The organism is Streptococcus sp. Marseille-Q6504 (assembly GCF_965111625.1).
This window is the reverse complement of sequence record NZ_CBCOON010000008.1, coordinates 57,672-100,878: the sequence shown is the minus strand read 5'-3', so window position 1 is coordinate 100,878 and position 43,207 is coordinate 57,672. Positions and strand designations below refer to the sequence as shown.

Genomic DNA, 43,207 nt, shown 5'->3' with positions numbered 1-43,207 from the left:
AACAGGTTTTTTTAACTTTTTTTAATTCCTATTTCCATCAACCGCGATACACCCATAGTCCGTACGGGATTCGAACCCGTGTTACCGCCGTGAAAAGGCGGTGTCTTAACCCCTTGACCAACGGACCCTGAGCTTTTTAACTCTTTCTATTATACCCACTTTTAGAATCTTGTCAACTAGTTTTTTAAAAATTAGTTGACAGGATTCTAGATTCACAAGTATATGAGTTGCTGAGATTACAATTCAGCAATTTGATTCAAGTTTACTTCTGCTACTGTATCATTACCAAACATTGAAATAATCATTTTCACTTTGTTATTATCAATTTCAGTAATTTTTCCTGTGTAATCAGCAAAGGCACCATCTATGATTCGAACTGTTTGACCAACTTCAACATTGATATCGAATTCTTGAACCGTTTGTCCCATTGATACCAAGATATCTCTGATTTCTTGTTCCAAAAGCGGAGTTGGTTTAGATCTGTTTCCGTGTGAGCCGACAAATCCCGTAACGTTTGGTGTGTTACGAACTACAAACCAAGCTTCATCAGTCATAACCATTTCCACAAGGACATATCCTGGGAAGCGATTTTCTTCAACTTCTTTTTTCTTCCCATTTTTTTCAACTTGCACAGTTTGAGTTGGAATTTCCACACGTAGGATATTATCCAACATATTGTATGTTTGTGCACGTTGCAAGAGATTTTCTTTTACTTTATTTTCATAACCAGAATATGTTTGTAGGACAAACCATCCTTTATCAAAACTATCCATCTTTTTTCCTTTCTTAATGGTAAACTTCTTTCAGCCTATTTATACTATCTTAAAAAATGTTAATGAATCGGATCAATCCGCTAACGATTAACTGGTCAAAAATATAAATGATGACAACAAAGAAGGCAGTGTATTCCATGATAGATTTGAAATCTACCCAACTTTGTTTTCGAGTTGGCCAAGTTGTATCTTTAAGAAGTGTAAAGATATCCTTAATAAAACCCATTCTTATCTCCTATCTCGTTTCTCGATGTGTTGTGTATTTACCACAATGTTTACAAAATTTATTTACTTCTAAGCGAGTCGGTTTTGGATTCCCACTAATTTTAATTGAGTAGTTTCTTGAACCACAAACCGCACAGGCTAAACTTGCTTTTTTAAGTGCCATAGCGCCTCCATCCTATCTATTATAACAAGAATCCTTGTCTTTGACAAGTTAAATTGCACTCTGCATTTTCCTATTTTAAAATAAAAAAGCCTAGGAATAATCCTAGACTCTATTTTACATTATTTACCAAGGTAGTATTCAGAAACTACGTTCAATTTTTCGTCAAATTCGAATACCAATGGTGGGAAGTTAGGGATTTCCACATCCATGATTTCGTCGTCTGACAATTGTTTGATGTGTTTTACAAGGGCGCGGATTGAGTTACCGTGTGCACCTACGAATACGTTTTTACCATCTTTAAGTGCTGGAGCGATTTTATCTTCCCAGAATGGAAGAGCGCGTTCCAAAGTCACTTTCAAGTTTTCAGCATCTGGAATTACTGAGTCATCAAGTGAAGCGTAACGACGGTCTGTGTGAGCTGAGTGCTCATCATCACGAGGCATTGCTGGAGGCAATACATCGTATGAACGACGCCAGATGTGAACTTGCTCATCACCAAATTGTTCAGCAGCTTCAGCTTTGTTTTTACCAGTCAAACCACCGTAGTGACGTTCGTTCAAGCGCCATGATTTTTCAACTGGAACCCAAAGTTGGTCAGATGCTTCAAGTGCAAGGTTAGTTGTTTTGATTGCACGTTTCAATACTGAAGTGTAAGCTTGGTCAAATTCAATACCAGCTTCTTTGATCAATTTACCAGCATCGATAGCTTGTTGAGTACCTTTTTCAGAAAGATCTACGTCAGCCCATCCTGTGAAAAGGTTAGCTTTGTTCCATTCAGACTCACCGTGGCGAGCGAAAACCAATTTTACCATTAGTTGGATTCTCCTTTTATTTTTCGAGGTTGCCCTCGTTTATCTATTCTATTTTACACAATTTTTCACAAAAAAGCTAGTTTAAATCAACGAAAAAGAGAAGAGCTAATGGACTCTTCCCTAAAAAATAATTTATTCTTCAATTCTAAATTGTTTCAAGCTTGCTAGGTACAGAGCCCCACCAATCACAAGGACAATTCCACCAATCCATCCAAGGAAAGGAATCAAGGCAACTACAGAACCTACGATAAATAGAATCGATGGTGCTAGTGAAATACGATTGTCATCCTTATAGTAGACAAGTGAAAGGATTCCAAGAATGAGGGTTGCAATTTTCACTAAAGAGAACACAATGAAAATAATGCCCAAAATTAGCCCTGCAGCATCTTCGTCTTCAGAAATGGCTGCAAGAAATACCATAAAAATTGGTAAGAAAGCTAAAATAGCTCCTGCAATAATACCAATAAAGCCATCTACTTGTGCTAGTGTTTTTGTCTTCATAAATATCTCCTTTTATTTTAATAAGGTATATTATACCATATTTTTATTAAAGTTTTTATTTTTTAAAAAAATACAGGAAGACCCTGTATTTTTGTTAGATTATTTAGCTTCAAATCCTTCTGCTACTGCATCCGCAAAGTTTTCTTCAACGATGCTTGCACAGTGATTACAGATTGTTGCATGGTAGCTACGTTCTGCTGTACTTGGATCGATACGACGGCAACGATCACAAACTTCACCAGCCGCACGCTCAACCGTGAAGGCCACATCTTCAAAGTTAACTGCACCTTCTGGAGCTGGACCTTCAGCGATGGTCAATTTAGAGACGATCAAGAGTTGGGCTACATTGCTATCAACAGCTCCAAGAAGAGTCTTCACTACTTCATTAGGATAAACTGTCAAATGAGCTTCAAGAGATTTACCAATCACTTTTTCATTACGTGCTTCTTCCAAAGCCTTTTGAGCTTGTCCACGGAAGTCCATAAAGGCTGACCATGTATCCAAGATTTCCTCTTGGTTGGCAAATGTTTGTGCTTCAGGTAATTCTGATAATTGAACAAAGTCTTCTGTTTCAAACTCGAGATATGACCAGATTTCTTCAGCAGTGTGTGGAAGAATTGGTGTCAAGAGTTTGGTAATTTTCACAAGGATGTCATAGAAGACTGTTTGCATCTGACGGCGTTCGAGAGATTTTGCACCTTCGATATAGACAACATCTTTGGCAAAGTCAAGATAGAAAGCAGACAAATCAACGTTGATAAAGTTCACTAGAGCTTTATAGATTGTCAAGAATTCAAAGTCAGCATAAGCGTCACGAATAGTCTTAACAAGTTGGTTAAAGCGGATAGTCATGTACTTATCAACAGAACGAAGTTCTTCGTAAGCGACTGAATCCTCAGCTGGGTTAAAGTCAGATGTGTTAGCAATCAAGAAACGAAGGGTGTTACGGATCTTACGGTAAGTTTCAGAGACTTGGCTCAAGATATCCATAGAGATACGTACGTCGTTACTTGAGTCTACACTGGTTACCCAGAGACGCAAGATTTCTGCACCAAATTGTTTTTCAACGTCGCTTGGGGCAATGGTATTTCCAAGAGATTTAGACATCTTCTCACCTTTACCGTCAAGGGCAAAACCTTGTGACAAGATTTGTTTGTATGGTGCTACACCATGGTTGGCAACAGATGTGATGAGTGATGAGTTGAACCAACCACGGTATTGGTCTGAACCTTCAAGATAAAGATCTGCTGGATATTTGAGTTCTGGACGGTTAACCACTACACCATTCCATGATGAACCTGAGTCAAACCAAACGTCCATGATGTCTGTTTCTTTCTTGAACTCGCCATTTGGTGAACCTGGATGGGTAAATCCTTCTGGCAAGAGGTCTTTAGCATCACGTTCCCACCAGATGATTGAACCATGTTCTTCAAAGAGTTGAGCTACATGCTCGATGGTTTCAGCTGTCATGATTGGTGTGCCATCTTCTGCATAGAAGATTGGAAGAGGAACTCCCCAAGCACGTTGACGAGAGATCACCCAGTCACCACGGTCACGAATCATGTTGTAAAGACGGACTTTACCCCACTCTGAGTGGAACTTGACTTTTTCAATTTCGTCTAAGATTTCTTGGCGGAATTTAGATACAGAAGCAAACCATTGAGGCACTGCACGCCAGATGATTGGTTTTTTCGTACGCCAGTCAAATGGGTAGGAGTGAGAGATTTCTTCTTGAGCAAGAAGTAGATCACCAAGTTTTTCAATAACCGTTGGCACAACCTTGTCGTAGAATTGACCTTCGAACTCTGCACCTGCATTGGCCATCATGATCCCGCGTTCGTTAACAGTCACAGCAACTTCAAGCCCATTGGCAACACCGACATTGTAGTCATCCTCACCAAAACCAGGAGCTATATGGACGATACCAGTACCAGAATCTGTTGTAACGTGGTCACCAAGGATAACGAGTTCATCTACTTCTGTATCCCACGGGTGTTCTGTCACAATTTGGTTCAATTCTGAACCACGGTAAGTTGCCAAAACCTGAACATCAGACCAACCGAATTTCTCAGACAAGCTGTTCAACAATTCTGAAGCAACCACAAACTTACGAGATTCGCCAGCTGGTTGAACCAAGACGTAATCAATATCCGCACCAACAGTCAAACCACGTGAAGCCGTGATGGTGAATGGAGTTGTTGTCCAAACGACGATATAAGTATCAGTATCTAGAACACCTTTGCCATCTTTGACTTTGTTGGCATAGTAAAGTGATGTTGAAACCAAGTCATGGTATTCAATTTCCGCTTCGGCAAGCGCAGACTCAGATGACCAAGACCAATAAACGGGCTTCGCTCCACGGTAGATGTAGCCTTTATTAGCCATTTCACCGAAGACACGGATTTGCGCTGCTTCATAGTCAGGAGTTAGTGTTACATATGGATTTTCCCAGTCACCAGAAACACCCAAACGTTTAAAGTCTTCGCGTTGTTTATCTACTTGAGACAGAGCGTATTCACGGCAAAGTTTCAAGTATTCAACAAGGTCCATCTCTTTGCGTTTAACACCTTGTTTTGCCAAAACTTGCTCAATTGGCAAACCATGAGTATCCCAACCTGGGATGTAAGGTGCGTAAAATCCTGACATAGACTTAGAACGAACAATGATATCTTTTGAAATCTTGTTCATGGCATGTCCTACGTGGATGTTCCCGTTAGCGTATGGAGGGCCATCATGAAGCGTGAAATGCGGTTTTCCTTCATTTAATTCTTGACGACGTTGATAAAGTTTAGCTTCATCCCATTCCTTTTGCCAAACTGGCTCTTTGGTCGGAAGACCGGCACGCATTGGAAATTCTGTTTTTCCAAGATTGAGGGTTTCTTTAAGTTTCATTAGTACTCCTTTAATGTAAATTGACAATATAAAAACCACGACTCGCAAAAAGGACGAAAATCGTGGTACCACCTTTGTTCGGAAAAAGACCTAGTCTCTTTCCCTCTTTTCCCGTAACGTGGGCAACGTCAAATCTTACTATTTTCAGATTTGATACTAAGAGAGGATAAATTTACCAACAGGGATTGTAGGACTTCCACCATCTCCTACTCGCTAGAAATGTGTTTGATAAATTCTTGTTCTCTAATGAGATTCTTATAAAATTAGAACTGACTCTTGTTGAGTGTCAGCATCATCTTGAGGTCCTTCCTCATGTACTGGTTCAACAGGAGTTTCAGCAACTGGCTGAACTTCAACTTCAGTTTCAGTTGACTCTTCAGCAGCTTGTTCTGCTTCTAACAATTCCTTGTTAGCTGCTTCAATACGCGCTTGAAGTTCTGCAACTTCTTCTGGAGAAAATTGACGAGTCATGTCAATTGGTTCTTCATCATGATATGAAGATACATCTTCACCTAGAACCTCTTGGACGACTTCCTTGAATGCTTCGTCGCTAGTTTGAAGATAAGTTGCAGTCGGACGCAAAATTTCTTCCCAATCTGATGAATCAACAATAGCCAACTGACTTTCGATTGTTGATTTCAAACGTTGGTGGAAGACGCGACTCTTGTTCTTTAACTCTTCAGTTTCTACAGCAACTTTTTTAGCATTATCTGTTGCTTGTCGCAAAATTTCATTGGCTTTGTATTTTGCTTCATCAAGCAAGCGTTGAGCATCTTGCTCAGCCTGCTTAATGATGTTATTAGAACGGTCATTCGCAGCTTGTTTCACACGTTCAGCTGTGTCTTGAGCAATCAATACTGACTGACTCAATGAATCTTTAATTTCATCAAAATAAGATAGACGGTCTTCTAAATTTTTAATGTGCTGATCTTTTTCATGATTACTACGAACTAAGTCTTCATAGTCACGAACAACAATATCTAAAAATTCATCAACTTCTTCACGGTTAAAACCTCTAAACTGAACACCAAAGGTTTTATCCTTAATTTCTAACGATGTAATTGGCATATTTTTCCTCACTTATTTAATAAAAAATAGAATCATTAATTGTTTCTGGTTCTTGCTCGTTTGTTACTGTTCTCTTAGGAATATCAGTCGTATAGTCGGAAAGACGTTCTTCTAGTTTTTTGATGTAGAGTTCAGTTTCCTCTTTGTTTCGGATTAATTCCTCTAATTCAAAATAAATCTTATCTAGAAATAAATCAACTTCTTCCTGATTGTAGCCTCTGAATGATCTTGAGAAAGCTTTATCACTAATTTCTTGTGGTGTAATTGACATATTTTTCTCACTTGCTTAATAGTAGCTGGACTGTTAATTTTTTCTTATCCTTCTTGGTTTGACCATTTTCTTTGAGTAAGATAATTCGACCAAAGCGTCTGACGCTGATTAAATCACCAATTTTTACCGGATAGTCCGATTTTTCAACTATATGATAGTTGACTTGAACCAACTTTTTTTCAACCAAAGCCGAAGTTTGGGAACGAGATAATTTCAATATGCTAGATAAGAAGGTATCCAGACGAAGACTTGAAACCAAGACTTCTTTTTCTTGATAGTCATCTTTGGATTCTATTATATCTGAAAAAGGACGTTCTACTAAACTTACAGGCAACTTGGAAATCTTTTGAATTCCATCCTGGAAAAGAGTGGTAAATCTTCGATCGACAATAATTTGGGCTTTATCTTCTGTCACCAGAATGTCTCCGAATAACTTCCGGTCAATACCTAGTCGATTGAGAACTGTACCCAATATCTTTGAATGGGTCAGTTGCTGAAACTTGCTGGGATACACGATCTCAAGCAAGGTCATTTCAAAATCTTCCAAACTTGGCGTGAAGTAATCAGGCGCTAAAATAACCCTAGCGTATTCCGAAGAGATATAACTCGTACTAGAGAAGACTTTTATCCCTCTATTATTTCCCAAAGTTTCCAAGATAAATACTTGGTGAGGATTTATAAAAGGAGATAAAATCGGTGCATAGTGCTCCTCGACTTGACTCAACCATTCCAAGCCCTTATCGATGAATGGAATATCCTCCGTTGCGAAATGTTGGTAAAGTTCTTTGCTCATAACACGACCAGCAAATTGATGAGATAGCGACTAATCATGCGTAAGAGAATTAGGGCTATCCAAACAGAGAAATCCAAACCTGCGATTTGAAGAGGTAGACGTTTTAGAGGCTCAAGAATTGGTTTACACAAAGTCTCTAAAAATTTCCCCAACTGTGTGTTATAGGCATTTGGAAACCATGATAATAGAGCAAAAGCTACAAGTATCAGTGAATAGATATCTGTAGCATTTTGGATAAAACGAATTATTAGAAACATTAACGTACTCTATTTCTCTTCATGTCAAAGTCGTATTCTTCGCTTTGAGCTTCTTCAGGTAAACGAATATCTTCAATGTTTACCACAACACCAACAGGTGTCAAAAGATACATTGTGTTCGCTACTTTTCTTAACTCACCAGCAAGGACATGACGTGCCCCATCCAAGTAATCCAAACAACGACGAGCTTGAACTTCTGTCATATATTGGAAGTCAATCAAGATACTTTCATTTCCAGCCAACAAATCAACAATATCTGTTGCATCTTCGTAACGGCGTGGGTAACGAACATCGATGGTTACTTTTTCAGTAGAGCGATGGCTTTCAATTGCTAGTTGTTGCTGACGGGCATGAAGTTTTGTAATATTTTTCTCTTTTGCTTCGGCTGAAGAAGATTCTTGAGCAGCAGTTTGCTGTGGTAATTCTCTTTTTTGAGGAACCGAAGCTAGTGAACGTTCAGGTTGTGCAGCTACAACTTCTGAAGCAACTTCATCTCCATCTTCTGTAAAGTAATCTATAAATTTATCAAATTTATCTTTTAATGACATGATTATTTCCTATTTAAAAAATGCTGTACCAATTCGAACAAAAGTTGAGCCACACTGAATCGCTTCTTTGTAGTCACGACTCATTCCCATACTTAGTTCTGTCATTGGCATATTGGGGAATTGTTGTTCACGAATGTATTGTTGCAACTCTTGCGTTTCTTTAAAGATTTTTTGCAACTCTTCTGTTTGGGCCTCAAAGGGAGCCATGGTCATGAGACCAACATACTCGATTTGATCCAAGCTAGACAAGTCTGGCAAGACTGTCAATAGATCCTCTTTTGAAAAACCATGCTTGCTTTCCTCTCCAGAAATATTGACCTGCAAAAAACATTTAACTGTTCTATCGGCACGTTTTTGAATCTCTTGGGCTAATTTCAAAGAATCTAAAGCGTGAAAATAATCAACATAAGGAATGATATCCTTGACTTTTCTTCTTTGCAAGCTACCAATCAAGTGCCAAGTAACATCTTTATCACTTAAAGCATGATACTTTTCAAGAAATTTGTCGACACGGTTTTCACCGATGTGTTTGACTCCTTGGTCAATCAAATTTGCTGCAGTTGCAATATCAACATATTTTGTTACGGCAATTACAGAAACCGAGCCGTCTTCACGGCCGGTTTCTTGAATTGCTTTTGTAACCTGTTGAAATACCTGATTTGTATTTTCTTTTAAATCCATCTCTATTAACGGTTTTTAAAGAATGGTGGTGTTTCCAACTCATCTTCGTCAGAAGCTGGTGCTTCAAAACGCTCAACTGGAGATACGACTGATTCACCTTGACGAACAATTGAATCACGTCTCAAGTCCCAGTCACCAAAAGCTGATGCTTTAGGCGCTTCAGTGTGACGTTGTGAAGGAGTTGGAAGTTCAGCTGTTTCTGCCAAATCAAAATGACGGTCATAAGTGTGTGTATGTCCAGATTTTACTGGTTCACGGAATGACGCTTGTCTTGGTTGTGGCGCTACAACTTTTTCGACTGCATCTTGACGAACTCCAGTTGCAACAACAGTTACACGGATTTCATCTTTCATTGATTCATCAATAGAAGTACCGAGCCAGATATTTACGCCATGTCCAGCAGCTTGATTGACGATTTCAGAAGCTTCTTCCGCTTCAATCAAAGTCATATCCAAACCACCAGTTACGTTAACGATAACATCTTCCGCTCCATCAATAGTTGTTTCAAGAAGTGGTGAGTAGATAGCTTTACGAGCTGCTTCGATAACACGCTCTTCTCCGCTACCGATACCGATACCCATAAGGGCATTTCCTTTGTTTGCCATTACTGTCTTCACGTCTGCGAAGTCCAAGTTGATCAAACCAGGATTTGTAATCAAATCTGTAATCCCTTGAACACCTTGACGAAGAACGTTATCTGCTTCAGACAAAGCTTCAAGAAGTGGAGTTTTCTTGTCAACAATTTCTAATAAGTTGTTGTTTGAGATAATCAAGAGAGTATCAACATGTTCACGTAGTTCGTTGATCCCTTGGACTGCGAATTGACCACGTTTGCTTCCTTCGAAACCGAATGGACGTGTCACAACACCGACAGTCAAAGCACCTAAACCTTTAGCGATACGAGCGATAACTGGTGCAGCACCTGTACCAGAACCACCACCCATACCAGCAGTGATGAAGACCATATCTGCACCACTGATAGCTTCAGTAATTGCTTCTTCGCTTTCTTCAGCAGCCTTACGACCAACTTCAGGCTGTCCTCCAGCACCAAGTCCGCGAGTTAATTTTGGACCAAGTTGGATAACTGTTTCAGCTTTTGTACTGCTCAAGGCTTGCACATCTGTGTTGGCTGCGATGAACTCAACACCTGAAACGCCTTCGTCAACCATGCGGTTAATGGCGTTTCCACCGCCACCACCGACACCAATTACTTTAATTACTGCACCTTGTGCTGCTGCTGTATCAAATGAAAATGTCATATTTTATTCCTCTATCCTATTCATCAAACATGCTTCCGATTAAGCTACGGAATCGGTCAGTCAATTTTGGTTTTTCTTCTGATTGATTTGGAGTTGCTGATTCAGCAGTATAAGTTGGTTCTGCTGATTCAGTTGAAGTTGTACCAAACACTGAACGTTGAGAAGCTGCAGGTTTTTCCTGACTTGAAGTTCTGAAATCAATTGGTTGTTGACGTAGAACTTGGTCTCCTCTGATAGCTCTTTGAGCTAAAACATTCACTTCTGTAAGACTTCCAGCAAATTCTGACAAACTAATCACATGAGCAAATGCAGGATTGCGGATACCTACTTGGTTTGGAACATAAAGTTTCACACGAACTCCAAGTACTTCTTGGGCAAGCTCAACGATACCTGGTAGAATAGCATTCCCACCAATCAGAGCAATACCTCCCGGCAAGTCCAACAAATGTCTTCTTTCCAAATCTTGTTTGATTTGTTCAAAGATGTGTTTCAATCTAGCTGAAATAATTTGAGCCAAGTATTCTTCTGTAACTTCAACAGGTTCTACTTCACCAATCACTTCAACTTGGAAAGTTTCTTTGCTTGCAAGTTGCGGATAAGCTTCACCGTAGTTAAGCTTCAAACCTTCTGCAATCTTCTTAGAAGTTTTAAGAACTTTTGAAATGTCTTTAGTGACGTAGTCGCCACCTTCTTGGTAAACATTTGTGTATTGTAGTTCTTGATTACGGATAGTAGCAACACTTGTTTGGCCACCACCCATATCAATAACAGTCGCTCCAAACTCACGTTCGCCTTCGTTAAGAACAGAGTTTACAATTGCAAGCGGTGAAATAATCACGTTATCAACTTGAACTCCAACACGTTCTACAGTTTTACGAAGGTTGTGAAGAATGGTTCTTGGACCTGTATAGAGAAGCCCACGCATTTCCAAACGAACACCCATCATACCACGAGGGTCACGAATACCTTGGAAACCGTCTACTACAAATTCTTCTGGCACAAACGTAATCACTTCACGATCAGGTGTCATGCTCTTAGTCAAAGCTGATTTGACAACATTCTCAACATCTTGATCTGTAATTTCTTTTGTATCTGATGTTACAGGAATCATTCCTTGAGTTGGTTCCACTTGCAACAAGTTTGCTGGAAGCCCAACGTTTACTGATTTGATTGAAATCCCTGCTTTTTCTTCTGCTTGAGAAATAGCAGATTTGATAGCCGTTGCTGCAGCTTCGATGTCAACGATAATCCCATCCTTGACACCTTTACTTTTGGCGTTGCTAACACCGATTACATTTACTTCACCATCTACAAGCTCAGCAACTAACACTTTAATTGAGCTTGTTCCAATATCTAAGCCTGTAAAGAAACCATTTCTAGTCATTACATTGCGTCCTCTCTATCTTCCAAGTTTCACACTTTGATTTTTTTAACAGCTACAAGAAGGCATAGCTATTCACAGAATATTATATCACAAAAATCCGATTCGTGCCTAATTTTTTGTGATTTTATCGAAGGTTTTTCATTAAATTTATTTTAATATTCCATTACAAGTCCCTCTTTTTAATTTTTTCTATGAAAAACAGTGTAAAAATGTCAGAAAAACTGAAAAATGGCTATGAAAATCCCTATTTTTTCCAAAACTGATATATCCATTTGCAATTATTTTCCTATTCATTTTCAAAGCAAGGGGTGATATCAAAATACACTAGGCTATACGCTCCCCTTTTTGCATGATATTATCGTTCATTTTTATCTTCCTAAAAAAGAAAAAAGAAGCTAGAAACTAGCTTCTTTTTATGAAAATTCTTTCTCTACTACCTCAAGAGCACGTTCAATGACCACATGCATGTCGTAGTATTTATAGTCTGCTAGGCGGCCACAGAAGATGACCTTGTCATTTTTGGCTGCTTCTTCTTGATACTTAGCAAACATAGCGTTGTTCTTTTCATCGTTGATTGGGTAATATGGTTCGTCTCCACGTTTCCAATCAGCAGGGTACTCACGAGTGATAACCGTCTTAGGTTGTGTACCATACTCGAAATGCTTGTGCTCAATGATACGAGTATAAGGAATCTCACGCTCTGTATAGTTGACCACAGCATTCCCTTGATGATTTTCCTCATCCAAGACTTCGTGCTCGAATCGAAGGCTGCGGTATTCTAACTCCCCATGTTTGTAGTCAAAGTACTGGTCAATCATACCTGTAAAGACAACTTTTTCCGCTGAGCTTTCCAGCTCTTCACGATTAGCAAAGAAATCAACCCCAAGTTCTACTTCTACATCGCCCAACATGTTTTCGATGATGACGTTGTAGCCACCGATTGGAATTCCTTGGTAACGGTCATTAAAGTAGTTGTTATCAAAGGTCAAACGCACTGGGAGGCGCTTGATGATAAATGGTGGAAGTTCTGTTGCTGAACGTCCCCATTGCTTTTCTGTATAGCCCTTGATTAATTTTTCATAGATATCCGGACCAATCAACTTGATGGCTTGTTCTTCAAGGTTCTTTGGCTCAACATCCTTCATATCCGCCGTTTGTTCTGCAATCTTGTCCTTGACTTCTTGTGGTGTCTTAGTTCCCCACATAGCGTAGAAGGTATTCATGTTGAAAGGAAGATTGTAGAGGCTGCCCTTGTAGTTAGCCACTGGTGAGTTGATATAGTTATTGAATTCAGCGAACTGGTTCACATAGTCCCACACTTTTTTGTTAGAAGTATGGAAAATGTGGGCACCATACTTGTGGACATTGATGTCTTCAACATTTTCACAGTAGATATTTCCACCGATGTGATCACGTTTGTCAATCACTTTTACTTTTTTTCCACGTTTTGTAGCTTCATGTGCAAAGATTGCTCCAGACAATCCTGCACCAACGATCAGATAGTCGTACATTTTATTCTCCTTTTTATAATTTGACGATTCGATTGAAATAAGGAATTTTCATTAATAAACTAACAACAATTAAACTTACACACAAAGTGAGTATTGGAAAAAGCAAATATGCACCTGTATAACTAAAACCAAGTAACTTTTCTAACACTTTGATAACGTAAGTATGTACTATAAAAACTCCCATTGTTTGATTGGAAAGTGTAACAATCCAGTTACTTTTGTTTTCTTCCAAAGAGAGTGTTAATACCGTCAGGAAAATTCCTAAACTGACAATTTTTACAAATAAAATATCATAAAAATATTCCGCAAAAAGATTATGGTAAATGGTCTTTGCTAAGAAAAATAGAATTAATGGAGAAATTAACATCAACAGTACTGCAGCTATTTTCATCCATCTCCTAAAGCCTTTTTTTATAAACTCTTTATCAAATTGTGCTATCAAACCTCCCAAAATGTAGTAGAAAAACCACGTCCATAACCTAAAGGTTTGTATAACATATGACTGCAAGGGCATTTGAAATACCATATTTGCCAACTCAAAGACCAAACCAATAGTAACCAATGAAGATAGTATATATAGATAGCTTCTTTTTGAATTTAGAAATTTTCTTAAAATTGGCAAACACAAATAGATAAGTATTAGTGCACCAAAAAACCAAAACTGGGAGAAATACCCTTTTTGTAACAGAGAACCTATAATTTTTTTAATTGGATTAACTGTAAAGTCTCTTTTAAAAAGCCAAACGATAATGGTCCATAATGATACTATTGTTAAAATCCATTTGACTTTCTGAAGTATGTAGGGATAAGTTATCTCCTTCTTTCCTAACAATAAATAACCATTGACCATAAAAAATAGGGGAATAGAGTAGGTACCTAAATAATATAAATATGCCAAAAGATTCCAAGAACCTGTTTCTTTAAATCCAACCATCGTTGTATGAAGTAGAACAACTCCAATACATGCAAGCACTTTTATTAAATCTAAATTAATATTCCGAGTTTTATGCATTCTATTTTTTCCCAATGATTTGTTTTAATTCTTTTACATCTACCACTTTCAGAGATAGAATTGCAAAAAGATAAATGATTCCGCCAAGCACTGCAAAAACTAGAACATTTAGGGTTGGCGAAAAATGTATAACTGTTTTTGAACCTAGCAAAATGCCATACATGATAGCTGATGCTAGAATAATTTTTGTCATAGATCCAATAATAGGAACTTCTTTTAGGTATCTGCGGGTAAAGTATAATTGAATCGCCCACACTAGAGCCTCTGTCAAGACAGAGACAATAGCTGCTCCGATATAACCTAGCTTAGGAAGGAATAATAAGTTTAATCCTACACTGATAATTGCAGGAGCCGTTGTTGAAATCATGAATTCTTTATTTCGGTTATGAGGGATCAATATCTGAATTCCCATAATATTGGTCCAACCGATGAAGAACATACGGAAGATCATAATAGCAATTGCATAGCGTGCATCCTGAAAATCTTGACCAAGGAAAAATTGAACAAAATCATCATTGACAATCAAGATTCCTGCCATCATTGGAAAAATGACTAAATTATAAATAAGGAAGGACATTTCATGCATCTTATTGACTGCTTTATGATCACCTGTGGCTAATAAATGCGCAACACGAGGTAGCATAACACTCCCCAAGGAAGTTACCAAGGTCAGAAGGATATTTACCAACTTTAGAGCCTGGTCATAAATCCCTACATCTTTTGTAGAAGCTAAGGCTCCAAGCATGGTACGATCTAGCGTTACATACAAGGAAATCGCCACTTGCGGAAGGAACAATAAGATGACGGGTTTCAAATGATGCCTAGCATATTCTATGTCAAAATGAGGTCTACCGATAAACTCTCGAGCAGGCAACCACATACTTAGTTGCCCCAAAAGCTCAAATATGGTTAGCAAAAAAACATAGAGGTAAAGATCATTTGCAGATTTGACAAAGAGAAAGATAGAGGTAACCCCAACGATTTTAACCGTAATGTTTCGAACAGTAATCTTTCGAAAATCCTCCAACCCTTGAAAGAGCCAAGAGATATCCAAACCTTTAGAAACTAAACTCAAGCCTAGAATGTAGGCTACCGGATTTTGCATAAAGGGAAGAGCCAGGCAAAGAAGGCCATACAAGGTTAGAGAAAGAAGGGTTGCACCTAATTGCAGAGAATAGATTCCCCAAAAGTTTTTTTCGATTTCCTTACGATGCCCTGAAATGACCTTGGTTCCATAGTTAGCAACTCCCAACGTCGCTAATAGAATAAAGTAGGTGACAATGGAATTAAAGTATCCGTACGTCCCTAAATCATCCGAAGAAAAGACCCGTGTCACATAGGGAGTCGTAATAATCGGGAGTATAATCACCAACAATTGATAAGAAAGATTGTAGGCGTAGTTTTTTAATACTTTCATGTCAATCCGTCCTATTTATAATCAATCTGTGAAATTAGAAATTGTGACCGAACAGACTTATAATGGGCAATTATTCTAAAAGCTTCTATCATATTTCCTCTTTCCTACAATTTTTTGATATTTGTTGCAAATTAAATTGGTTTTATGCACGATACTATCGTAGCAACAAATACAATTTAGGGCTAAACATAAAAATAAGGTATTTTAGTTTTACTTTCCATGATAGCTTACTATTTTTTAGCAACTCACTCATTTCGACTTTCAACAACTCTTTATCTTTTGAAAAATCTTTTAAGCCTGAGTCAGCTTTTGCACCAATCACTACAAAACCACCTAATAATTTTTTAGCTTGCAAAGCTTGCTTTAATTCCGGGCTCTGAATGTACTCTCTTTTAACAACTTCCTCATTTTTTGCAACAGCTTTAAAGAAATCATATCTTTTTTCAGTAAATGTTGAACGAACTATACTCCCTTCCCTACGATAGTAATTGTAGGTTTCAAGCGGGCTTATCACGATTCTTTCAGCCAAGGCAAGGTGCTCTCCAACAACATAAAAATCCTCATAGATTTTCCCAACTGGAAAAGGGACGCGTTCCAATATGCTTTTTTTATAAAGCTTAGCACAGGCAGAAACCGTTGCAACTTTGTCGTCCAACATTAGTTCCAAGGCCTTCTCCTTTGTAATCACACTCAAGCTTTCATAGTCTGACTGTTTAAGATGATGAGAACTATAATCATCATACTTTGAAGTTGCTTTGACCTTTGTTGAAATCAAGTCTGCTTGATGTATTTCTTGTATTTTTACTATTAATTCAAGCGTGTAGTCTTCAAGGTAATCATCTGGATCTAAAAAGAAAATCCAATCTGAGTTGGCTTTTGTAACTCCAAAGTTACGCGCATCAGATAAGCCTCCATTTCCCTTGTGAAAAACATGGATATTTTCATATTCTCGGGCGTAATCTTCACACAATCGAGGAGAATCATCTGTTGAACCGTCATTGACAAGGATCACTTCAAAATTTTGATAGGTTTGTTTCAGCAGGCTATCTATCGCATAGTGCAAATAGTCGGCAATATTATATACCGGAACAACGATGCTAATAAACATCCTAAACCCCTCTCTCTTTTTCTTTCTTTTTAGAGTATTTCTTCAAAATTGGATTAAGTATTAAGGCCATTGCAAACTTGGTCTTATAGTTCAAATAAGACAATCTGTCAAACTTTTTCCTAGGAATATAGTCATATGCACTTTTCTCAATTTTGCTATATAGTTCTTTCAAGAGTGTTTCGGAATCATTAACCATCCAAGACAAATCAACCTGCAAACTGATGAGATAATCTAAGGTTTCAGAAACTACTCGGTTTAAAACGGGGTCACTTTCAATTTTTGTAAAATAATCTAGAACTGAATTTGTAACAGTCAAATGGTGACGAACATTACGCTTCATACTCTCGATATTCATACTTTGCTCTGGTCTACCTATGTAGTATTGATAAATATCATAATTCCAATAACTGAAACTATGAACATACTCCAAAGGAAAAAGTGTGTATTGAATATCAACATAAAATGTTTTTTCACTTAAACGAATCTTGTTTTCCGACAAGATTGATGTCTTATAAGTAACCGAGTGCATCGGGATGCGAACATCCGGAATTCCCATGTGTTTTTTGCCAATTTCATACTTGTCTACGAGGTCATTTCGTACTGTAGTATTGTTATAGACATGCTGCTCTGTAAAGTCTGTAATCACCATATCCACATCAACAGTTTCAAGAGTATCTAAAAACTTCTCAAATTCTGATGGAATAACCCAGTCATCTCCATCAATCACTTTAAAAAATTTTCCCTTTGCTTCTTGAATACCGCGATTGATAGTTGAACCATGACCACCGTTTTCTTTTGTAATTACACGGCCATCCAGCAACGAATCTTGGGCTAATATTTCTTCTGCTACTTTAGCAGTATCGTCTGTACTTCCATCGTTAACAACCAATACTTCAAATTTATTTTTATAATCTGATTGCACTTGTTGGAAAGACTCCAGTCCTTTTGAAACGTAGTCCTGAATATTATAACTAGGCATTACAATTGTTAACAAACAATCCTTCATCATATCTCCTAAATCGTCTCAATTAGTTCAATCCACTGCTTGAGAATTTTATCTTTATCGAATTTATCCATATTGTCTTTTGCATGTTCTGAGAAAGACTGTCTCAAAACTTCATTTTCCATCAGTTCAAGCAATTTTTGGCTCAACTTGTCCGTATCATAACACTCAACCAGATAGCCATTAACTCCATCTTCAACAATTTCGTTCGGTCCTGTCGGACAACTAAAGCTAACTATAGGAAGATTGTATTGTTGTGCTTCCAGCAGGACTAGAGGGAGACCTTCATAGCGAGAAGTCATGACATAAATCCCTTTATCTCCATAAATCAAATCCTGATTTTTTTCGAGTCCTTTTATGACTAACTTATCCTGTAAATCATTTTCGTTGATTAAATTTCTGATTTTGTCCACTTCATCTTGATTTCCGGAACCGTAGATTTCCCAAGTCCAGTCAGACCTTTTCGCTAACACTTTTTTCGCGACTTGAACAAGATAATCATATCCTTTTTGATAGTCAAAACGGCCAACCGTCACAATTTTAGTTGATTTTTTATTGTAAGATACATCTGAAAGAGCAGCCTCTTTCCAATTATAGATGTAGCAAATTCTTTCATCAGAAACACCGTATTTTTTTATATAATTTTTACGGTCTTCTTGAGTAAGGGTCACGAGTTTGTCAGCAAATTTCGCTCCAATATACCTTTGTATCTTCTTAACTTTAGTATCAATATCTACTATAGAATTTGTATGGTCGCAGGAAACAAATTTTGTTCTCAAACCAATTGTGCTTGCTACACCAACTGTATTCATACTCATTCCGATTCCAAAAACAATATCAATGTTCTCTTCTTTCAGATAGTTTCTCAATAACTTGACCGCTTTGAGAAAATTTTTACTCATTGATATTTTCTTTGATGATAAATTTTGATATCGAACCGATTGTTTCAGCGAGAAGAAATTGTTTTCTGTAGAAATCATTGAGAGAAGATGAACTTCATACATAGTTGATAACTCATTTGCAAGGCTGGTTGCTACTTTCAGTCCTCCATCTGTTCTATCGATACTCCATTTCACTAAAGCGATTTTTTTCATCTTTAAACTACACTTCCCCTTCATTTTCACCCAGTGAGATAATCTCGTAGTGGTGAAGAGTCCTTTTGTCTTCTGGTGGCAATTGCATATAATCCGCTCCGTAAATGGCTGTTAGATATTCCTTGTATTTACAAGGACAACAAAGTTTAAGATCTTCAAACTGTAATAGGACTGGTTCTCCAAAGTAATCACTCGGTACTATCTCTTTTAATTTGTAAGCTCCCGTAAAATTTCCTGCGTAAGCTTCATCAAACGAATATTTTTTTATCGTTTGTAAATATTTTTTCTGTGCCCAGGTAAAGGAAATAATCTTCTCAATATTAACAGCATTCGCAAAAGCAATAATTATCTTTTCAATGAATGGTCGATTTTCTTTTTTCTGATTCACCAAACTATTGAATTGCGAGAGTTGAACCATCATCCTTGCATACAAGTATCTTAAAGAATGAATTTTTTTCTTTAAAGCATTAGAAGGCATACCATCTAGCGGGAAAATGTCTATCCACAAACTTTCTACCAATTCTTCTTTACTATAATTCATGATGATTTTTGTAGAATCATCTCGAATCACAGAGAAAGCCTTTTTATAGTTTAATGTATCTTCGCTTAAAAACTTGTAGTTTTCTGGCAAGACATTTGAAGCTATTTTTTTAAACTTTTCGTAATCCTCTCTCGGCATACCGATATCGATGTCATCATCCCAAGGTATGAATCCTTTATGACGTACCGCTCCTAGCAAGGTTCCACCTAGAGCATAGTAGGTTAGGTTATTTTCTTCGCAAATATTAATAAACTCTTTCAAAATAGATAAAATCTTATCTTGAATGATTTTGATATCCGACATACTTTCCTCCTATATAAATCGAAATAAAACCGTCTTCCCAGTCTATGCTCTTTTAAGTTCTTGTTAAATACTTCTTACCATTTCACTATACGTTTTTTCAAATGAATGTTATTTTAACTGTTCATCGCCTTCATCAGAAAACTGATAATCCGGGTAGATTAAAGCGCCTACCAAAATCCAAAAAATATTGTAATGAAGATAGAAATTCAAATCATCAATCATGGAATGAAAACTCATCATTATCAAAATAAAAGCAAGAACCCATTGACGACTTTTAATAACTTTAGACAAAGTCAAAGTTAGGACTGAGAGCATCAATCCCAGGATGAGTAAGCCAAATTTTTGTAAAACTTGGACATACAAATTGTCCACATACAGATATGTCTGATAGTTTCTGATTCCCTCAATAGTCAGACCGTTACCGTACCATTCAACCGGTCGTCCAAGGAATCCAAAACCATACAGGTTTAAAGATTTGTTTGCCAAGTATATACGACCACCTAACATACGGTTTACTTTAAAAAGAAGGTCATTGATAAAAGAATGACTTGAATTGAGATAGATAACAGAGACCCAAAAACTAATAATTGCATTTACGATAAAGGTCAGTTTAAAAACCTTAAACACATGTCCTAGTTTAGAGAATAGTTCTGGAAACCACTTTATTAGCAAACTGCATGCCAAAAGTACACAGGAACTATAAAATGTTAAACGAGAATCCGTTTGATCATATACCCAATAAACTGATAGAGCTAACAGCAGCCATTGCCAATATTGGATTTTATTTTGCTTTAAATAAAACACAATAGCGACTATATTCATTAGCAAAATAGATGGGAATAATGCGTAACGAAACCCTAGATAAGTTCGTACTCGAGAGCCAGAAACTTCTATATAATTCGTTATGATTCCTAATTTTGCGCTGATGATAACAAACAACAACAAGAACATACTAACGACTAAAGAAGTTTGCGCCACCTTCTTAAAGGGAACATCTCGTAAAGCATAAATAAATAATATAGTTACAGAAAGTTCTGAACTGAGAGCTGTCATTTTCCCCACGATAAGATAAATTAAAATTGTTGCAAATAATCCAATGAGAGCTCTATAATCATATTTGCTCTTAAAAGACTCTTTTAGGAGCAAAAGAAAGATTGAAAAAGCTATCGCTAATTTATAAACTGTTCCAGGCAGATATCGAGCATAAAAAGTTACATTTAATATCGAAACCGTTAAAAATATTCCTAAAGCAACAAGAGCCAAGAGCTCTGGCAAAGATTTTATTTTTACTACTAATTTCATCCTTATTCTTTTATCCCTATCTAAAAACTCTGTCCATATTTTTTCCCGAAGAATTTTGCTTGTAGGAAGGATTTTCCTTTTTGAATCAAGTCAATTTTCTCCATATAGATAAACGGTATCTCTTTTACCCGCAAATCTTGTTTTGCCAACCAAACATTGAACAAGCGTTCACTGATACGACCAAACAATCTAGCATCAAAAGCAGAATAGTCTGTAATATCCAATCTCTTATAGAGCTCATCAATAATCGGGAACAACCATTCACAGTAGGCTGCTACATTTTCTTTGGACATGATAAACATATTGAACATATAGCCACTGCGTTGTTTCATGACCTGATCAAAAGCATCGATATAGTCCGGTCTCAACTCGCTAACAATCTGGCGTGTTACGTCTAAATGATTGGCATCATGCGTATGTGCATAGTGTGAGTATAGCGTTTCAATGTAGTATTTCCGTTTTTTTGGAACGATTACATCACTTTCAGCCAACAAATCTTGCAGTTCTGATTTAGACAGGATAATATCATTCATATCAATCGTTTCACTATATGAGTGACGTTTTGCCGTGAAATAGCGACGATAGTGTACCAAACCAAGATAGTCACATTCTAAATTTTTCCACGCCCAATAAAGTCCAGTTAATTCGCAATAATAGGGGTTCAAACTTGAAATATTGTCTCCTTCATTATCACATTGGTATCCTAACTTTTCTTTCCCTTCACTACCAACATGGATAGGTAGGTAAAGATCAGTATCAGCAGGCATGGTAAATTGCTTGTGTGTTGCCACGATAATTTTATAATTCTTTGTCATTTTAACCCCCTTCATTTAGATTGAACTGTTTGCGCTAAAAAAGAAACCAAACACTAGCATCCTAGTTTCACAGAGTTCACCTAAGAAACTAGTTGACTCTTTTGCCATGCCTCTATTAGACTACTCAGATCATATAACTCTGGAAGCATATTTCACCATTTTAAAATGGTAAAACACCCTTTCCAAATTCTAAAACATGACTACCAGTATTTGATTTCGTATCATTTTCATTTTGAACTCATCAACAGATTATAAAATCCTAAAAAACTTATCTGTTCTTTAATGAGCCCCTTTTCCTAGCAAAACTTGCTTAATGGTTAATAAAAATATCTTTACATCCAATTTGAAAGATTGATTTCTAGGATAATATAATTCCATCTCGCAACGTTCAGGATAATAGACTTCACTTCTCCCAGAAACTTGCCACATACCTGTTATCCCTGGCTTCACTGAAAGCAGAAGTTTCTGTTCCTCTTCGGAATATTCTTCTAACTCCTTATCAAGGATTGGCCTAGGTCCTATAAAGCTCATCTCACCTCGCAAAACATTTATAAACTGAGGAAATTCATCAATACTCGTTTTTCTAATGAAATTCCCAATAATCGTTAAGCGTGGATCTTCGTTAGGAGGCAATTTGTAGCTATTGTCAATATATTTTTGATGTAACTCTTTATTGGCCAAGAGAATTTCTTCAGCATTTTCAACCATTGAACGAAACTTAATAATTTTAAATTTTTTCCCATTCAAACCTACTCGATACTGAGTAAAGAAAATGCTACCCTTATATCCTTTAGCTTTATATATGATGAAAATAATCAAGGAAGCTGGAAAGGCTAATACAACAGTTCCAACCAATCCAATAAAAAAGTCTGCAAGTTGCTTAAAACTTTTGTATAAGACTTCACTAATCTCCACTTAAACTTCACCTACTTTTCATATAATCTTCTTTTTAATATTTACTTTTTCTTATTTTTTCCCATAGGAACCGTAGTTCCCATATGATCCGTAAGAACCATATTTTTCAAGCTGAATATTAAATTTATTCAGAATAACTCCTAAGAATGGTGTTCCTGTTTGCTCTAACTGGTCTTTAGCTTTTTGAACTTCTCTCCGTTTTGTTGCAGAAGCTTCAGTTACCAGGATAGAGGCGTCGCATTTTTGTACGATAATAGCCGCATCAATGACAACACCTATAGGGGCTGTATCCACAATGATATAGTCAAAGTATTTGCGTAAAGTCTCAATCATTGCTTCAAATTTGTCACTTTGAAGAAGAGCAGTCGGGTTTGGTGAAACAGCTCCTGATTGAATGACAAACAAGTTTTCTACGTTTGTTTCACACAAACCATGAGATAAATCTTTGGTTCCTGATAAGTAGTCTGTCAAACCTGTAATTTTTTCTCTAGATTTAAAGACACCTGACATGACCGAATTACGAATATCGGCATCGATAAGGAGTGTCTTATAGCCTGCACGTGCGAATGCCCAAGCTATGTTGGTTGAAGTAGTCGACTTCCCTTCTCCAGGTCTAACTGAAGAAAGGGCAATCACTTTGAGACCATCTCCACTCAACTGGATATTGGTCCGTAATGCGTTATAATACTCCTCAGCTTTTTTTACAGAGTGTAATCGTTGTTCTGATAATTCTAACTTTGCCATATTTCCCTCTTTATTTTAATTTCTCAAGATTTGGAATAACACCTAAAAGTGAGATGTGCATCACTTCTTCGATATCTTCTGGACGCTTCACTCGATCATCCAACAATTCAACTAAAAGCACGATAACCGTGACGAATCCTACACCTGCTATAGTGGCCATCATTGTATTGCGACGAATGTTTGGTGAAGATGGCGATGTCGCTGGTCTTGCTTCCTCAAGTGTGGTTACATCCGACACTCTTGTTACAGAAATGATTTTCTGAGCAGCTACTTCTCTGAGTGCATTGGCGATACGACTCGCTTCCTCAGGTTTACCATCTCGAACCGAGATGGATACGATACGCGTATCTGCAGGAACTGTTACTGAAACTTTTCTTCCAAGAGTTTTGGCATCCATAGCTAAGCTTTGATCAGCCACCACTTTTTCAAGAACATCCTGAGAAAGGATGATCTCTCGGTAGTCTTTTACCAAGTATGAACCTGCCTGCAAGTCTTGGTTGGTCAAACCTGGCTTATCTGCTTGGTTACGATTGACTACGTAGATACGAGTGGTACTAGTATACTGTGGCTGGATCACAAATGAGCTATAAGCAAAAGCTGCTAGACCTGCTACTAGCGCAGCTAAGACAATGAGGAATTTTCGTTTCCATAGCACTTTTACCAATTGAAATACATCAATTTCAAATTTTTCTTGTTCTTTCATCATTTCTCCTAAATTATTTGGTCATTTATAATGTTTGATGGGTTTGTTTCAAAAAGTTCACGAGCTTTTCCTGCTCCGTATTTTTTAGCGATGAGTTCATAAGCTTCTCTCATATACGGTGGGCGATTATCCAAATTGTGCATATCGCTAGCCACTACATGGACTAAGTCCTTGTCCAAGAAATACCTAGCACGCTTTTTCATAAACTTGTAGGTATCTCCGAAAAGCCGTGGCTTTAAGACGCTCGAACTATTAATCTGCATATAGCAGCCCATATTGATGAGTTCTCTTACTTTTTTCTCATCGTTTTCCAAGGTGTGATAGCGCTCAATATGAGCAACCACAGGTGTAATCCCTAACATGAGAACTTTGGTCAAGGCGCTATGAATATCTCTGTAGGGTGTATTCATGCTAAACTCAATCAAGGCATAACGAGTGCCATTGAGTTTTGGGATGATGTTTTGTTCAAGTTTCTCTAAAACATCACTTGAAAAATAAATCTCAGCTCCGTACACGATGTTCAAATCCGGTGCGATTTCTTGAGCCAACTGTTTAACTTCGCTAAAATTAGCTGCAATTTTGTCTTCTGGTGTTTCAAACATTCCTTTTCTGCGATGAGAGGTGGAAACAATGGTTCGAACACCTTGTGCGTAAGCTTCCTCTAAGAGAGCCTTGCTCTCAGCTCTATTTTTAGGTCCATCGTCAACATCGAAAACAATATGTGAATGAATATCAATCATCTTATTTTCCTTCCATGGTATCTTTAATAGCCGTTTTAACAGCTTCCAAGCTAGTTGGGTCGATTTCTAACATGTAAAGATTGCTATCTGGCATAGCGTAAGACGGAAGACCCATACGACCAGTTCCTTTCAGATCTTGATTGGTTACTGTATATTTCCCTCCGCTTGCCAACTGAGTATTGACAAGACTTACCATTGTTTCTGGTGGCATATTGGTCTGAACTGAATCCTGCAAACCTTGAATGATGGCATCGTAATTTTTCAAGGCTTCTGCCGAAGTCATCTTCTGAATAATGGCTGTAATGACTTTTTGTTGGTTACGACCGCGATCTCCATCACCATTTGTCAAAGAGTAACGTTCACGGACAAAACCTAAAGCCATTTCTGAATCAAGGTGAATATTTCCAACCGGGTAGTGCTTGCCGTTTGTATGAGCAGTAAACTCTTGGTCATTATATACGTCAACGCCTCCAAGAAGGTCAATCAACTTCAAGAAAGAAGTGAAATTGAGACGGGCATAATAGTTCAAGTCGATACCATAAAGATTTTCTAAGGTATGGATAGAAGCATCTACTCCATAGATACCCGCATGCGTCAACTTATCGTTTTGGTTGTTTCCACCATCTGCAATAGGGACATAGGCATCTCGAGGAGTTGTCGTCAAGAGAATCTTCTTAGTATCTTGATTCACTGTCATGATGATATTGACATCTGAGCGCGAAACAGAACTGATAGGACCATATGTATCAATCCCGCTGATGTAGACATTGAAAGAATTTCCTGTAGCTACCTTAGGTGCTTCCACTTTCTTAGTCAAGTCCTTGGTATAGATTTTCTTGATCTTCTTAGCGTGGTCGGGATATTCCTGCTCAATCAGATTTTCATAAACACCGTTTAAAACAATTGCTTTGGTTTCTCCATCTAACAAACTCTTATAGGCCGCCAGGTAAGAAGAAGCTTCCTCAACTGTCAATTCCTTGTTTTGAGTTGTTTTAATGTCATCTATCAATTTTTGAATATTCTCAGCATCTGTTCCTGTTGGAGCAGTTACACTAGAAAGTTGAGAAACGTTATCGATTTCACTATCTGCTAGCACTGCCACACTCATAGAGTAGCTTGAATAATTTGAAGTTGCATTAAATTGATTGGCGAGTCCAACAAATCGATTTACAGCTACTAAAGCTACAGAGCTAAATAAAACCGAGAGCAATAGGACTATCAAGGTGAAGACCTTAGCTTTGCGCTTAACGATCAACAAGAGGGATAATAATGCTATGAGCACTAAAACTACTGCCAAGATAATATTAAAATAGCTGACCGCTAAAATCTGATATTTAAAAATCAAAAACAATAAAAAAGAAGCTAGAACAGCATAGATTAGTAACAAACCTATGTTTAAACTCTGCTGAAATTTACTAGATTTACTTTTTTTTATGCGTCTACTTTTCATGGAACACCTCTTCAAAACATTTTAATTTAATTATATCACAAAGTATCTCTAAAGGCTATCTACATTAGTCAAGGAAACGTTTTATTTTGAAAATGTATTTAGTGAGTGTATATTTATTAGCGCCTTTACTACATTTTATGTTTTCAAAAAACAACTAAAATAAAAATAGAGCTCTTAAAGAGCTCTATTTTTTAATTATTTAACGTGACTTTCGAATTCTTTTTGACTCTTTTCGACTGAGTTTTTACGTTCTTGTTCCCATTTGGCTTTAGCTTCATCAAATTGAGCAGTTGTTACGACTTCGGTTTGCAATTTCATGTACTTGTAGTTACTTCCAGTACCTTTGATTCCGACAAGTGAGTAACCTCGTGTAAATGGTGTCACACGTGTTACTGAAGCTCCACCACCGTTTGAATTTACAGGGAGCAATAGCGAACTATCAATCAGCCAAGCTTGTGCATCTGCATAATTTTCATAACGTTTGGATACGTCTGTATTTTCTGCATCTGCCGCTTTCAATTTTTGAGTATATTGGTTCAATCCGATACTTGTAATCTTATCAGTATCCTTACTTGGATCAAGTCCTAAAATCTTGAGATAGAATCCATCCTCAGCGTTGAAAGGATTGAGATAAGTCGATGGATCTTGGTAGTCTGCAGACCAACCATCCAAGTTCAAGTCATAGTCATGATCAGCTGTAGTTGGCGCTTGAAATGTCGCATTGGCATAATCTTCTGTTGAAATTTGAACGACATCAATCACTACATTTTCTGCCCCAAGAGTTGATTCGACAGATTGTTTAAGCGAATGAATCTTTGGAAGCAAGGTTTTATTAACTTGGTCTACAGGCAAGTCCAAATGGATTGGGAATGTCACACCTTGTGCTTCTAGTTCTTTTTTAGCCTCTGCAAACTGAGCTTGTGCTTTTTCTTTATTGAAGTAGCCGTCTTGAGCGTCTTCAAGATTCATATTTGACCACTGTGTACCATAGTTTACCAACTTAGATGAAACTGTCTCACCAAAAGTCTTGTCACCTACTTGCACGAAAGTTGGTGGCACAAGTGTGTTACGAAGAGTGTTTTTAGCTGCTTCTTCTCCATTAGACTGAGCCGAATAAGCTGTACGGTCAATGGCGAAGTTGATTGCTTGGCGGAAATTTTTATTTAAAATCGCAGCTTGGGTAGCTTGTTTTTGCTCATCACTAGTCTTAGCTGTATGATTGTATGTTTGGCGATTAACGTTAAAATTATAGTACCAAGAAGTCGCATCCTGCAAGCTATAGACGATGTTGTCCTTGTATTTTTCCTTTGTCTTAGCAAAGTTTGAACTATTTGGATAGACACCAGCAGACGAGTAGGCTCCGCTTTCGAAATTACGGATCGTCATATCTTGGTCAGAACCATCAACATAAGCCAACTTAACTCTTTCAATCGTCACTTTTTCTTGATCATAGTAATGAGGGTTCTTCATGTACTCAAGTGATGATTTTGATGTGAAATCTTTTAACAAATAAGGACCACTGTAGAGAATGCTGTCTGGTTTCAATTCCCCAAATTCTTTACCTTTAGAAGTCAAGAACTCTTCATTGACTGGAAAGAGGATACTATTAGTTGTTTTAGAGTTCCAGAATGGTTCTGGACGTGTCAAAGTGTATTGGACAGTGTAATCATCTACAGCTTTCACACCAACATTTGAAAAGTCAGTATTTGCGCCTGTCACATAATCATCTAATCCCTTAATTGAGTTCTGAATCAAATCGAGAGCTTGACTCTTGTTATCAGCTGCATACTTGATACCTGTGACGAAATCTTGTGCTTTAATTGGGGCGTATTCTTCCCCGTCAGCAGTGAACCATTTTGCATCTTGACGAAGTTTATAAGTGTAAGTCAAACCATCCTTTGAAACACTCCAATCTTCTGCAAGAGCAGGAATGAGATTTCCATAATTGTCGTTTTCAAGCAAACCGTCTACCAAGTTGGTTACAACAGCGGTATTATCACCAGAGTAGTCCAACAGGTAGTTGAAGGTTGTTGGATCGGCACCAAATGTTGACGAGTAGGTTTTAACATCTGATGCTGACTTCCCACACGCTGTCAATAAGACCGCCGCAGCAAGCGTCAACCCCGCTCCAATCAGTCGTTTTTTGAGTTTCATGATTCATTTTCTCCTTATATGTTAGGTTTTATGACATAAGTCTATTTTATCAAATTTCACCCCAAAAGTAAAGTTATTTAATTATTTGCCCTCTCGTCATTATATGAAAAAAAGAAAGAAATCCCGCATAAAATCAAGATTTCTTTCATCGTTGTTTAAGATTATTTAACGTGGTTCGCTAACTCTTTTTGATATTTAGCGTTTGTTTCAAGTTTCTCTTTTTGCCATTTCTTAAGAGCTTCTTCGTATTCTTTAGTGGTTACAATATCATTTTGCAACTCTAAACCTTTAAATACAAACGGATCTCCCTTGATACCAACTTGAGAGTAGGCTTTCGAAAATGGTACTGTACGACTCACGGTCGGAGAACCTCCTGAAGATGCTACAGGAATGAGAAGTGAGCTATCAGATACCCAAGCCTGTGCTTTAGCATATTTTTCATAGCGTTTGTTAAGGTCGGTTGTTTCTGATGCTGCATCATCCAAGAGTTTCTTGTACTCATCAAGTCCAACTTGAGCCATGACTTCTGGATCTTTACCTTTTGTGATACCCAAGTGTTTAAGGGCAGAACCCTTCTTAGCATCCAAGATATTTAGATAGGTAGCTGGATCTTGATAGTCTGGTCCCCAACCAGTTCCATTCAAGTCATAGTCTTTTTGAGAAGGAACCTTAGCTTGAGAAGTAATACTCATTTTCTCATTATCTGTCATTTGAAGCACATCGATAACGACATTTTCAGTTCCAAGCGCTGCTTCGACAGATTGTTTGAGGGAGTTGGTTTGTTGAACAGCAATGACATCTGTCTGTTCAACTGGAATATCCAAATGGATTGGGAAAGTTACACCTTTAGCTTGCAATTCTGACTTGGCTTTTTCAAAGGCAGCTTTTGCTTTTGTTGGATTGTAAATAGTGTCTTTACCATCTGTCAAAGCTACATCTTTCCACTGGTCTCCGTATGTTACCAGTTGTTCTTGAGCCAATTCACCGAAGGTCTTTTCACCAACCTGAACATAGTCGTAAGGCACAAGGCTGGTACGAATAATCTTGTCTGCACCTTCTTCACCATTCATCTGTGCAGAGTAAGAATGACGGTCAAGAGCAAAGTTGATTGCCTGGCGGAAGTTTTTATTGAGAACCGCTTCTTTTGTAGAAGTTTTTTGTGCTTCATCCGTCTTTGCAGTTTTATTGTAAGACTGACGATTCACGTTGAAAGTAAAGTAATAGCTGGTCGCTTCTTGCGGACTATAGACAATCTTATCCCCGTATTCTTGCTTAGTTGAATCAAAGTTTGAACTTGTTGGGAAGAGACGAGCTGTTGTATAGGCTCCTGATGAGAAACTACGAATCAATGATTCTTGGTCAGATCCATCATAGAAAGTAAGTTTGACGTGGTCAATCTTAACATTGTCTTTATCCCAATAATTTGGATTTTTTTCGTACTCGATCACTGATTTTGAAGTGAAGTTCTTCAAAATATATGGTCCATTATAGAGAATACCTGAAGGTGTTGCTGCACCATAATCTTTACCTTGAGAATTCAGGAATTCTTCATTAACTGGGAGCATAGTCGCTGTTGTTACCTTGGAATTCCAGAAGCTTTCTGGTTGATTCAAGGTGTATTGAACAGTGTAGTCGTCAATTGCTTTAACTCCAACTGTTGAAAAGTCATTGCTTTCCCCACTGACATATTCTGCTAAACCTTTGATAGAATCTTGGATCAGACTTAAGCCATCTGACTTACCATCAGCAGCATGTTTCAAACCAGTCACAAAGTCTTGAGCCTTGACCTCGGCGTACTCTTCACCTTCAGAAGTATACCATTTGACACCTTTACGTAGTTTGTAAGTATAGGTCAAACCGTCTTGTGAAACCGACCAGTCTTCAGCAAGAGATGGAATCAAGTTTCCGTATTTGTCATTTTCCAAGAGTCCGTCGACCAAGTTAGCGATGACGTCTGATGTTGAACTTTTACTAGTAACGCTATAGTCCAATGTTGATGGATCAATGGCATATACGTATGAAAATGTTGTAGGAGCATCTGCTTTTTTCTCTGTCTTTCCACAAGCCGCTAAAAGAAGAGCTGCACTCATCGTTATCCCTGCTACTGCGAGCAACTTTTTCGATTTCATCGGTATTCTCCTTTAAAATACTATTTTTCACCATTATACCCTATTTTTTTATAAAAGCAAGGGTTTTCATGCAATTTTTTAGAAAATTCAAAATAATATTTTTTTAAGAAATTTCTACACTTATTTTAGAAAAAACTCAAGCATCTTTGATACTTGAGTTTTTTAGGTTTAATTGGCCAATTCGATACAGAATGCATCCCAAGGAGCCAAGGTCTGTATAGCTAAAGCTGCTTCTACTGAGGTATTTTCAATCAAGACAGATGTGATTGATTCTTCAACTGCAAACTCTTGCTTTTGGTTGGACAAGTTAGCCACAACTAGGAAACGGCGTTCCCCGTCCTTGCGAATATAGGCAAAAACTTTCTCAGCCGTTTCTAATAATTCAAAGTCAGCTTGAACCAGCCAGCTGTTTTCTTTGCGAATCTGAACTAATTTTTGATAAGTATAGAAGATGGAATCTGGATTTGCTAAAGCCTCTTCTACATTAATCTTCGCATAGTTTGGATTGACTCCTAACCATGGTTTAGCGCTTGAAAATCCAGCGTAGTCTGTAGTATCCCACTGCATTGGGGTACGCGCATTATCGCGTCCAATCACACGAATGCTATCCATAATTTGCTCTAGTGGTACACCTTGTTCTAGCGCTTCTTTGGCATAGTTGAGGGATTCAATATCTTCTACTTGCTCCAAACTTTCAAATGGGAAATTGGTCATCCCAATCTCCTCACCTTGGTAGATATAAGGAGTCCCTCTCATAAGATGAAGCAAGATTGCATACGCTTTAGCCGATTTTTCGCGGTATTCTCGGTCATTTCCCCAGATAGAGACGATTCGAGGGAGGTCATGGTTGTTCCAGAAGAGGGAATTCCAGCCATCCTCAACTCCTAATTCTGTCTGCCATTTGTTGAAAATCTCTTTTAATTTCCCTACATTTAGCTCTTTTTGGTAGTGCCACTTAGGTTGTCCTTCCTGATACTGAAGACAGATATGTTCAAATTGGAAGACCATAGACAGTTCTTGACCTTCTGGATTCGAATATTTCTTGGCTTCTTCTGGATTTGCTCCCCAAGTCTCCCCTACTGTCAAGAGCTCTTTGTCGCCGAAAGTAGCCTGATTCATTTCCTTGAGATAGGGATGGAGCATAGGACCATTGTTGACAATCTTCTGATCAGGAATTTTCCCAATCATGTCAATAACGTCCATACGGAATCCACCAATCCCTTTATCAATCCAGAAATTCATCATTTCATAGATTTTTTGGCGGAGCTCTTCATTTTCCCAGTTAAGGTCTGGTTGTTTCTTACTGAAAAAGTGCAGATAATATTGGCCAGACTTTTCATCGTATTCCCATGCAGAACCACTAAAAGTAGAGGTTAAATCATTGGGTTTATCTCGCCAAATATAGTAGTCACGTTCGGGGCTTTGAGGATTTTCACGCGCTTCAATAAACCAAGCATGCTCATCGGATGTATGATTGACAACCAAGTCCATGATGATTCGAATATCTCGTTTTTTGGCTTCAGCAATGAGCTCGTCCATGTCTTCCATAGTTCCAAAGATAGAAGCGATGTCTTGATAATTGGCAATATCATAGCCATTGTCATCCATAGGGCTATCATAAACTGGTGAAAGCCAAATTGCTGTAATTCCAAGCTTAGCTAGATAATCTAACTTGCTAGTAATTCCAGGTAAATCACCAATCCCATCTCCATTACTATCCTTGAAGCTTTTAGGGTAGACTTGATAGACAACTGCATTATGCCACCATTTTTCTTGCATATTTTCACCTCTTTTAAATTCACTTTACTCCATCATAGACTTTTTTTATGATTTGTGCAAGCGTTTGCGTTATCTTTTTTCTTACTTTTATTACTCTGTAGTTTCTTATCTTCTATTTTTTTTATATAATAGAAAATAGAGGTAAAAAAATGAAAAAACAAGCTTTTAGTTCTGAAAAATATCTAAATTTACAACGCGACCATATTTTGGAGCGTATTAACCAGTTTGACGGCAAACTTTACTTGGAGTTTGGAGGCAAGATGTTGGAGGACTTCCACGCTGCCCGTGTCCTTCCTGGCTATGAGCCGGATAACAAAATCAAACTCTTACAAGAGTTGAAAGAACAAGTCGAGGTTGTTATTGCCATTAACGCTAGCAATATCGAGCACTCAAAAGCTCGTGGTGACTTGGGTATTTCTTACGACCAAGAAGTGCTTCGTTTGATTGACAAATTTAACGAACTTGGTATCTTTGTTGGCTCTGTCGTTATCACACAATACGCCGGTCAACCTGCTGCAGATACCTTCCGTAATCAATTAGCTAAAAATGGGATCGACTCTTATCTCCACTACCCAATCAAGGGTTATCCGACAGATATGGACCATATCATCTCTCCTGAAGGTATGGGGAAAAACGACTATATCAAAACGAGTCGCAATTTAATTGTCGTGACTGCTCCTGGACCTGGATCAGGTAAGTTGGCAACTTGTATGTCCAACATGTACCACGACCAACTGAATGGTATCAAATCTGGTTATGCTAAGTTTGAAACCTTCCCAGTTTGGAATCTACCTCTCCATCATCCAGTTAACCTGGCTTATGAGGCTGCTACAGCAGACCTTGATGATATCAACATGATTGACCCATTCCATCTCCAAACTTACGGAGAAACTACTGTCAACTACAATCGTGATATCGAGATTTTCCCTGTTCTCAAGCGTATGCTCGAACGTATCTTGGGTGAATCTCCTTATGCATCTCCAACTGACATGGGTGTAAATATGGTTGGTTTTGCAATCACTGATAACGACGCTGCAATCGAAGCATCGAAACAAGAAATTATCCGTCGCTACTACCAAACAGTTCTCGACTTCAAGGCTGAAAAAGTTGCTGAATCTGCTGTCAAGAAAATCGAACTTCTCATGAATGATCTCGGCATCACGCCAGCTGACCGTAAGGTTGCTGTTGCCGCTCGACAAAAAGCTGAAGAAACAGATGGACCTGCTCTAGCACTTGAGTTACCTTCTGGTGAAATCGTCACTGGTAAGAATTCAGAACTCTTTGGTCCGACAGCTGCTGCCGTAATCAATGCAATCAAGAAGTCAGCGAACATCGATGCCGAAACAAAATTAATTGAACCAGAAGTGGTGAAACCAATCCAAGGTTTGAAAATCAATCACTTAGGTAGTCGCAATCCACGTCTTCATTCTAATGAGATTCTTATCGCTCTGGCAATCACAGCTATGCAGAATCCTGATGCAGACCGCGCTATGAAAGAACTCGGAAATCTCAAAGGTAGCGAAGCTCATTCTACGATTATCTTAACAGATGAAGACAAGAACGTTCTCCGTAAATTGGGAATTAACGTAACCTTTGATCCATACTACCAATACGATCGTTTATATCGTAAGTAGATTGAAGACTCGTAAGAACTTCATATCAAGCATCACCCCTCCTCGATAGATTTCGAATCTCTCTTAAGGGGTGGCTTTCTTTTATGCTAGAATTCTGATAATCTTCGGTTATCTTCTTTTCTAATTATTCTAACATTACTTCGGGAGTTTATTTATAATGAGAGAATTACTCAGCCAAAAAGAGCAAAGGCAATTAAAGGTTTTAGAATATTTGTTTGAAAATCCTGACTGGATTTACCTAGATGATTTATCTAAGATCATTGGCTACAATGCTCGCATCATCAAGAGTGATATCAAGGATTTACGCGAAGTCTTCCCAGACTTTGATATCAGACACTCAACTGCAGGGATTATGATGGTGAATGTACAAAATAATGGTATTGAGCGAATCTACCAATATTTTTTACAGACATCTGATTATTTCCAAATTTTAAAAGCTTTCTTCCTCTTGAACAGCCCCTTTACCTATGAACATCTGGCCGAATCTTTGGATATTTCCCTTCCTTCTTTGCGTAAGAAGGTTGCAGATATCAATAAGATTCTTGACGGAACCTACCGCTTCAAGCTCAAGGTAACCCCTATCTCTATTATTGGTGATGAAAAAGATATTCGATTTTTCTTCTCCCAATATTTCCATGAAGCATATAGCTTTTTAGAATGGCCCTTCACAGAAATCAAAGAAGCAGACATTGATAGCTTTGTTTCCTTCTTTATCAATTTGGCAAAATTCCCTGCAAAATATCAAAACCTCTACCAAATCAGAACTCAGGCTACAGTCGATTTGCACCGAATGAAGAGAGGTTATTTTGTTCGTTTCCCAAAACAGACCACTTCCTGGTTGAGCCCTATCTACGACCAACTCTCTAATTTTCAGCATCAGTTACAAAACTTGGCCCAAGGGCTCAATGTTGAAGTCACCCCTGAAAACCTTAATCAGATTTTCAGTCCCTTTGCTGAGCCTGGTCTTTTCTTTACAGTCGAAGATTTCCTAGAGGCTCGTCAGTCTTACGAACAAGTCGATCGTTCCTATCATGCTGCGCGAGACATCCTAGACAACTTAACTCGAAGATTTGGTGTTCAATTTTCAAATACGGATACCTTGATTTGGAACCTGCACAACACTGCCTTGCTTGAGCGAAGAGAAATCAACTCCGAATCGATCATTTCACAAAACAAGGATTATACGCTTGGAAAAATTAAAAAATTCTTCCCTAAATTTTATGAAGCAACTGTCTTTGAAATGATGCGATACAAAAACATTATGGGACAAAAGGAGAAGACTCCTGCCCTTTCTCACCTGATTTACACCCTGTTTACCCACGCTGAAGGGCTTACAGATCAATTATTTGAACATAAAAAGAAAGTCAAGGTCTTAGTTCTGAGTGAGTATGACTTTGCCCACCCACAATTCTTGATTTCTCTCTACGAATTCCATACTTCAAATAACATCCAGTATGAAACTTGGGATAAAGAAACCCTTAACATCGAAGAAATCATGGATAGTGACTACGATGCTATTATCACTAATTTTGATATCAAAGGCCTCGAAGACATGCTCGTCATTAATATCAGTCGACTATCTATCCTGCAAGTTGTCAACGAACTCAATAAGATTTCTATGCAAGATTTATAAATTTAAAAACCTCCTAGAAAATATCTAGGAGGTTTTTGTAAATCTATGTTTTCTCTAAAGAATCATGAACCAATCACATTATTCAAAATCAACAGTATTATTCTTAATCACAAGCTTGGTATGAGCTGTTATATATTGTCGGTCAAGGGTTGTTGTAACTTCCCCTTCACCATTTATAATATGCCAAGCTCCATCTTTATGAACAACCATAGCAACTTCTTGTTTGTTTTTATCTTCATTCTTAACAGCCAAGGCATAGGCGTCATCGACCCCTTCTAGCAAGAGTTCTTTGTTGCTACTGAGTGTCAGTAGATAATAGGCTCCGTCTCGAACACCAATATCGTATTGTTGATTCACAAATATGGTTTTGTCGTAGCTAGGTCTTGGTTCAGAAGTTCCTGATCCATTTCCAAGGATACCCTTAAAAGTATCCTTTTGCTTTTCTGCCTCAGCCTGTTCTTGGGATTTGATAAATTCCTGAACTGCAGCAATCTTTTCACTCTCTTGTTTCTTTGAAGCTCTCATTTGATGAATCACTACAGTCCGAATCAAAAATGAACTTGCAAACAAGAGTCCTATGATAGATGAAATTTTCCCCTTTTTCATTTCCGCTCCAATCTCCTTATACTTCACTATTAACTACTTTTCTATAGTATAACAAGATTTTGCTAGGTTGACAAGAAATGTTGGAATTCAGCAACAGGACTTCCTTATTCTACCGTTACAGACTTAGCAAGGTTCCGTGGTTTGTCCACATCAAGTCCACGGTGAAGGGTTGCAAAGTAAGCGACTAGTTGCGTTGGTACGACCATTGAGATTGGTGAGAGGTAAGGGTGAACGGTCGTAAGAACGATATCGTCTGTATCTTTGGCAACATTTTCTTCTGCGATTGTAAGGACCTTAGCGCCACGCGCTGCCACTTCTTGGATATTTCCACGAGTGTGGTTGGCAAGGACTGGGTCTGACAAGAGAGCTAAAACTGGTGTCCCCTCTTCAATCAAGGCAATTGTTCCATGCTTGAGTTCTCCAGCCGCAAAACCTTCACACTGGATATAAGAAATCTCTTTGAGTTTGAGACTAGCTTCCATGGCTACATAGTAGTCTTGGCCACGTCCGATGTAAAAGGCGTTGCGTGTTGTTTCAAGAAGGTCACGAACCTTACTATCAATTAATTCTTTTTCTGAAAGGGTTGATTCGATAGACTGAGCCACGATAGACAACTCGTGAACCAGGTCAAAGGCTTGCGCTTTAGCATTCCCATTTGCTTCACCGACTGCTTTTGCAAGGAAGGCAAGGGCTGCGATTTGCGCAGTATATGCCTTGGTTGATGCTACAGCAATTTCAGGACCTGCATGAAGAAGCATAGTATGGTTGGCTTCACGAGAAAGAGTAGATCCTGGCACATTTGTCACTGTCAAGCTTGGGATTCCCATTTCATTGGCCTTGACCAAAACCTGACGGCTATCAGCTGTTTCACCAGATTGACTGATAAAGATGAAGAGCGGTTTCTGGCTGAGAAGTGGCATTCCGTAACCCCACTCAGAAGAGATTCCAAGTTCAACTGGTGTATCTGTCAATTCTTCTAGCATCTTCTTAGAAGCAAATCCTGCGTGGTAAGATGTTCCAGCTGCAAGGATGTAGATACGGTCTGCCTCTTGAACAGCCTTGATGATAGCTGGGTCTACTACTACTTGACCAGCCTCATCAGTATAGGCTTGAATCAACTTACGCATCACCGTTGGTTGCTCATCGATTTCCTTGAGCATGTAGTAAGGATAAGTTCCCTTACCGATATCTGACAAGTCAAGTTCAGCAGTGTAGCTAGCACGCTCACGGTTATTGCCATCATAGTCTTGCACTTGGACGCTATCAGCTTTCACGATTACCAACTCTTGGTCATGGATTTCCATGTATTGGTTGGTTTCACGAATCATAGCCATGGCATCTGAACAGACCATGTTGTAGCCATCCCCAAGACCAATCAAGAGTGGTGATTTATTTTTCGCTACATAGATAACATCTGGATTTTCAGAGTCGATCAAGGCAAAGGCATAAGAACCACGGATGATATGAAGAGCTTTTTTGAAGGCTTCAAGTACTGACAAGCCGTCTTCTTCCGCAAATTTTCCAATCAAGTGAACGGCGATTTCTGTATCTGTTTGTCCCTTGAAATGGTGACCTGCAAGGTAGTCTTCCTTGATTTCAAGATAGTTTTCGATCACCCCATTGTGGACCAAGACAAAACGTCCTGTCTCAGAGCGATGTGGGTGAGCATTGTCTTCTGTTGGTTTACCGTGAGTGGCCCAACGAGTATGTCCAATACCAGTTGTCCCCTCAACGCCAGCAGTCTTAGCAGACAATTCTGCAATACGACCAACAGCCTTCACCAAATGGTTTTCAGCACCACCTAGGACAAAAATTCCCGCCGAATCATAACCACGGTATTCGAGCTTTTCAAGTCCTTGAATCAAAATATCAGTTGCATTTGTGTTTCCAACAACACCAACAATTCCACACATAGTATATACGACACAGGCAAGCTGTGCTTTCTCCTTATCGAAATTGGTATAGTCTGATTTTATGTTTTTAGAATCAGTGAAAACAGTATATACTTGTTTCTTTCACTTGTCAAGAATAAAAATTGGTATAGCTCAATTGTTTTTAAACAGCAAACAAAAAACCATTCAAGAAATAGCTCTTGAACGGCTTAGAAATATAGCTAATCAACTGATATCCATACCCTATCTAACACTAGATATCATAGTTTATCTTTTCTCACTCCTCGCAGCCAATTATTGATTAGGGTGGATGGGATAGGCACTTTCAAAAGTATCCACTATCTCTACTAAACAATCATCCAGATAGGCCATAGCTTGATTTCTGATTGGAGCAGGAATTCCATAGTAGGCTTGCGCAAGACCTCCACAGATAGCAGCGATGGTGTCGCTATCTCCTCCGATGGAAATAGCATTTCTGATAGCATCTTCAAAATCTTGTGACTCGAAAAAGGCTTGGAAGGCCTGAGGAACCGAACCTTGACAAGTCACATCAAAGCTATAGTCCTCACGAATTTGGTCCAGGGTAAAGTCCATGGAATAGTAGTTTTTATCGATGTAGTCTCTGATTTCAAGGCGGCTAGAACCAGTTCTAGCCAAGAAGATAGCTACTGCAACTGCTTCTGCACCTTTTAGTCCCTCAGGATGGTCATGACTCACTTCTGTCACTGCTTGGGACAAAGCCTTTGCCTGCTCTATGCTATCTGCCGCGAAACCGACAGGGCTAATTCTCATGGCAGATCCATTCCCATAACTCCCATAGGGTTGAGGATCATCTGAAAAGATCCAGTAGAAAAAATGACCGCCATAGCCACAATTTGGATATTGTCTCCCTATCTCTTGCATGTATTTCACTGCATTTTTCGAGAGTTGACTCCAGTCTTCCCTACTAGCCAATAAGGCTTTAGCAACCGCCAAAGTCATAACACTATCGTCCGTCGGGCAAGAATCACGAGTGAACAAATCAAACTCTTTACTTTTATGATTATCCGCCTCAAATCGGGAACCAATAATATCTCCAATAACTGCTCCTAGCATAAGCTACCCCCTAGAAGTTTTTCTCCTGTCCACAGGTAATACTTCATGAATTTCCTTCATTATACCATGTTTACTAATGTTTCGGTATTTCCTATACAATCTACGGGCACTTTTGTTTCAGTCCAAGATAGGTATAGGTTCGAGTACGTGGACAATCTTTTTCCATCTTCACTCTAAAATAAAACCGATGTTCCCTACCGTCCTTGGCATTTTCCTTGTTCAAGACAAAGTAGTCTTTTTGGTTGATAGCCATGGTTCGTAGAATGTCATCAATCAAGAAAGTCAAGGGTACATTCATGGCAGAGTATTTTTGGAAATCTTCCTCAAAACGAATATAGTCATCTGAAAAATAATCCATCTGCAATTTGTTTTCATATAACTCTTTTCTAGTCATCAACTTCCTCCTGACACAGTTGGATGGCGAGAATATCATCTAGCCTGATTAATCGATAGCCTTCATCCGTTCTAACAGAGATTTCTTGAGGAGATAATTCTCTTACCTCACCCACTATCGTGCTTTTATGATTTTTCTCCTTGACCACAAAAGAGCCTTTTAGTCGTCCAACGTAGAGCTGGGAAAGCAGCAACAACTTCTCGACTGGATTCAAATCTGTCGATAAATCCACACGATTTTTTTCTGCACTGAGTGAACTGGTATGCTCCGATAGAAAAAAGCCCATCCACTTCTGCATGCCTGGATCCTGATAATCCCTCGCGGATTGGAAGGGCAAATAAGAGCGATCAATCATTTTAATCCATCTAATCCTCCAGCAGAGTGCCCTCCAATCAGCTTACTTCTGGCAATACTTCTCGATGCATCCTCTAAGGCAGTTGCCTTCAAAAGGGAAGTAAAGCCGAATTGTTCTCGAATAGAATCAATGGCAATCTGGAGCCTTTCTTCTTTTTCTAGCTTGTCAACATCATCAAAAAGGGAAATCATCGCAAAGGATTCATCCACAAATCCTGAATAACTAACGGCAACACTTCTGACAGCTCCAGAAGTATATTTGCTATGGAATAGTTTCAGTACATAACTGACTAAAAGGCCGGTGTTATTGGTCGGCTCCACCTTCATCTGGGTATGGATGGAGCGTTTTTGTTCCTGCTTAGAAAACCCAAGATGAATAGACACAACTGTAGTCTTTTTTTTGGCCCGTCGAAGCCTGACAGCCACCTGTTCAGCCATCTCTCGAAGGATAATTTCGATGTCTCGCTGTTTGACATAGTCTCTCGGTAAAATTTGCGAATTGCCTAAGCCGTGAGATTTGGCTTTATAGGGCTTGTGAACATTACTCTCGTCTATTCCATTGGCATGGAACCACAAACGAAGTCCAGCTTGCCCAAGTTCTTTCTTCAGGGCATCAGGATTGCTATTAGCTAATTCCTTAATCGAATAGATTTCTAAGCTATTCAAGCGTTTCTCCATCCGATGCCCAATCCCCCAAAAGTCGGTCATCTTTGGAATGGACCAGACCTTATCTTCCACGTCCTGGTAAGACCAATTGGCTCGCATGGTCGGTGTGTGCTTGGCTTCATTATCCAAGGCTAACTTAGCAAGCAGAGGATTGGCATTCGACATACCGACTGTCGAGTAAATCCCCGTCTGCCGCCAGATATCTCTCTGGATACGAGCCGAAAGCATGTCCAGCTTATCTCTACGAGAAATCTGCTGGTCCGGGACAAAATAATTGAGCGAACTGGTTAGATCAATAAAGCCTTCATCAATTGAATAAGGATAAATATCATCTGGACTGCCATAATTCTGGAAAATGCGCTGAATTTCCATGTTGACTGCGATATACTTATCCATCCGAGGAGGGACAATGACGGTCACCCGAGCCCAATCTTCGATAAATTTCACATAGTCCGGGTCTGTCCGTAAGCCTTGTTTTTTGGCATTACAGTAGGAAAATTTACGCGTCTTAATATCAAAGGGCAGGTCATAGGCACGTCCGACATTTGCTTTCCCAAAAACCTTTTTAAACATAGGCGAGGAGGCAAGGATAAGCCCAACAGAATTATCCGCCCGGCTCATGACACAAAGGGAGGTTTTGAGGGGATGGAGTCCTCTTTCTACACACTCAACGCTAGCATAAAAGGACTTCATATCGACAAAGGCAATATCACTTTTGGGCTCTCTGGAATAATCAAAGTAGCCCATAGGCTATCCCTCCATGGGTACGAAATTGCCCACGATAATACCCACAATCCGCGGATCTTCTTCGTAAGAAATATGAATATCCTTGTATTTAGGATTGATAGAGACCAAACGTAAGCCATCTTCTTCTCGATAGACACGTTTGATATAGGTCTGGTTATTGCAAACCACTGCATAGACAGCGCCATCATAATCAAATCCAGTCTCTCGAATCAGAGCTACTGAACCATTTTGATATTTGGGTTCCATGGAATCTCCAGAGACCCATGAAGCAAAATCGTGAGCTAGTTCTTCATTAAAGTAAACCGTGTCAAAGTTTCGATCATCATAAACTGAAGCACCGATACCAGCCGACATGCGTTCATAGACATGATACTCGTAGAGTTTTTCTGAAATAGCCGTCACCTTCTTGGCTTGTTCTTCTTGAGCCAAGTTGCGAGCATAGACTATCACCTTTTCTTTTCCTTTGTTGGAAAGGCTATTATAGAGGCGGACAATTTCGATTTGGGTGAAATAGCCTTTTGGTACTTTTAAAATTTCTTCTAGTTGTGAAACTTTTTCTTTGGAAGGTTCCTTGACTCCACGTTCCCAAGCTGAATAAGCCTGAAAACTAATCCCAAGCTGCTCTGCAATCTCTTTTTGTGTTAGCTTTAACTCTTTTCTCCGAGCCTTGAGTTTTTCTGGTTGGTACATGACTTCCCTCCTAGTGTGATGTTTTCATCGTAGGTTGACTCTAATTTAAAATTCAACCATTTCGGTTTAGTTTTATTATATAAAAAAAGTAGACAAATGTCTACTGGGAAAATCAATTTTTAAACCCTACTTGCTTCATCTTCATAAAGTGATAACGACTCACAAATAAAGAAGAAAACCATCTCATCAACTCTGAGATGGTTAATCATTTAGTCTACTTTATAAAAAACTTGTTCTGATCTGGTTGGAGCAGATTGACCAGCAATAAGCCTATTTTTAGTTAAATCAGTATCTAACCCATCCATAATAAGTCCAGCAGGATAAATACTCATTCCATACCCTGAGATACCATCTCTAATACTGAATTCAATCGTTCCATGGCTCCCTATGCGCACTTTTTCAATATTTCCACTGTTTACTAGTCCATTTTTATCGAATGTAAACTCTTGACCGAGTCCATTTCTCCAAGTTCCAACTAGAGTAGAGTAATCTCCATTGAGAATAGCTTGCTCATCTAGTTTTTGTGATCTAGCATTCGTTTGCTCTTCTTGTGTCGAGAGTTTTTCCTCAGTAGTCGTAACACTATCTTGAGTAGTCGTTGAACTAGTGGTTGTTATACTAGTCGCTGTCGTACTAGTAGTAGAAACCTGTTCTGTTGTAGCATTTACTGCTTCTGCATCTTGCTTCTTATGATTAAAGAAGAACATAAAACTTATCAGTACTATAGCAATTAAGGAACTTAACAGAATCAAAATCCAATTGATGCCTTTTCCTATTTTCATTTATAACTCCTTTAAATTATTCGTATTTAATTATATCATACTAAACTGATACTAGGAAGAAATTGTATAAGACAAAGACTAGTGGTGAGAATTTTGGGGTGAACTCTCTATTGAGGATTAAAAAAGAACACCCCGAAAGGTGCTCTTTGTAAGTACAGTAATTCTTTCGAAGAACGTTTTGAGTGCAGTGGTTGCCATCCAATCAAACATCGCTTCGCTTGTTTTCTTGGGGCAACTGTGCATAGCATATCTCTATGCGACTAAAGTCGCTAGAGCTATCCTAATTGCGCACCGCCAGTTCTCATAGAAAAAAACACCTTGCAAGATGCAAAGTGTTTTCGTTTGTATTCTGCTGTCCAGCAACGAA

At 38.5% G+C, this 43,207-nt stretch carries 41 protein-coding genes and 1 tRNA gene; 2 read left to right on the top strand and 40 right to left on the bottom strand.

Going from position 1 to position 43,207, the window contains the following annotated elements; genetic code table 11:
- Positions 1 to 55 precede the first annotated feature (55 nt).
- The 32 genes from ACWPUA_RS07865 to ACWPUA_RS07710 all read right to left on the bottom strand — a co-directional run bounded on the left by ACWPUA_RS07865 (position 56) and on the right by ACWPUA_RS07710 (position 32,347).
- A tRNA-Glu gene (locus ACWPUA_RS07865) sits at positions 56 to 127 on the bottom strand.
- Between the two features lie 109 nt (positions 128 to 236).
- Complete coding sequence (gene nusG / locus ACWPUA_RS07860) at positions 237 to 773, bottom strand: transcription termination/antitermination protein NusG (RefSeq protein ID WP_004254102.1); 537 nt, start codon at positions 771 to 773, stop codon at positions 237 to 239.
- A 49-nt stretch (positions 774 to 822) separates the two neighbouring features.
- Positions 823 to 999 carry a preprotein translocase subunit SecE gene (gene secE, locus ACWPUA_RS07855; RefSeq protein ID WP_004254104.1) on the bottom strand — a complete coding sequence of 59 codons (177 nt, stop codon included), beginning with the start codon at positions 997 to 999 and terminating at the stop codon, positions 823 to 825.
- A 9-nt stretch (positions 1,000 to 1,008) separates the two neighbouring features.
- Positions 1,009 to 1,161, bottom strand: a complete 153-nt coding sequence (gene rpmG, locus ACWPUA_RS07850; RefSeq protein ID WP_001809375.1) for a 50S ribosomal protein L33 — start codon at positions 1,159 to 1,161, stop codon at positions 1,009 to 1,011.
- 119 nt (positions 1,162 to 1,280) lie between these two features.
- Positions 1,281 to 1,973, bottom strand: a complete 693-nt coding sequence (locus ACWPUA_RS07845) for a phosphoglycerate mutase (RefSeq protein ID WP_004254105.1) — start codon at positions 1,971 to 1,973, stop codon at positions 1,281 to 1,283.
- A gap of 132 nt (positions 1,974 to 2,105) precedes the next feature.
- Positions 2,106 to 2,474: a hypothetical protein gene (locus ACWPUA_RS07840; protein WP_004254107.1), complete on the bottom strand. Its 369-nt coding sequence runs from the start codon at positions 2,472 to 2,474 to the stop codon at positions 2,106 to 2,108.
- 99 nt (positions 2,475 to 2,573) lie between these two features.
- Entirely contained in the window at positions 2,574 to 5,366 is a 2,793-nt protein-coding gene (ileS, locus tag ACWPUA_RS07835) for an isoleucine--tRNA ligase (RefSeq protein WP_454380194.1), read from the bottom strand.
- Positions 5,367 to 5,621: 255 nt separating this feature from the next.
- Positions 5,622 to 6,434 (bottom strand): DivIVA domain-containing protein, encoded by an 813-nt coding sequence (locus ACWPUA_RS07830; protein ID WP_281137431.1) that lies wholly within the window; start codon positions 6,432 to 6,434, stop codon positions 5,622 to 5,624.
- A gap of 16 nt (positions 6,435 to 6,450) precedes the next feature.
- Entirely contained in the window at positions 6,451 to 6,705 is a 255-nt protein-coding gene (locus ACWPUA_RS07825; RefSeq protein ID WP_281137432.1) for a DivIVA domain-containing protein, read from the bottom strand.
- A gap of 7 nt (positions 6,706 to 6,712) precedes the next feature.
- The gene (locus tag ACWPUA_RS07820; RefSeq protein ID WP_320693579.1) at positions 6,713 to 7,498 is read right to left on the bottom strand and encodes a YlmH family RNA-binding protein; all 786 of its coding nucleotides are present in this window, start codon (positions 7,496 to 7,498) and stop codon (positions 6,713 to 6,715) included.
- Positions 7,495 to 7,755, bottom strand: coding sequence for a YggT family protein (locus ACWPUA_RS07815; RefSeq protein ID WP_006153053.1), 261 nt, complete (start codon positions 7,753 to 7,755; stop codon positions 7,495 to 7,497). Before ACWPUA_RS07815 ends, ACWPUA_RS07820 begins: the two co-directional genes overlap by 4 nt.
- The gene (locus ACWPUA_RS07810; RefSeq protein WP_175859639.1) at positions 7,755 to 8,303 is read right to left on the bottom strand and encodes a cell division protein SepF; all 549 of its coding nucleotides are present in this window, start codon (positions 8,301 to 8,303) and stop codon (positions 7,755 to 7,757) included. The genes ACWPUA_RS07815 and ACWPUA_RS07810 overlap by 1 nt, the downstream gene beginning before the upstream one ends.
- A 9-nt stretch (positions 8,304 to 8,312) precedes the next feature.
- Entirely contained in the window at positions 8,313 to 8,984 is a 672-nt protein-coding gene (locus ACWPUA_RS07805; RefSeq protein WP_454380190.1) for a YggS family pyridoxal phosphate-dependent enzyme, read from the bottom strand.
- Between the two features lie 5 nt (positions 8,985 to 8,989).
- Positions 8,990 to 10,243: a cell division protein FtsZ gene (gene ftsZ, locus ACWPUA_RS07800; protein WP_006149538.1), complete on the bottom strand. Its 1,254-nt coding sequence runs from the start codon at positions 10,241 to 10,243 to the stop codon at positions 8,990 to 8,992.
- 16 nt (positions 10,244 to 10,259) lie between these two features.
- Positions 10,260 to 11,627, bottom strand: coding sequence for a cell division protein FtsA (gene ftsA / locus ACWPUA_RS07795; RefSeq protein ID WP_070679027.1), 1,368 nt, complete (start codon positions 11,625 to 11,627; stop codon positions 10,260 to 10,262).
- A 413-nt stretch (positions 11,628 to 12,040) separates the two neighbouring features.
- A complete protein-coding gene (gene glf / locus ACWPUA_RS07790; RefSeq protein ID WP_454380187.1) occupies positions 12,041 to 13,138 on the bottom strand; it encodes a UDP-galactopyranose mutase in 1,098 nt (365 codons plus the stop codon).
- 13 nt (positions 13,139 to 13,151) lie between these two features.
- Positions 13,152 to 14,150 carry an acyltransferase gene (locus ACWPUA_RS07785; RefSeq protein WP_454380185.1) on the bottom strand — a complete coding sequence of 333 codons (999 nt, stop codon included), beginning with the start codon at positions 14,148 to 14,150 and terminating at the stop codon, positions 13,152 to 13,154.
- Position 14,151: 1 nt separating this feature from the next.
- Entirely contained in the window at positions 14,152 to 15,567 is a 1,416-nt protein-coding gene (locus ACWPUA_RS07780; protein ID WP_454380183.1) for a flippase, read from the bottom strand.
- Between the two features lie 154 nt (positions 15,568 to 15,721).
- Complete coding sequence (locus tag ACWPUA_RS07775) at positions 15,722 to 16,675, bottom strand: glycosyltransferase family 2 protein (protein WP_454380181.1); 954 nt, start codon at positions 16,673 to 16,675, stop codon at positions 15,722 to 15,724.
- A 1-nt stretch (position 16,676) separates the two neighbouring features.
- A complete protein-coding gene (locus ACWPUA_RS07770) occupies positions 16,677 to 17,681 on the bottom strand; it encodes a glycosyltransferase family 2 protein (RefSeq protein ID WP_454380179.1) in 1,005 nt (334 codons plus the stop codon).
- 8 nt (positions 17,682 to 17,689) lie between these two features.
- Positions 17,690 to 18,772 (bottom strand): glycosyltransferase family 4 protein, encoded by a 1,083-nt coding sequence (locus ACWPUA_RS07765; protein ID WP_454380177.1) that lies wholly within the window; start codon positions 18,770 to 18,772, stop codon positions 17,690 to 17,692.
- A gap of 7 nt (positions 18,773 to 18,779) precedes the next feature.
- Positions 18,780 to 19,616: a LicD family protein gene (locus ACWPUA_RS07760; RefSeq protein ID WP_454380175.1), complete on the bottom strand. Its 837-nt coding sequence runs from the start codon at positions 19,614 to 19,616 to the stop codon at positions 18,780 to 18,782.
- A 108-nt stretch (positions 19,617 to 19,724) separates the two neighbouring features.
- Complete coding sequence (locus tag ACWPUA_RS07755) at positions 19,725 to 20,918, bottom strand: polymerase (RefSeq protein WP_371500956.1); 1,194 nt, start codon at positions 20,916 to 20,918, stop codon at positions 19,725 to 19,727.
- Positions 20,919 to 20,938: 20 nt separating this feature from the next.
- Positions 20,939 to 21,733 (bottom strand): DUF4422 domain-containing protein, encoded by a 795-nt coding sequence (locus tag ACWPUA_RS07750; RefSeq protein ID WP_254724916.1) that lies wholly within the window; start codon positions 21,731 to 21,733, stop codon positions 20,939 to 20,941.
- A gap of 279 nt (positions 21,734 to 22,012) precedes the next feature.
- Positions 22,013 to 22,648, bottom strand: coding sequence for a sugar transferase (locus tag ACWPUA_RS07745; RefSeq protein WP_036756069.1), 636 nt, complete (start codon positions 22,646 to 22,648; stop codon positions 22,013 to 22,015).
- A gap of 51 nt (positions 22,649 to 22,699) precedes the next feature.
- The gene (locus tag ACWPUA_RS07740) at positions 22,700 to 23,392 is read right to left on the bottom strand and encodes a tyrosine-protein kinase (RefSeq protein ID WP_006149526.1); all 693 of its coding nucleotides are present in this window, start codon (positions 23,390 to 23,392) and stop codon (positions 22,700 to 22,702) included.
- A gap of 10 nt (positions 23,393 to 23,402) precedes the next feature.
- A complete protein-coding gene (locus tag ACWPUA_RS07735) occupies positions 23,403 to 24,095 on the bottom strand; it encodes a CspC family polysaccharide chain length determinant protein (RefSeq protein ID WP_006152932.1) in 693 nt (230 codons plus the stop codon).
- An 8-nt stretch (positions 24,096 to 24,103) separates the two neighbouring features.
- The gene (gene cps4B, locus ACWPUA_RS07730; RefSeq protein ID WP_006153030.1) at positions 24,104 to 24,835 is read right to left on the bottom strand and encodes a capsular polysaccharide biosynthesis protein Cps4B; all 732 of its coding nucleotides are present in this window, start codon (positions 24,833 to 24,835) and stop codon (positions 24,104 to 24,106) included.
- Between the two features lies 1 nt (position 24,836).
- Positions 24,837 to 26,285, bottom strand: coding sequence for an LCP family glycopolymer transferase CpsA (gene cpsA / locus ACWPUA_RS07725; RefSeq protein WP_414271977.1), 1,449 nt, complete (start codon positions 26,283 to 26,285; stop codon positions 24,837 to 24,839).
- A 195-nt stretch (positions 26,286 to 26,480) separates the two neighbouring features.
- Positions 26,481 to 28,439: a peptide ABC transporter substrate-binding protein gene (locus ACWPUA_RS07720; RefSeq protein ID WP_454380171.1), complete on the bottom strand. Its 1,959-nt coding sequence runs from the start codon at positions 28,437 to 28,439 to the stop codon at positions 26,481 to 26,483.
- 161 nt (positions 28,440 to 28,600) lie between these two features.
- On the bottom strand, positions 28,601 to 30,568 hold the full coding sequence (locus tag ACWPUA_RS07715) for a peptide ABC transporter substrate-binding protein (protein ID WP_454380169.1): 1,968 nt from the start codon (positions 30,566 to 30,568) through the stop codon (positions 28,601 to 28,603).
- 168 nt (positions 30,569 to 30,736) lie between these two features.
- Positions 30,737 to 32,347, bottom strand: a complete 1,611-nt coding sequence (locus tag ACWPUA_RS07710) for a glycoside hydrolase family 13 protein (protein WP_454380167.1) — start codon at positions 32,345 to 32,347, stop codon at positions 30,737 to 30,739.
- A gap of 149 nt (positions 32,348 to 32,496) precedes the next feature.
- Between ACWPUA_RS07710 and ACWPUA_RS07705 the strand changes: the two genes are divergently transcribed.
- Complete coding sequence (locus ACWPUA_RS07705) at positions 32,497 to 33,981, top strand: DUF1846 domain-containing protein (protein ID WP_454380165.1); 1,485 nt, start codon at positions 32,497 to 32,499, stop codon at positions 33,979 to 33,981.
- A gap of 157 nt (positions 33,982 to 34,138) precedes the next feature.
- A complete protein-coding gene (locus ACWPUA_RS07700; RefSeq protein ID WP_454380163.1) occupies positions 34,139 to 35,614 on the top strand; it encodes a M protein trans-acting positive regulator PRD domain-containing protein in 1,476 nt (491 codons plus the stop codon).
- Positions 35,615 to 35,692: 78 nt separating this feature from the next.
- Here the strand turns inward: ACWPUA_RS07700 and ACWPUA_RS07695 are convergent, their stop codons facing one another.
- The 8 genes from ACWPUA_RS07695 to ACWPUA_RS07660 all read right to left on the bottom strand — a co-directional run bounded on the left by ACWPUA_RS07695 (position 35,693) and on the right by ACWPUA_RS07660 (position 42,765).
- Positions 35,693 to 36,220: a hypothetical protein gene (locus ACWPUA_RS07695; protein WP_454380161.1), complete on the bottom strand. Its 528-nt coding sequence runs from the start codon at positions 36,218 to 36,220 to the stop codon at positions 35,693 to 35,695.
- Between the two features lie 104 nt (positions 36,221 to 36,324).
- Positions 36,325 to 38,133, bottom strand: a complete 1,809-nt coding sequence (glmS, locus tag ACWPUA_RS07690; protein WP_454380159.1) for a glutamine--fructose-6-phosphate transaminase (isomerizing) — start codon at positions 38,131 to 38,133, stop codon at positions 36,325 to 36,327.
- Between the two features lie 273 nt (positions 38,134 to 38,406).
- The gene (locus ACWPUA_RS07685; protein ID WP_454380157.1) at positions 38,407 to 39,207 is read right to left on the bottom strand and encodes an ADP-ribosylglycohydrolase family protein; all 801 of its coding nucleotides are present in this window, start codon (positions 39,205 to 39,207) and stop codon (positions 38,407 to 38,409) included.
- A 100-nt stretch (positions 39,208 to 39,307) separates the two neighbouring features.
- Positions 39,308 to 39,601: a DUF5960 family protein gene (locus ACWPUA_RS07680; RefSeq protein ID WP_414271983.1), complete on the bottom strand. Its 294-nt coding sequence runs from the start codon at positions 39,599 to 39,601 to the stop codon at positions 39,308 to 39,310.
- Positions 39,594 to 39,956, bottom strand: a complete 363-nt coding sequence (locus ACWPUA_RS07675; protein WP_454380154.1) for a hypothetical protein — start codon at positions 39,954 to 39,956, stop codon at positions 39,594 to 39,596. The genes ACWPUA_RS07680 and ACWPUA_RS07675 overlap by 8 nt, the downstream gene beginning before the upstream one ends.
- Entirely contained in the window at positions 39,953 to 41,368 is a 1,416-nt protein-coding gene (locus ACWPUA_RS07670; RefSeq protein ID WP_454380152.1) for a Y-family DNA polymerase, read from the bottom strand. The genes ACWPUA_RS07675 and ACWPUA_RS07670 overlap by 4 nt, the downstream gene beginning before the upstream one ends.
- 3 nt (positions 41,369 to 41,371) lie before the next feature.
- Positions 41,372 to 42,058, bottom strand: a complete 687-nt coding sequence (locus ACWPUA_RS07665; protein ID WP_454380150.1) for an XRE family transcriptional regulator — start codon at positions 42,056 to 42,058, stop codon at positions 41,372 to 41,374.
- 209 nt (positions 42,059 to 42,267) lie between these two features.
- Positions 42,268 to 42,765 (bottom strand): DUF6287 domain-containing protein, encoded by a 498-nt coding sequence (locus ACWPUA_RS07660; RefSeq protein ID WP_454380148.1) that lies wholly within the window; start codon positions 42,763 to 42,765, stop codon positions 42,268 to 42,270.
- Positions 42,766 to 43,207 lie beyond the last annotated feature (442 nt).

Excerpts from the sequence above, each read along its gene's own strand:
- ACWPUA_RS07815 (WP_006153053.1), bottom strand. The coding sequence starts at position 7,755 with ATGTTTCTAATAATTCGTTTTATCCAAAATGCTACAGATATCTATTCA.
- secE (WP_004254104.1), bottom strand. The coding sequence starts at position 999 with ATGGGTTTTATTAAGGATATCTTTACACTTCTTAAAGATACAACTTGG.
- ACWPUA_RS07695 (WP_454380161.1), bottom strand. The coding sequence starts at position 36,220 with ATGAAAAAGGGGAAAATTTCATCTATCATAGGACTCTTGTTTGCAAGT.
- ftsZ (WP_006149538.1), bottom strand. The coding sequence starts at position 10,243 with ATGACATTTTCATTTGATACAGCAGCAGCACAAGGTGCAGTAATTAAA.
- ACWPUA_RS07840 (WP_004254107.1), bottom strand. The coding sequence starts at position 2,474 with ATGAAGACAAAAACACTAGCACAAGTAGATGGCTTTATTGGTATTATT.
- ACWPUA_RS07705 (WP_454380165.1), top strand. The coding sequence starts at position 32,497 with ATGAAAAAACAAGCTTTTAGTTCTGAAAAATATCTAAATTTACAACGC.
- ACWPUA_RS07720 (WP_454380171.1), bottom strand. The coding sequence starts at position 28,439 with ATGAAACTCAAAAAACGACTGATTGGAGCGGGGTTGACGCTTGCTGCG.
- ACWPUA_RS07685 (WP_454380157.1), bottom strand. The coding sequence starts at position 39,207 with ATGCTAGGAGCAGTTATTGGAGATATTATTGGTTCCCGATTTGAGGCG.
- ACWPUA_RS07665 (WP_454380150.1), bottom strand. The coding sequence starts at position 42,058 with ATGTACCAACCAGAAAAACTCAAGGCTCGGAGAAAAGAGTTAAAGCTA.
- ACWPUA_RS07700 (WP_454380163.1), top strand. The coding sequence starts at position 34,139 with ATGAGAGAATTACTCAGCCAAAAAGAGCAAAGGCAATTAAAGGTTTTA.
- ACWPUA_RS07735 (WP_006152932.1), bottom strand. The coding sequence starts at position 24,095 with ATGAAAGAACAAGAAAAATTTGAAATTGATGTATTTCAATTGGTAAAA.
- ACWPUA_RS07750 (WP_254724916.1), bottom strand. The coding sequence starts at position 21,733 with ATGACAAAGAATTATAAAATTATCGTGGCAACACACAAGCAATTTACC.
- ACWPUA_RS07770 (WP_454380179.1), bottom strand. The coding sequence starts at position 17,681 with ATGAAGGATTGTTTGTTAACAATTGTAATGCCTAGTTATAATATTCAG.
- ACWPUA_RS07845 (WP_004254105.1), bottom strand. The coding sequence starts at position 1,973 with ATGGTAAAATTGGTTTTCGCTCGCCACGGTGAGTCTGAATGGAACAAA.
- ACWPUA_RS07775 (WP_454380181.1), bottom strand. The coding sequence starts at position 16,675 with ATGTTTATTAGCATCGTTGTTCCGGTATATAATATTGCCGACTATTTG.
- ftsA (WP_070679027.1), bottom strand. The coding sequence starts at position 11,627 with ATGACTAGAAATGGTTTCTTTACAGGCTTAGATATTGGAACAAGCTCA.
- ACWPUA_RS07755 (WP_371500956.1), bottom strand. The coding sequence starts at position 20,918 with ATGAAATTAGTAGTAAAAATAAAATCTTTGCCAGAGCTCTTGGCTCTT.
- ACWPUA_RS07710 (WP_454380167.1), bottom strand. The coding sequence starts at position 32,347 with ATGCAAGAAAAATGGTGGCATAATGCAGTTGTCTATCAAGTCTACCCT.
- ACWPUA_RS07785 (WP_454380185.1), bottom strand. The coding sequence starts at position 14,150 with ATGCATAAAACTCGGAATATTAATTTAGATTTAATAAAAGTGCTTGCA.
- ACWPUA_RS07715 (WP_454380169.1), bottom strand. The coding sequence starts at position 30,568 with ATGAAATCGAAAAAGTTGCTCGCAGTAGCAGGGATAACGATGAGTGCA.
- ACWPUA_RS07825 (WP_281137432.1), bottom strand. The coding sequence starts at position 6,705 with ATGTCAATTACACCACAAGAAATTAGTGATAAAGCTTTCTCAAGATCA.
- cpsA (WP_414271977.1), bottom strand. The coding sequence starts at position 26,285 with ATGAAAAGTAGACGCATAAAAAAAAGTAAATCTAGTAAATTTCAGCAG.
- ACWPUA_RS07680 (WP_414271983.1), bottom strand. The coding sequence starts at position 39,601 with ATGACTAGAAAAGAGTTATATGAAAACAAATTGCAGATGGATTATTTT.
- nusG (WP_004254102.1), bottom strand. The coding sequence starts at position 773 with ATGGATAGTTTTGATAAAGGATGGTTTGTCCTACAAACATATTCTGGT.
- cps4B (WP_006153030.1), bottom strand. The coding sequence starts at position 24,835 with ATGATTGATATTCATTCACATATTGTTTTCGATGTTGACGATGGACCT.
- glf (WP_454380187.1), bottom strand. The coding sequence starts at position 13,138 with ATGTACGACTATCTGATCGTTGGTGCAGGATTGTCTGGAGCAATCTTT.
- ileS (WP_454380194.1), bottom strand. The coding sequence starts at position 5,366 with ATGAAACTTAAAGAAACCCTCAATCTTGGAAAAACAGAATTTCCAATG.
- ACWPUA_RS07675 (WP_454380154.1), bottom strand. The coding sequence starts at position 39,956 with ATGATTGATCGCTCTTATTTGCCCTTCCAATCCGCGAGGGATTATCAG.
- glmS (WP_454380159.1), bottom strand. The coding sequence starts at position 38,133 with ATGTGTGGAATTGTTGGTGTTGTTGGAAACACAAATGCAACTGATATT.
- ACWPUA_RS07820 (WP_320693579.1), bottom strand. The coding sequence starts at position 7,498 with ATGAGCAAAGAACTTTACCAACATTTCGCAACGGAGGATATTCCATTC.
- ACWPUA_RS07670 (WP_454380152.1), bottom strand. The coding sequence starts at position 41,368 with ATGGGCTACTTTGATTATTCCAGAGAGCCCAAAAGTGATATTGCCTTT.
- ACWPUA_RS07780 (WP_454380183.1), bottom strand. The coding sequence starts at position 15,567 with ATGAAAGTATTAAAAAACTACGCCTACAATCTTTCTTATCAATTGTTG.
- ACWPUA_RS07660 (WP_454380148.1), bottom strand. The coding sequence starts at position 42,765 with ATGTTCTTCTTTAATCATAAGAAGCAAGATGCAGAAGCAGTAAATGCT.
- ACWPUA_RS07810 (WP_175859639.1), bottom strand. The coding sequence starts at position 8,303 with ATGTCATTAAAAGATAAATTTGATAAATTTATAGATTACTTTACAGAA.
- rpmG (WP_001809375.1), bottom strand. The coding sequence starts at position 1,161 with ATGGCACTTAAAAAAGCAAGTTTAGCCTGTGCGGTTTGTGGTTCAAGA.
- ACWPUA_RS07765 (WP_454380177.1), bottom strand. The coding sequence starts at position 18,772 with ATGAAAAAAATCGCTTTAGTGAAATGGAGTATCGATAGAACAGATGGA.
- ACWPUA_RS07805 (WP_454380190.1), bottom strand. The coding sequence starts at position 8,984 with ATGGATTTAAAAGAAAATACAAATCAGGTATTTCAACAGGTTACAAAA.
- ACWPUA_RS07830 (WP_281137431.1), bottom strand. The coding sequence starts at position 6,434 with ATGCCAATTACATCGTTAGAAATTAAGGATAAAACCTTTGGTGTTCAG.
- ACWPUA_RS07760 (WP_454380175.1), bottom strand. The coding sequence starts at position 19,616 with ATGTCGGATATCAAAATCATTCAAGATAAGATTTTATCTATTTTGAAA.
- ACWPUA_RS07740 (WP_006149526.1), bottom strand. The coding sequence starts at position 23,392 with ATGGCAAAGTTAGAATTATCAGAACAACGATTACACTCTGTAAAAAAA.